Below are 57,671 nucleotides of genomic sequence, written 5' to 3'. Positions count from 1 at the left end.
GATTCGTCAAAAGTAAGGGAAGTTCCGTTGTTTCTCTTTAACTCATACCCGTTGCCCTCTTTAGTCAATTGGTCGTGTGCAGCCGATTTATTATCGGAATGGTATTTGTTGTCGCCAGACGGCTTGAAGATACTTTTTCTATTGGCATTCCAATGCAAGGTCAGGTTTCCGCTTTCCTCTTTAGCCAGTCTGATTTCGTAATGATGTCCCCATCCGTATCCCATATCGCCTTTATTCAGCAGCAAGGAATAATATTGGATTTGAAATGGAATGTCTACCGTACCATGGACCGTCAGCATATCTTTGTAGATGGCTTGCGCCCCTGTTGCCGTATCAACCGGATCGCCATGGAATGAATCCGGGTCAATGTCCGTGGGATCTTGGGTAGAGATGTCACCATCCGGTTCATGTTCTTCCGGAGGTGCCGTTCTGCTTAACTCAAACGTTTCGTAAGGGGCATAGACATCATAGGCCTTTGTATCTGTATTGGTAATTTGCACTGTCCTGCCCGGACCAAGGTTGATATTCCCATTTCCGGCAATAAGTCCGCTTGTAGCAGAGTAGTATTCAAATAAACCATCTATTCTAACTTTATGGTAAGAAGATGAAGCTTTATTCGTGGCATAAAGGCTTTATCCCGGTTCCAGGGATAGCTTGGCAAGAGCCGGTTCTTTCCAGTTCTCTATCTCTAACTCGGCATACGGTCCCCAGATCTCCAGATTCCCTGAACCTGCATGGGTCACGATTGTCTGGAAATGATTTGTCATCTCCTGCGAATCTTGCAAGTGCCCAAATATACTATAATCCTGATCCGATCTTTTCTGTACATAATCAAAAGTTCCTGCAATAGAAAATTTGGCAGAACTGCGCTTATTTTTAACCTTGCTGTTCTCACCCGGTTTAAGAACCTGGATGGCTAATGCCGGGTCAGCTTGATCCCGCAGAGAAAATCCGTCCTTTAATCCGCTAACCGTTACAGGAGCACCCGTTCTATTCGTTATAACGGCCCGTTCCCTGGATTTCAGATGTAAAGAACCGGGAGGCAGGTCTTTCCCATACTTCGTTCCTGCCTGGGAATACAATACATAATCAAAAGTTCCGTCAATGGCAAGATCCAGTTCTGTACCGGCTTCGTTCTTGGCTTCTATCGTTTGGCCCTGACCTATATGTTTGGTAAACCATTGTTCGGCATCCAGAACCCTTAATGCGTCAAAAGGCCCTTCCACTTCAAACCCGTTTGCATCCGCATTCGTAACGAGCATCCTGAAACCGGCGGATAAATCTGTTTCTTTCGGACTTACGGACGTATCAGTAGAAGCAATCTGCCCCGATTTATTATAGACCACTGAGTCAAAAATCCCATGTATGTTCAACTTAATGTAAGAAGGATTTATATTTTGCAGATCGACAGACTGTCCGGGCAAAATGGATTTCACTAAAACAGCCGGGTTGTTTCTTTCAGAGACCACATAGGCATCATAGGGTCCGGAAACCATCACTTTCTCTGGCCGATTATTGGTCACCACGTATCTTGCACCGGGCCACATTATAGCTTTACGCGCCGCCGCATCCCTTTGATAGCTGTTAAAATAACCTTGTGCCTTGTAAGCAGCGTAATCAAATACACCACTTATTTCTAAAAGGAAAATGCGTTTGGAAGTATTCTCTATTTCTATTGTTTCCCCTTTGCCAAGCCCTTTCATAACAGTTACAGGTGTAGGTCTGTCTTTCATTTCCGTAATATCATAGGGTGCTGCTATTTCCAGCACCTGATTTCCGGTATTCATGGCTGCTAAAGTGTTATGAGCCGGAATGTCCTCCGTTGAAGCACTTTTTGATTGTTTATATTTTTCTATCCTGTTTTCGGCATCATAGGTTGCACAATCATAGGAACTATTAAACGCGGCAACCGAAGCGCCTGAGCTTGTATTGATAATATCTATACTGATTCCCGGGACGATTTTTCTGACGAGAAATGCCGGATTGTCTCTTTTGTTGAACTTGAATGCATCATATGAACCTGTCACTGTAATATTTTGGTCATCCGCGTTAGTTAATACGATTTTATGTTCTTTCAGGACCACATGAGATTTCAAGTCAGCTTTACGCTGATTGTATGTTTGCTCCATCTTTTGATTATATTTGACGTAATCTACTGCACCGGTTGGATATACACTATATATTTTGGAACTGTGATTCAGTGCTTCGACCGTTTGGCCAGGCGAAAGCGTTTCTATGAAAGAAACCGGAGTCTTTCTGTCGGTAACTTCATAGATATCATAAGGGCCTGACACTTCTATACTTTTCGTACCCGTATTCATTAAAGCGAGTGTGATATCAGGATTGGTATCTTTAACCGTGTCACGCTGATTATGGCCATATTTCAGAATGCTGTCTGCCTGATCATATTCAGCATAATCATAGGTGCCCTTTATTTTGACGCTGCTTTTTTTCTCTGAAGTATTGACGATGTTGATATTTTTGTTCACGCCTAGCTGCCTGATAAATAGGGCCGGCTGTTTCCGGTCGGAAATCTTGAATGCATCAAAAGGACCGGTAACTTCTACAGCCTGAACATCCGCATTCGTGATAACCGAGCGGACTTTTTTATCTACATAAAGATCTTTGGCTGAAGATAAGCGATCATAGGAACGATTGTGTCCGAGCTCGTTATAAGAAGCCTGGTCGAACTTGCCGCTTACCGGAATACGGAATGCTCTCTTGGATACATTCTGCAATTCGATGGTAAACTCCGGACTTAGTTTCTTTTTAAAGGTAACAGGCGTGCTTCTTTTTCTTAGATGAAACACATCAAATGGCGCAGATACCTCGGACGCTTGTGTCCCGGAATTCATAATCGCAATACGTTCGGAAGCACTTACCTCCGCACTTGAAGTGTGGGATAATCTCTCGTAGCTGCTTACATCTCCGTCCTGGTCATAATAAGCATAATCATGCGTTCCTTTAAGAAGAACATTGAATTTCTTGGGACCGTAGTTTACGGCCTCCATGCTCTCATCCGGTTCCAGCTTCATTACATACAGAGCAGGATTTTGGCGGCCGATGATATCGAAAGCATCATAAGGACCTTTAAAAGTCTGGTTCCATAATTGGGCATTGGTTAAAATCGTTGATTTCTGAGACTGGATGGACAAAGAACCAGCTTTGTGCGCTCTTCCATAATCTTCGATATCATAACCCGGCATGGACCTGCGGACGTAGTCAAAAAAACCGTCACTTGTTACATCAAAACTTTTGGTACTTGTATTATTGGCAATGAAAGTGGTCCTTGGCGGCAATGTTTTTCTAAACGTGACCGGGTTATCTCTATAACTTACAATAAACGGATCATAAGGCCCCCAAACTTCCTTACTGCCTGTATCCGTGTTCATAACGGCAACTTTATCCCCGCCGGGGACATGAACAGATCCGGCTGAATTATCTGCGCTGTACTTATAGATCTCTGAAGCGCTGTTAAATAAACTATAATCATATTTTCCCGTTGATTTTACCGGATATGGTTTGGTTCCCTTATTTACAGCCTCCAGACTTTGATCGGAAGCCAGTTTACAGATGAATAAAGCAGGTTCTTTTCTGTCCGTTCCTTTGACCGCATCATATGGAGCCGCCATGTGTACTCTATCCGAAACTGAATTGGTTACGACTATCCTATATCCTGAGTTCAAAGCTAAAGCACTATAGGTATGATCCCTGTTAAAACTGGTAATTTCCTCATCGCGGTTATATCTCGCATAATCATAAGTTCCTTGAAGGGGAAGTTGAAAAGATTCGGGAGAACTATTTTTTATTTCAGCCGTTTCATTACGTGACAGGCTCCTCTTGTATAAAGCCGGATTTGATCTTGGGCTAATAGCAAAAGCATCGTAAGGACCCGTTACGGTTAAAGATGAATTCTGGACATTCGTCATTGCAAAGCGGTTGCCGGAGCTTACGGTAATGCCTGATGTTGTACCGGCATTTTCTTTGAACGATATAACCTTACCCTTTCCATTGTAATTGGCGAAATCAAAGGTTCCCCTTATACCAAGTCTGAAATAGGTTTTGGACACGTTCACTAAATCAATACTCTCTCCGCTTTTCAATATCTGTTCAAAAGTAACAGGATTTGCCCGGTCCGATAAACCCACTAAGTCATAGGGAGCATACACCTCATACGCGGAGGATGAAACATTCATAACGGCAACCCATTTTAATGGGCCAAGCTGAAGCATCCCTCTTATTTTGCTGCGGCTATAACTATAAATACCGTCGGATTTTTTATACAATGCCTGATCCGATTTACCCGAAATATAAACAGGAACCGTGAGATCTGGCTGGTCATTTGCCGCCTCCATACTTTGGCCAGGACTGATCTTTTTAACCGCAAGGGCAGGCCTATCACGCCTGTCCACTTTAAATGCATGATAAGGGCCGGCTATGCTAAAACTGCTTGTTCCCGAATTGGTAATACTCATCCTCCCTTTCGCACTGATGGAATTGGAGGCGGCAGTAGATTTCCTTTTCATGGCAAGGACTTTGCCGTCTTTGTAATACTCGACGTAGTCATGAGTTCCCTTGGTATATACACTAAACACTTTTTTAGTATAATTGACCAGATCTATACTGTCTCCCGGTGACAGATCAATGTCAAAACAAGCCGGAGTTTCACTTTCCGTATAAGAAAATCCGTCATTGGGACCGGTGATCTCTATGTTTTTGGAATCCGTATTGGTGATAATCAGTTTGTTTGCATTACTTAAGGAGATGGATCTTAACTTTCTCTTCCTCTGATAGGAGGCGACACTACCATCATCTTCATACAACGCATAATCATGCACACCGCTTATCTGCACATTTGAAGCGTTCTTCTGATTATTATGAATTTCAACGCTTTGACCCGGGGCCAAAGTTTTACGCATGAGGGCCGGTGCTGAGCGAACCGTGAAATCTAAAGATTGGTAGGGGGTAATCAGCTCTGTATTTTTGGATTCCCTGTTTGTTAGAATAACTTTGCTGTCCTTAGGTATTTTAAATTTTCCACTTGTATCAATAGAATAGTTATAAATATTGCCTTGTAAATCATAGCTGGCTAAGTCATACTTCATCTTTCCGGTATCAATCGCAAAGTTCCATATATCACTGTACTTTCTAATTTCAAACGTTTGTCCGGCCTTGATTACTTTCTTTTCCAGAGCAGGGTTGGACCTACGGACAATTTCAAGGTCTTTCCCGCTAATTGTAATCATATTGGAAGAAGTATTCGTTATGATTAAAGCTTCGGTCTTATTTTTGGAATATGTATAACTTGAATTTTTACTTCCATATTCATAGTAGCTGCCCAGTGTACCATCACTTTTGTCGTAATAATACAAAAAGTCATGTGACCCGCCTTTTACGGAAACAGACTGAAAATAATTATTCTTCTTACTGGATATAACAACTGTTTCTTTTGGACCAAGTTTATAAGTTGTTTTTTCCGCATGGACACCGGTTGGCTTACAAGCTATTATCGCCACAAGAATCAGCAAACACGTTGCCATGAGTTTCACTTTGGACATTTTTTCCTCCCCTATATTAAGATGGAGTATTTATTTTTGCCTGATCGACAAGAAGTACGCCTTTTCCATCATCCCCGTCCGCTATGATTTGCAGATGAATTCTGGCCTTTACGGCTTTTCGGGGGGATGTATAATCCGCTTCAACCCGCTCCCAGTCATTTGCCTTCCCGGTATCATAAAGCGTTTTGAAACTAAGCAGCTTGTTCGTTTCATCATAAAAATTGACAACGATTTGAGCTTTTGCATGTTCCATATTTTCTGTTTTCACATTCGCCGATAAGGATTGTTCTTGCTCCTCCTTAACTTGCAGATCCCGGAAGATGCTGATTCCTTTTTGGTTGGGCGATGATTCTAATTCCAGCTTTTGAACAGGTCTGTCTTCCGCTTTTCCCCGGGCTCATCCCTTATTTTGCTTAGGGGAACGATATCAAAAGTTCCTTTTGCATTTGGGGACAGGAAGGAATTCCATTCTTTAGCCGCCCCGCCGTTTTCCTGATCAGCCGTAAATGTTTTTATCTTTTGATTGCCAACAGAGACTTTAGGCTGTGCCTGAAGAATATTCCCTGCAGCATCATACTCATAAACCATTTCATCTTTCGTATCGTATTTAACTGAAGTAAGCCTGTCTAGCTCATCATATTTATAGATTTGTCCGGAAGCACTTGATACCTGAAACAATAAAAGGCTCCCCATCATGATAAACAGAGTCTTCTTTTTGGACATATAATGAACTCCCACTCCTTTTCAATTTGAGATATTGGGTAAACTTCGCCCCTCCTTTTCCCTAAATCTTTGAAATTATATGTAGTACCTTACCAAATTTTGCTTTGATTGGGGAGTTAAAAATGTTACATCTTTGGGAAATTCCTGCATATTTTCTAACAAAAAAGCCCTTCTGCTTAGAAATTTACTCAGAAGGGCGTATACATATATTTACGTTATATCGTTTACCTTACATCGTTACATCAATATGATGAACACTCTTGTCATCGCACAATTCAACATAGCAGCCGTCTTTTTCACTGTTTTCATTCAGGACTGCATGTTGTCCATCCATTTGCATAGCGGTCACTCCATTAGACTTGCGCAATGGATTGTTGACTTTGATGCGATAGTATGTTTCGCCGTAACGGTATTGAACGGAAAACTCCGGCCATTCGCAAGGTATACATGGGTTCATGTACAACCGGCTTCCACGTCTGCGAAGTCCGAGAATCCATTCAATCCCGGCTTGATACATCCAGCCCGCGGCACCGGTATACCAAGTCCAGCCGGCGTGTCCTTTGTGAGGATCGGCCGTATAAACGTCTGCCGCCATAACATACGGTTCACCTGCATACTTCCGGACTTCATTAGGTGTGCGGGTGTGATTTAACGGATTCAACAGGTGAAACAGCTCAAATGCCTTGTCTCCGTTCCCAAGCCGGCACCAAGCAATAATGCTCCATATGACCCCGTGTGTATACTGCGCCCCATTCTCACGGATTCCGGGCGGATAGCCCTGAATGTAACCGGGACTTGGATCCATGCGGTCAAAAGGCGGCCTCAGGAGATAGGCGACGGAAAGCTCACGGTCAACAAGTTCCCGGTCAAATGCCTGCATCGCCTGCAGAGCCTTGTTCCTTGGCGCTGCCCCGGATATAACCGACCATGACTGGGCAATAGCATCTATACGGCATTCCTGATTATGGATAGAACCGAGCCATTGTCCGGCATCGGTAAATGCACGGCGGAACCATTGACCATCCCAGGCATGCTCGCCTAGTGAAGAGACAAGCTTCTCTCTTACATCCTCATAACGGCTTGTCCGTGCCAGTTCACCGCGTTCCCTGCACAAATCCATAAACCGGCCCAATATTTCGCAAAGAAACCATCCGAGCCATACACTCTCGCCGCGGCCCTTTGCTCCAACAAGATTCATACCGTCGTTCCAATCTCCGATTCCGATCAGAGGCAACCCATGTTCGCCAAAGCGTTCCAGGGCCTTGTCAATGGCCCGCAAGCAGTGATCCATTATGTTTCCTTTTTGTTCAGACACTTGGGTTTGCTCATAGCGTTCATACTCCTCTTCCCGCAATGGCTCACTGTGAAGAAACGGCACTATTTCTTCAAGTATGCTGTCATCCCCCGTATGCTCAACGTAACGCGAGGCCGCATACGGCAGCCACAGTAAATCGTCCGAGAAAAATGTACGGATACCGCGTTCCGTTTCTTCATGCCACCAGTGCTGCACATCTCCTTCCTCATATTGATGGGCGGCATGGAGTAAAATTTGTGCCCGTGTGAGGTCGGGCCGGGTGTGCAGAAGGGACAACGAATCCTGGAGCTGATCGCGGAAGCCGTATGCCCCTCCGGCCTGATAAAAGGCCGATCTGGCCCACATTCTGCAGCTTAGCGTCTGGTAAATCAACCACCCGTTTAAGAGCACATCCATCTCCCGGCACGGCGTAGAAACCGAGATCTGGTCCAGTACATCATCCCAGAATTTTCGTACCAGTGATAATGATTGCCCGCTAACACGGGCTTGGCTGTAAGTATGTGCCAGTTTTACGGCGGCGTCGTTCGAATATTCACAGCCTAACAGAATACAGACGGTTCGTTCGGCACCAGGCTCCAGCGTCAGCTTGGCCTGTACTGCACCGCAGGTATCATGAAGAGGTCCGGTTGTTCCGGACAGGCGCTCACGGCTAAGCGAAGCGGGATTTTCAAATGTGCCGTTCCGTCCCAGAAATTCATTGCGGTCTGCTGTCCAAGACAGATCATCAGGCTCAACCCGAGTGATCCGGTGCCCCCCGTGTTCTGGAGATTCCTCAGAGGATTCAGGCAGCAAATATAATCCCAGAAAGGCTGCCGCCTCGCGGAATGACTCCTGATAAGCATTGCGGGCCAGCAGCATTTGGGCCGGTTCGTTCCATTCCGTAACGATAAAAGGGGCATTCGCCTGACGACTTACACCCAGTACCCATTCCGCGTAATAAGTGACGGAAAGGCTTCTCTGCCTGGAAGTCGTGTTTTGCAACCGCAGCCTGATCACCTTGACCGGATCATCGAGAGGAACAAATACAGTCATTTCCTGCTTGATCCCGCGTCTCTCATGATGAAACCGCGTAAATCCCCGCCCGTGCGAAATCATATAGGACGGATCAATCTGTACGCCAAATGGAGTTGCCGTCCAGATTTCACCACTCTCTTCGTCCCGTAAATAACAAACTTCGCCAGGCGGATCGAGTACAGGGTCGTTTGACCATGGCGTTAGCTTGCACTCGCGGCTGTTGCGCCACCAGGTATAGCCCGTTCCGTGCTCGGAAATAAGGCAGCCAAAGCGCGGATTGGCCATCACATTGATCCATGGCGCCGGCAGATGATTCCCGTTTTTGATTACGATCCGATATTCCCGGCCATCGGGTGAAAATCCTCCCCAACCGTTAAAGAACATCAAATGGCGTCCGTCCTCCGGAACCGAATTTCCGAACCTGTTTGACGTTTCTGTCACCATAAGCGGAGGCGGCAAGTCTTTATTCGGCTGCGGCAGCTTAAGCTGCTTCTTCAGACTCGGTCCGCCCGCGTAAAGTATCATACGGGCTGTTGCAAGCAGTAATGTCTTATCTTCATCAGGCAGCTGATTGGCATTAAGGATAAAGACTCCTCCATGCCGGTCTATGCCGTTTTCTACTGTACTGCGCAGTGCTTCCTGCAAATCCTGCTGGTATCCTCCCTCCGATTCGTTTAGAATGACCAAATCGAAAAGTAACCCCAGGCGGCGTAAATATTCGTGCCCTGTCAGCAGCTTGACAATAAATTTTATATTGACCTGATCCTCAATCCTAACAAGGACGATCGGGTGGTCCCCGGATATTCCGTGTGCCCAGAGGCCGGATTGTCCTTTTCTATTCCCAATGATTCTTTCCTTCTGTTCTTCCCTCATCGGCGGAGTATACAGCACCTGACCTGCAAAAGTTAGAAAGTCCGCCGCCTCTTCGGCAGATATATGCAAATGCCTAAGCTCGATTTGACTGCGATTCCATGCAAGCTGGAATGTCCGTTCCACCATTTGGTTCCCTGTAAACCGGCGAACGATACTGATCGCTTCATCTTTAGAATCTGCAACGCTTGTCACAGCGAACAATTGAATCTGTTCGCCGGGCCTGATTCTGATCTGCCGTCTCATGATAAAGGCCGGGTCCGCTACGGAACCCACGTTAGCACAGAGACGGGAGCGGATCCCTTGCGGCTTAGAGATGCTGTGCCCCCGGCCAATAAAGGCAGATCGGTCGGTCTCATATTCCGCCGGTCCGAACCCTCCTCCTTCCGCTATAAGTGAATGTGCCGCCCAAATCGGTGTCTCACTTTCCTGACGAGGCCTTCTGCGGGCAAGGAGACATTCGGCTTCATCCGCATATTCCGTTTGGATAAACAATTTGCTGAAGGTAGGATGGGCATCATCCGCTATTGGGGGTGCCAAGGCCAGTTCAGTAAACGTTGTAACCTCCATGATCTTGGTTTCATTCCCTGAATTGGTAAGTGTTAATCGGCGGACTTCCGCATTCCATTCTGGCGAAACGCATACTTCCAGGCTTGTCTGCACGTCCCCGTCCACGCGCATAAATGCAGCCCGATCAAGGGAAAATTGTATGCGCTGTTCAGAAGACGGAACACGGCACGGTTGAAACGACGGAGACCATACTATATCATGTGATACATCGCGGATATAGATGTAACTCCCCCAATCGTCCAATACCGGATCCTCCCGCCAACGAGAGACGGCCAAACCTGCAAATCGGCTGAACCCGCCGCCGCTGCCCGATACAACAGTCGTAAAGGTACCGTTCGAAAGGATGCATACTTCCGGAGTAAGCGTGTCTGCCGAGAGGTATTCCCGCATTACGTCATTTTGTTCCGGTATTGTATCAGGTCCATATTTGCGGGCCATTGCAGGGTGCCTAATGATTTTGGGGCGCACAGGAATATGTTCCTGCAGAAGCAGTTCGGCCGCTTGCACACGCTTGTCACGGTGAAAGCGTTCGATCATCTTGTCCTGCAGCAGTATGTTGGCAAGGGCAAGCAAACTCATACCCTGATGGTGTGCCATAAAACTGCGTATGACCATGTAGCTCTGATTTTTTGGCATCCGTTCTGAGGTGAAATCAATCGCTTCATAGAAACCATACTTACCGTGTGCCCCAAGCTCCTTCATTTTTCGCAAATTTTTAAGTCCTTGACGCTTGGCATATGGTAAAGCCAGAATAGCTGCATACGGCGCCACGACTAAATCTTGCTCCAGACCGCGTTTAAAACCAAGACCGGGAACTCCAAATGCCCGATATTGATAGTTCATCTGGTAATCAAACGCGTAATAACCGGATTCGGATATACCAAATGGAACCCCCGGCCATGAGCGTACCCGATCTGCCGTTTTACTACAGTGCGGTAGGTGCTGTCCCATACCGTATTCCTGTAAGTACGCATTATGAGCCAAGGCATCAAATATTCAAACATAGTTCCGGACCAAGAGAGAAGCGCCGAGCGATTTCCGAATCTGGTCATTGTCCGACCAAGCGCATGCCAATGAGCTATAGACACTTGGCCGAGGGCAATGGCAATAAAGCTTGTCTGTCTAGCTTCTGACGCCATAAGGTCATACAGGATCTTATCGCGTTCCTGCAGTGTGGCATGGTACCCCAATGTGAAAAGCTTGGTCTTGTGGTCGTATAGCGGACGAAAATCTGTCTCATCAATCAATAACGATATCCGGCTGATCAGATTTTGTCCCCGTACTTGCCAGCTCTCTGCCGATGCATCACGGTTTTTCCTATCTCGATCACGGGGACCTGCTTCTGATGCTCCCAAAGTGTTGGCCCTATTTTCACTTTGTTCTGAAATCATCAGTTCTTCCGCGAATGCCACATTTAACTCTTCTCCCCCTTTATCTCGGTCTTTCACGTACGTTTCCGGTTTTCCGCCCAGATTAAAATCTGTCTTAAGCCATTCGGCCAATCCCTCTTTAACCGTCATCAAACAACCGACGAAGTTGCCTGAATCCACCGTTGAAACATATAGAGGATGCAACGGTTCTAAAGTAATCGTGTCGTACCAGTTGTAAAGATGACCGTTCCATTTGTCCATTTGTTCAAGCGTACCGATTGTTCTCTCCAGACGCTCAATTAATCCGGGCGTATCGATGAAACCGAAATCCCGCGCTGCAAGCGCACATGCAAGAAAAAGCCCAATATTGGTTGGCGAAGTCCGATGTGCAACTCCATTTGGTGGTTCTAATTGAACATTATCAGGCGGCAGCCAATGATCTTCAGGGGTAACAAAATCCTCGAAGAATGTCCAAATCTCTTTTGCCAGCACCCGCAGCTTTTCCTCTTCATCCGCTTCGAACGACCGCTCCGCCCGTTGGATGGGTTTATCCAACCAGCGAATTGCCAGCGGAGCAAACAACCATAACACAGAGAGTACTAATCCTGTCCACCTTACCGCTGAAACACCGCCTGCCAACACTGCCAGTGCAAAAACAGCAACCAATGCATATCCTCGGTACATACCCAAGATCATAGTATGCGGCCTTCCGCTTTCACGGCGGTCAATTTCTGCAGAACTGACCCACTCAAGCAAATGGCGTTTGGATATGAATAATCGGTATAACGATCTACCAATAGCATCAAGCATCAAAACAGCTTGAAAAGGCAGAGTCAACAGGGTTACCAAAACTTGCAAGACAGTAGAAAGTAAGCTTCTGGGCCTCCGAATGGCCCGTCTAAGCGATACAAGTTGACGGATAATCGGCAAAAAAAGCGTAACGAATCCAAAAGCAAACCAGCGTTCGGGTGATCCGGGAAGTATGCTTATGCCCAACAGCAGTAAAGCAAATAACGCCGGAGGCAATAAACTGCGCCGCAGGTTATCTATGATATGCCACCGGGTGAGAGCGGACAAATCCACCGGCGATCTCCTGCCCCGCCGGTCGGATACAGTGGGAAAAAGCCATGGGAGTAACTGCCAGTCACCACGTACCCAACGGTGCAGTCTCCTCTGATACGCACTAAACTGAGAAGGGTGATCATCAATTAATTCAATGTCCGAAAGCAACCCTGCCCGTAAAAAGCCGCCTTCCAGCAAATCGTGGCTAAGGACCCGATTCTCTGGGATACGTTCACATAGGACCTGTGCGAATGCATTCACGTCGAATATTCCCTTACCTGTAAAAATCCCCTGCCCTAATCCGTCCTGATATGGATCGGAAACGGCAAACGCATAAGGATCGATTCCGGGATCACCTGACCATAAATAGGCCAAGCGGGAACGCAAGGTTGATTCATGGCTGATACCGATACGTGGCTGAAGCACGCCGTACCCTTCAACAACCCGTGTCTGCGAACGGTTAAGTCTAGGACGGTTATAAGGCAAATGCAGAGTACCGATCATCCGCTGGGCACTGCCTATTGGAAGCTGTGTATCCGCATCGAGCGTAATGATATAACGGATATTTGGAAGAATTGATGATTCTCCGACTACATAGTCATACGTCGTATTTGTTCGTCCTTTAAGCAGTTCGACGAACTCTACCAATTTGCCCCGCTTGCGTTCCCACCCCATCCAGACTTTTTCGGACGGGTTCCATAACCTGCTTCGTTGAAAAAGGTGAAATGTACTATTTCCGCCCTTATGGGAATACATACGGTTTAAGTTTTCAATACTGCTTCGGGCAGCTTGCACAATCGCGTCATCCTGCGGAAGACTCTCGGTGCCGGCATCGACAAAATCCCCCAGCAATGCAAAATGAAGATTCGAATGGCGGTTCGCCAGATAATGAAGCTCCAATCGATCTGCCATTTCCCGCACTTGTTCGACAGATGACCAGATAACAGGAATGACGACCATTGTGGTTGCTTCAGCAGGTATTTCATGCGAGAAATCATAACGGAGCAGCGGTTGAGGCCGGCTTGTACACTCTATCATCCAGTGTATTCCCGTGACCGCCCACTCGCTCACAGGTAATAACAGCATAAGCAAAATCACCAGCCACTCCATTAATGTATAGCTTGTACCACCGGTGATCCAAACAGCGAATCCGAAAAGGGCGATTATGAACAAACCTGTCAGAAGGGCGAAATACATGCCAGTTGCTCGTTGCCATATCGATATACGCGGCAAACGCCGCGGGCTGCTGCATTGTTTCAGTGCTCGCTGCAGCTTTTTGATCCCATTTGCTTCAAGAAGGTAATAAGCAATAAACGCTTGACGAGGCATAATATCCGTATCCGCACTAATTCCTTCTGTTTTACCCTTCTCCGCATTCTCTAAGGCTTGTTGGGCTTGTTCACGTTCTGTACACGCTTGATTATACTCCTTATCCGCAAGCTCTACAGCTTGTTTGGCAACCAAATTTTCCGGTACACGCAAGCGGCGGGCTAATTTCTCAATGCGCACTCTCAGCGTATCGCGACTGGAATCATCGAGCATTGGATATATGTCCGAGTTCTCTTGACGCATCGTATTTTCCACCAGGCAAATTTTCTCGAATGATTCGCACCACTCCCAACGGATAATTTTTCTCAGACTGCTGATGGCGCTGGCTGTTGCCATTTGATACGTGGCCTGAAGCTGATACTCGTAAGAGACGATTCGGTCTAAACTTTCCGGACCATTTTCCAATTTGCACATCAGCCATTCACGAACCGTCGCCGAATCATCTGCCCATTCGCGCAGATGGCTGACCAAGTGGACGATCATCGGACCAGAGAGCGGCAAATCTTGGCCTGCTTGTTCAAGAGCATCCTTAAGTACCTCGGGATTTATCTTCGGCTTCTCGATTCGCTCCAGAAGCCTTTCGACGAGATGACACACCTCCTGCCGTTCGCGAATCCGTTCCATGACTTCTGCCAGCCGCCGTATCAAGGCAATTCTCATGATAAGCGGCATAGCCCATGCTTCAGCTATCGTTAGAACCGTTACTTCCTGATAAAAGTTGATATAGGAAGTAAAAGAGTCCTCCTCTAAATTTCCGTTCACATGGTTAAGATAGTCGATACAAATGGACAGTATCCGCGGCTCGCCGCTTTTTCGCAGATACGGCAAACGCCGCAAAAAGCCCCGGGTGAGCTGATGTTGAATAATCAGCCCCTGTTCCTCAATGAACTCCGCATGGTCGAGGAACCATTCTTCCGCCGGTTGTGAACAACTTGGGCGACGCCCTTGGAGGGAGCGCACGAACGCGCGTAAATTTTCGATATCCGCAATAAAATTGCGCCATAGTCGTTTTGAAGCCCCCCACTTTATATACGGTTCATGGGTCAGCGCAAGTTCATGAGCTTTTTGTCGAAGTTGTTCTGTATGTAGATTCATAGGTCCTCCCAAAGAAAGTGAGAAATTAATAATGATGGGATACTGTAGACTTTGCAGCGTTTAATTATAATAGTTAAAACATTCCCAGTTTTGTTGTAAATTATAAATCTCGGCTTGAAGGAAAGAGTAATTTAGCGGTATTTTTCCGCTTAAATCTGGTCAAAAATATAAAAACCTCCAGTTCCACTATTAAAGTGGTTCCGGAGGTTCTTCATTCATTTCTGGAGACACTTACATTTTCAATTGATGAAGGATCAGGCTTAAAAACACGCTAAAAAGCGAAAGAGCGGGTATTAGAGTACTTTACATGCTTCTACAATGGAAAAAATAATCCATGCTTTACGCCCAATACTAACATATGATCCGTTCGACTGTTGAAATTCTATCGATTTCATCTGTCCAATTATTAGCAGAGGTTCAAAGAAGCAATGGTATTGAAAAATAGCAGGTATGTGTAGAGGATTCGAGGAGAAATGCAGGAGTCGTTTATTGAAATAAGTCAAGCATCAATAGAACTTTACCGTAGTTTCCTTCATTTCCTTCTTATATTTCCCTTTAGATAAAAATAAAGGATAAGTAAACACGGGGAAAGTAGTAGAAGTGAACAAAAAACTACGAAAGGAAAAATCAAATCTTGCTTATAATTAGTAGGCTTAACCTACCCAGTTGAAACATTAGGGTACAATTGCGAATTGAATTATTTATGAAGTATCACAGTTCAAAAACGATAGGAGAGTTGAGTACGAATTATCATTTCCATTTTAACACAACTGAAACCTCACGAGTATAGCTATTTTTCACCTAAGTTGAACCCTCAATTTGACTGAAAATCCTTAAAAACAGTTGTTTTTACCTAGAAATCAGGAAACCGCCCTATATACACTACATTCTGGAACACAAATAAACCCTCCCGGCTACGTACGGTAAGCGGGAGGGCTGAAAGCTAATGCTTTGTCGCTATATAAGCATATGGAAATAAGTCATACAATGATGTTTCCATATGTATATTAAATGTATATTGAAAGCCTATTAGAGAAATTGTATCGCGACCGTGCGAACATAAAGTTATCATTTCAAGGATGTTTGAAATAGAGAAGGATGCATTTATTTACGAGGCTGTGCTTCAACGAGTCCATAAAGTTTGAATGTTGTTGGTAAACCGCATTTGGAGCAATATGCAGCACTCCTGGGATTCAGGTGAGTACAACCTTTTTTTAATAAACCTGGTTCGTCGGAACACCGATTTTGTAACGGGGCTCCGCATCCTGTACAAAAACGGTCAGTTTCTTCGGGAATTTTATGACACCGAATGCATGGATCAAGCTGTGCTTTTTTATTCACGAAATCACCATCTCCTGGGCTTTTTCCTTTAAAGTATGATCATCACCCAAAAAGTGTGATTCCCCTATAACCCCGATATTTTAGCCCTTTACGAAGTTTGGGTTTGAATGGTAGACGAGGGCTGAGCTTCATTGATTGGAGAATCCAGAATATCGTTATCACATAAATTTGTCAGAAAACCGAACTCCAAGTTGCAGCCAAATAATTGACCGTTTCCGTAGTTAGTCTTGCCGTTTTGACTCCAGCCAGTTTGTGAAACTTCTCCTACAGATATGGTGGAACCCCTGTTTAAGGTATTGACATTTACCGCTCCTGCTGCGAATGAAATAAAAACAGCCAAGCTCTCACCCCCGATATGAATCTTTTAGGCATAGTATTCCGCCCAGCTTCAAATGTTGCATGTTTCTCCACCGCTTCAATGTTTAAACAAATAAAGGTTATCGAAAGGGATATTATTAGTCAAATGGAGCCCGGCATCATTATCTGCGTATTATTTCTTTTGAGTAACTCTGATTTCTTGGTTTTCTCCCCCGGTATACTCTGAATTTTGAATGATATTTTCAACATGAGCATCAATAACATCATTGTCTATAACTTGGTTAGCCACTTGTTTTAACCGGTTGTTTCCATAACTTTTACCTGTTCCATAATTGTTTTTATGGGAACTGCTCCAGGCAATCTGACTATTTTCACCTATATCTATGGCTGAACCATTGAGAACAGAAATAGCATTGATTGATTCAAAATCAACTGCGCATTGTTTCAATGTCTGCCCTTCTTCTGCCAGCGTTATATTCTTGACATCTTTCACCGATGCATCAATTAAGTCTTGATCGTTCACAACATTCACTGCATTAATAAGAACCGATTCCTTTAGACTTCCAAATCCTTGGTTGCTTTTGCGGTAGTTGCTCCATGCAATCGCCTGGTTAGTCCCGATAAAAATGCCTGAAATGTCTTCAACTGTGTTCACAACAAGCTTGTTAAAAACAACACTTGCATTTTGGTATGGCAATTTCAAACCATCCTCCTTTTATTCGTTATTGGCAAATCCATCACATCGGCATCAGTCAGGTTATTCACAAATCCCCATTCCAGATTGGTGCCGAACAGTTGCCCGTTCCCCATGTTGACTTTACTGGTTTGTGTCCATCCCGTCTGGCCAACTTTTCCAATGGAAATGGTACAGCCCTTACTCAAGGTATCGACATTTATTTGCCTTAACGAAATGAAAACAGCCAAACTCATACCCTCCTGTTTCCTATAGAAAAAACTTGCCAGTCCATGGAAGAAACCACTCAAATTCCCCTTCCTTATTTGTTTATGGGCTGAGTCCGGTATCAGTATATTCCTTCCGGCTGGCATTGTGCCAAATAATTGGAATAAATCAAATCCTTTATCACATACTAATCAGAGTATTTTCCAATAATTTGTAAATCTTGATCATTCGAATTGAACTGTAAAGGAGCATTTTATCAATATGCCGTATCATTCTGATAAAGAAAGCGGGGAAATGGAGCGCGGCTTTAAAGGGCTCAGTCCTTTTGAACTTAAAAACAAAGTGATCAGTCTGGCCAGCCAAAGCCAAAAGAAAAAATCGCATCTGCTTCTCAATGCCGGCAGAGGGAACCCGAACTGGACGGCAGCAGCCCCCGAGAGAAGCCTTCTTTGAACTGGGCCGATTTGCCGTCCAGGAAACAAAACGCACTTGGAGTGAACACGATCTGCGTCTATTCCTTTTCCAAATATTTTGTAGCAACAGGATGCCAAATCTGAAAGCTATATAACCCTAATTTTGGTAAAAACTTTCATATGGTTTTTATTTTTTTATCTTCCCTATTGTATTAAGTGTATTAAGTGATATAATACACCCATAACATGATTTTCAGAGAGAGGGATTCCATTGAATGAAGTTCATGTCGGCGGGATGCGGTTCAATCTTGATCTTAGTAAGCCGTTATATGAACAGGTACTGAGCCAAATTAGAAGTTCCATTGCCAAAGGAGAGATTGCATTGGGTGAGAAAATTCCATCTGTACGAGAGATGGCCCAAGCTTTAAAAATCACGCCAAATACTGTCATGAGAGCATATCAGGAATTGGAGCGCGATCAATTAACCGTAACGCGAAGAGGTCAAGGCACCTTTATAACGAGCAATGCCGAAACAGTTGAACAAATCAAGTATAACCTGGCTGAAATAGCGACCGGGGAGTATGTAAGGAAGATGACTGATATCGGCTATACCCTGGAGGACATTCACACTTTCATTGAGCAACGGAAGGAGGAGATCTCATGAATCATTATGCGATAACAGCAAATCAAATCAATAAAAGATATGGCCAAAAAACGGCCCTTCACGATTTCTCCCTTCACCTGCCTGCAAACCAGGTTATAGGAATCCTTGGAGCAAATGGTGCCGGAAAATCTACTTTTTTCCGCATGGCTGCCGGCTTTATCAAACCTGACAATGGGAGCTTGAATGTGCTGGGCAGACAAGCCGGATGGATGACGAACAAACAAATTGCCTATCTTCCAGACCGGGCCAGATGGTTTGAGGAACATACCGTGAAGCAGGCTCTAAACTGGGCAGAACAGCTGCTTTCGGGGTTTAACCGGAACAGGGCGGAGGAATTGGTTGATTTTATGAAGCTGGATATGGATATGAGGGCAAAGGGGATGTCCAAGGGACAGGAAGCCCGGTTAATGCTCAGCATTTGCTTGGCCCGTGAAGTCCCCCTGATCATTCTTGATGAGCCTTTTTCCGGAATTGACCTATTATCCAGAGAACGGATCATTTCAGCAATTATTGAAAATATCAGTGACCAGGAGCAAACCATAGTGCTCAGCACACATGATATCCATGAGTCCGAAAGCCTTTTTAATTATGTAGTCTTTATGGATGAAGGTCATGTCTTGCTGGAAAGTGATGTGGAACAGCTTCGAGCGGAACGGGGATCGATGGAAACGGTCTACCGCCAGTTGTACCGATAAATGTGGAGGGGAATCATGGACACCAAAGTATGGCTTTTTTTAACCAAAGATGAATTAACAAGAAAAAACCTGTTCAAAAGTACAAAAAAGTGGCGGCTTGTATATGGTTTTATCGGCATCCTTCTTTTGATTGCTATTCTTACTTACTTGAATGCAAATATAGATCTTAGACCAGAAGGGTATATGTATGCTACCTTTGCTTTGCCCTACCTGTTCTTTATGAGGAGTTTTATCCTTCTAAAACAAGAATGGAAAAACGGCACGATAGGATGGTGGCTGGCCTTACCTTATTCAAGAAGTACTCTGCTGGCAGCCAAATTTACCACTGGAATAATCCGGATACTTGTTGTTCTGCTGATTGCCTGGACCGGAATCCAAGCTATTTATCTCTACACGATGCTGTTTCAGGATTTAACCCTTCAAGATTGGTTTCACTTTGTCCAGTTAAGTGCAGAGTGCTTTTTATTGCTGCTGATCTATGCTCCGTTCATGAGCGCATTTGGAGTCTTAACAGGCGTAATAACCTTTTCCCGTCTCAAACCGGTAGTGCCTCTGCTTTGGATTGTATATGGGATCAGCGGTAATGCCCTGTTTTTCCTGGTACATCTGACAAGTGAGAATGACAAGCCTTGGGGGGATGTGATTCAGAAATTCAACAGTTCCGGAACAAGCGGAATCATAGTGGCAGGCTTTGCTGTAGGGTCCATTTTGCTGGCCTGGATATTGCTTGCCCTTTCCACATCCGTAATGAATCGAAAGCTGGATTTGTAATATAAGTTTGTAATATAAGGAGGACCACACCATGAAAACGGCACTTCGGGTTAACCAGTTAAAAAAAACTTACGGCCAGCACCAGGCGGTTAAACAAATCTCGTTCGAGGTTCAGGCAGGCGGCTGCTACGGTCTCCTTGGACCCAATGGAGCGGGAAAATCCACTACTATGAAAATCGTTTCATGTATCCTGAAACCGGATAGAGGAACGGTTGAAGTATTCGGAAGGGATGCAGTCAAACAAACAAGTGAAGTCCGTAAAATGATCGGCTATGTCCCGCAAAATATAACCCTCTACGATAAACTGAGCGCTTATGATAATCTGCTCTTTTTTGGCGAAATGTTCGGATTGAAAGGACTCTCCCTTAAAAAGCGGATTCAGGATGTGCTGGAGCAAGTGGGGCTATCAGACAGGGCTAAGGATGCCGTGCATACCTTCTCGGGAGGAATGGCCCGCCGGATTAATATTGCTGCGTCTTTGCTTCATCAACCCAAACTGCTGATTTTGGACGAACCTACGGTTGGCATTGATCCTCAATCCAGAAATCACATTTTTGAAATGATCCGGCAGCTAAATCGGGATGGTGTTACCGTTATTTATTCAACTCATTACATGGAAGAAGTAGAAACCCTTTGTGATCAGTTGGCTATTATCGATCATGGGAATGTTATCGCAGAAGGCAGCCTTCAAGCACTTCTATCCAGATACGGAACCAAATCTGTCTATATAGAATCCGCCGGGCAGTTGGACATTCCCGTTTCATCTTTTAAAGAGCCTTCTTCCCGTTCAGGGGCAGGATGGATTATCCAAACGGACAATACCGTCTCAACGATCCGGGAAGTAAGTGAGTTATGCCTGAAACAATCCGTACCTGTACAGCGCCTGGAGATCGTCCGGCCTTCTCTTGAAACTGTTTTTCTTACTTTAACAGGAACTTCTCTCCGGGATTCCTAAGGAAAGGTGATTTGTCCATGTTTATAAGTATCGCGAAAAAAGAAATCAAACTGCTGATCAAAGAAAAAGGAACCTTCTTCTGGCTCCTTGTCCTTCCTATTTTGTTTATCGTCCTATTCGGGTCCATGTCCAGCATGAAAACCCAGGCTGTGAAAATACCCTACATGGATCAAGACCAGACGACTGCCTCCAGACAGTTTATACAAAGCCTGGAGCAAATGAAAGGCATCCAGACAGTTTATACAAAGCCTGGAGCAAATGAAAGGCATCCAGCTGGAAAACAAAGAAAGCAGTTCCCTGGACGAACAGGTACAGGCCATAAAAGAAGGCAAATTATCGGCCCTGCTCGTACTCCCTAAGGGATTTGAGTCCCGGCTGACATCTGGCAAAGAGCAGGCCGAACTCCTTCTTTACCGGGATGGGGCAGCAGATGCAGCGGTTGCACCTGTACAAGCAATTTTGCAAAATATGGCGGAGGCCTATAAACAAAACAAAATTTCCGGCAGCCTGGCTGCCTTGGGTAAAAATGAAACCGAGATTAAACAGATTATGCTGTCTCCCCTTCATATATCTGAAGAAAAAGAAAATACATCCAGTATCGATGTCATCAGCCAAATTGTACCCGGATATACGGTAATGTTTGTATTCTTCGTCATCATCTCTATGGTACGCCGATTTATCAAAGATAAGGAAAACGGCATGACTGCCCGTTTGAGCAGTACCCCGATGCGGTCCGGCAGTTATTTGCTGGGCATGTAGCTTCCCTACCTGCTGGTCGTTCTGATCCAAAGCTCAGTTCTGCTTGGTTTCGGCCATTTCGTTTATAACCTTCATCTTGGTGATCTTGTTGCTATCTTCTGTTTGATTTTGGCCTTATCCATCTGTGTAACTGGAATCGGACTTGTGATTTCCTTATTCGTAAAAAGTGAGAACATGGGCATGGCCTTCACACAGCTGCTTACTATGGGAGGTGCTGTAGTAGGGGGATTATGGTTTCCGGCAGATATGATGCCGCCGGTACTGCAGATTATTGGCAAATGCACACCTCAATATTGGGCTCAAAAAGGGATCCAGGACGTTATCCTGCGCGGGGCCCATCTTCCGGATATCTGGCTGAACGTCTCTATCCTACTGGCTTTTGCTTTAGTAGCCATGGTTCTCTCCCTCTTCAGGTTCGGTACTTTTATGCGCAAAGCGGCTATCTGAATCAATCCAACTATTTACGTCATTCGTCTAACAAATCCAGCCAGCGGATTTCCTCTGGAGTCAGTTCAATTTTGCGGGCATCAAAACAGGAACGCATTTCTTCTTTGGTTCGAGGTCCGATGAGAGCTGCGGTTGGAAACGGCTGGTTCAGTACATAGGCCAGGCTAATCTGTACGGTTTCCACTCCTTTTCCCCTGGCCAACTCCCCGGCCCTCCGTTTTCTTTCCCAGTTGCGGTCATGATAATAGACCCGGACGATCTCCTCATTGTCCCTTTTTTCCGGAGAGAAACGGTCCTTAAAGAAACCGCTTGCTTGGGAAGACCACGAAAAAAGCGGCATGCCCGATTGCTCATACCATTTCCATTCATTTTCATCTACAGAAATACATCCTTCCCACCTGGGTTCATTCGGCTTCGCCAGGCTCAGGTTCGGGCTGCTGGCACTTATTGGGGTAAGGTCATGCTTATATGCGTATTCATTAGCCTCCTGAATTCGTTTTCCAGTCCAGTTTGATACGCCGAATGCATGAATCCGTCCTGCTTCTTTATGGGCATGTACGGCATCCATGATATGAGATACCGGAATGTTACTGTCATCTCTGTGCAGCATATAAAGATCAATGTAATCCGTCTGCAACCGCTCTAAGCTTTCTGCAAGATCCAAGGCAATGCACTCTGCATTTACCCGGGGACCATGCTTATCGTGGTGGCCTCCTTTAGTCAGGATCAGTAAATCCCGCCGGTTTCCCCTCATTTGCATCCACTGTCCGATAGCCTGTTCACTCTTTCCTCCAACGTAAATATGGGCCGTATCAATCATGTTTCCGCCAAGGACGAAAAATTCGTCCAGCAGATCCGCGACCATTCCTGTCTGTTCGGGATCAAAAAAATCAGATCCCATTATCAGCGGAAAAATCGGCTTACGGATTCCTTCTAAAGTAATCTGCTTCATTCATGCTCTCCTCCATTTACTATTATTATTCAAGTAATATAGCCTTATAGGATGACCCGACTTCTTTTCTCCGCAGATTGAAGACAAGCATCCAGCACCCGCATATTGGCCACAGCGTCTTCAAAAGAAAAACGGCAAGCCTTTCCTTCCAAAACAGCGGTGCCAAAATCATCGATCTGTAGTACATAATGATTGACCGGTTCTGATTCAACAGTATGTAACTCCCCTTTGACCTTTACAAGGAAGTAGGCTTCCTCCGGCGTTTCATAAGAATAAGCATAGGGAATCTCAATCCGGCCTTGCGTCCCTAATATCTCAAAGGTATTCCGGTACTCTGCCCACATCCCGCAATCAAAGGTCAGGCCGATACCGCCAGGAAATTCAATCAATCCCGAAGCCATCATATCGACGTGATCATGATCCGGAGAAAAGAACGCGTGAACCGTTGCGGCTTCCGGTTCCTGCTCCAGCAAAAAAAGGGGCGGTATGAATGGGATAGCATCCCACATCGTAAAGAGAGCCGCCCCCCATGTTCCGATGAAATCTGACGTTATCCTCAGCACCGGTACTATTAAAGGTGAAGGCCCCGCGCAGTCCCCGGATTTCACCAATCTTGCCTGAGCGTATTATATCTTTTATAGACTGATATCGTGGATGATGGCGATACATAAAAGCCTCGGAAAGCACTTTCCCTGCCTTTTGGGCCACTTCTGCCATTTTTGCCGCTTCCCTTGCATTCAGAGCAGCGGGTTTTTCGCATAATACATGTTTTCCGGCGTTCAACGCACGAATCGACCATTCCTGATGCAAATGATTCGGCAAAGGAACATAGACCGCATCGATCTGCGGATCGCCAAGCAGATCCTCATAGCAGCCATACGCCTTTGGCAAACCGAATTGTGTAGCGATAGCACGTCCTTTTGCTTCATTCCGGCTGGCAATAGCCGTAATCATTCCTGTGGAAGATTGCTGTATTGCGGGCATAACCTTGGATACCGCGATTCCCGCTCCTCCGAGAATGCCCCAGCGTACTTGATTGGTAATCATAGAATTTCCCTCCTCTTCCCCACATATGATTTTATAGATCCTTTTCCCTGCTAAAGCTATATTGTTATTATAAAAGAAGGATTTCCCCAGATATATAAAGTGAAATTGTTATTTCTAACACAAAATTGTTCTCTTGTTCTGGGATCAAAGGGCATTGGTCCGATGTCATGGAGGTTGGAGGTCTTAAGTATGAACGGAACGCAAAATATAAAGAGAATGCAATGGTTCTTCCCCACTTTAACCGGATCTCCCTATTTTTGTTTTCCGGAATCGGCAGGCTGCTATCTGTCAGCAAGCGATCATAATGTCAAACGCAGCGCCACAGAACGGGAAGATTTCAGTATTCATGTTATCACCAAAGGCAAAGGTTATCTTGAATTCGAGGGAAAAACGTATATGCTGCAAGAGGGAGACGGGTTTCTGTATTTTCCTAATCAGGTCCAGCGTTACTACAGCAGTGAGGATGATCCATGGGATGTAAGATGGGTACATTTTTACGGGAACAAGCTGAAGGAATTCCTGACGGAACAAGGATTTCACCGTACTCCTCTATGGACATTAAAACAGCTTTCCCAACTGGAAGAAGTCCACCAAGAGCTTATGGAAGAGGCAAACGCGTACAGATGGCTTCGTCCTGCCAAATTATCTGCGCACACTTATGAGGTACTGGCAGTATTCGTCTCCCAAGCTATCCCATTAACGCCCAATCTAGGAACCGAGCCTATGGAACGGATTTATGCCCTCCTTCCTGATCTCCAAACAGAGGCTGTACACCCGTTTATCCTGGAGGATTGGGCTCAGAGGGCAGGAGTAAGCTCATATTATTTTTGCAGACTGTTCAAAAAAGCCATGAGTATGACCCCATCCAATTATATAACGTTATGCCGTATCCAATTAGCTAAACAATGGCTGCTGGAAAAGCCTGACTGGCCAATTAAACGTGTTTCGATGGAATGTGGCTATTCAAACATCAGTTATTTCAATAAACGTTTTTTAGAGCATGAGGGATTAACTCCGGGTGAATACCGGAGACTTCATTTAAGTTTACGGTAATAATTAAAAAGAACAAAAAAAAGGGAAGGAACATTATACTCCTTGCCTTTTAAAAACTGCCTGTTTACGACGAAGCAGGTTTTCCATATTCCGGCATGCGCTGGATATGCGTAATGGAATCCGTTCTTCCAACCGGGATGACTACTTTCCCCGTGGCTTTACGATCATCTAAAGGTGCCTTTTCAGTTGAGAATATTACCTGCTCTCCATTATTTAAATAAGCTGTAATATCGTAATCCATTTTTACCAGGAAAGAAGCGATAAGCTCCGTACCGTTTGAACGAACCCTTTTTCCTTCCTTGAATTCAAAGGTAAGAATCCCTTTTCCTCCGCGGGCTTGAAGCGGGTAATCAAACACAAGAGTCCGCTTGGCGTACCCCCGGTCGGAAATAACAAGCAGTTCGCCTTCATCCCCGAAGATCCACTCTGCCGAGATGACTTCATCTCCGTCTTTGAGCTGAATGCCCCGCACGCCTCCTGCTGCGCGTCCCATCGGATTTACTTCGTCTTCCCGGAAACGGATGCTCATTCCCTGTTTGGTCACAAGAAGCAGATCTTTGTTGGATTCACTGACCTCCACTTGAATGACTTCATCTCCGTCACCCACTTTACATGCCACTACAGCCGTAGACCGCTTCGTCATATACTCTTTGAGTTCCGTGCGCTTCACTTGTCCTTTTTTGGTGACAAAAACAAGGGATTTGCCTGACTCTTCAAAATTTTTGACCGGAATAACATTTACAATCCTGTCCTCTTTGGACATAGGAATGACATTGACGATAGCCGTTCCGTTATCCTTCCATTTATACTCCGGAATCTGATGAACAGGAAGCAGGAAGTACTGTCCGCGGTTGGTAAAGATCAGTAAGCTGTCGATCGTGTTAACCTCTAACAAATGACGGACAAAATCCCCTTCCTTCAATCCGGTTGTATGAAGTTCCCCTCCTGACCGGGTATACGATAATATACTGACCCGTTTTATGTACCCGTCCTGGGAGAGGGTAACCAATACATCCTCAGGGGTCACCATAACTTCCAGATTCACTTTCAGTTCTTCGACCTCACCCTGGATCTCGGACCGGCGGTCAATTCCGTATTTATCACGGATTTCAATCATTTCTTTCTTGATAACATTTGCCAGTTTTTTCGGGCTTTCCAGGATGGAACACAAGTGGGTAATTTTTTTCATGATATCATTCAGTTCTTTTTCCAGAGAGGTAACCTCCAGATTCGTCAGCCGGTACAACTGCAAAGTCAGAATAGCGTCAGCTTGGCGCTCCGTAAAGGCATACTTCTCCACCAGATTATTCTGGGCGTCCTGACGGTTTTTGGACGCTTTAATAGTCTCAATAATCTCATCAAGAATATTAAGTGCTTTAACAAGACCTTCCAGAACGTGGGCACGGTCTTCCGCCTTTTCGAGATCATACTGGGTCCGGTGGATGACCACATCCTTCTGATGGTCAATATAGGCTTGCAACATTTCCCGGATGCCGAGCTGCTTCGGTGTTTTGTTAACAATAGCCACCATGTTGAAATTGTACGTCACTTGCAGATCGGTCTTCTTTAACAGATAGGCCAGGATTCCCTGAGCATCGGCATCTTTCTTTAAATCCACAACGATGCGTAAGCCGTCACGGCCGCTTTCATCCCGTACTTCGGAAATGCCTTCGACTTTTTTATCCAGACGGATATTCTCGATGGCAGTTACGAGCCGTGATTTCACAACCTGATAAGGTATTTCTGTCACTATGATTTGCTGCCGTCCACCCCTGACAGATTCGATGGACGTCTTGGCCCGGACATAAATCCGGCCCTTTCCGCTGGTGTAGGCATCTTTAATCCCTTCTTCTCCCATGATGATGCCGCCAGTAGGGAAATCCGGCCCTTTGATGATACCCATCAACTGCTCAACGGTCATCTCAGGCTGATCCATCATTGCCACACAGGCATCGATCACTTCCCTAAGGTTATGGGTTGGAATTTCCGTAGCAAACCCGGAAGAAATACCGCTGGCCCCATTAACCAGCAGATTTGGAAAACGTGAAGGCAGCACAACCGGCTCCTTCGCCGTATTATCGAAATTGTCCTTAAAGAGCACAGTTCGCTTTTCGATATCCCGCAAAAGCTCCATGGCAATTTCCGAAAGTCTTGCTTCCGTATACCTCATAGCTGCTGCCGGATCATCATCCTGCGAACCCCAGTTCCCGTGTCCATCTATAAGAACATAGCCCATTTTCCATGGCTGGGCCATCCTCACCATTCCCTCGTAGATCGAGGCATCACCGTGCGGATGGTAATTCCCCATTACATCCCCTACGGTTTTTGCTGATTTCCGGTAAGGCTTGTCCGGGGTATTACCCGCATCATACATCGCATACAAGATCCGCCGCTGAACGGGCTTTAGCCCGTCTCTCACATCCGGAATTGCGCGGTCTTGAATAATATATTTGGAGTAGCGACCAAACCGGTCGCCAACCACTTCTTCTAAAAAAGCAGGCATAAACTGCTCCATCATGCTCACGTTCGTATCACCTCTAAGTGTAAAAGCGTACTCTTAAATACAAGTTTTGCACAAGAAACTTTTATTCCTCAAATTCTGTAAAATCAACGTTGTCAATAATCCAACGTTTCCTCGGGTCAACCTTATCCCCCATCAGAGTGGATACCCGGCGCTCAGCCTTAGCCGCATCTTCAATCTGTACCTGAAGCAGAATGCGGGTCCCCGGATTCATTGTCGTTTCCCAAAGCTGCTCCGGATTCATTTCTCCAAGACCTTTATATCTTTGAAGCTCAAAATTTTTCCCAGCTTTCTGGGTAAGCTTCGAAAGTTCCTCATCTGTCCAGGCGTAATGTACGGAAGTCCGTTTGCCGCTTTTTTTCGATATTTTATACAATGGAGGCTGTGCAATATACACTTTTCCCGCATCTACAAGTGGCTTCATATAGCGGTAGAAGAAAGTCAGCAGCAAAACTTGGATATGTGCTCCATCGGTATCTGCGTCTGTCATAATGATAATCTTGTTATAGTTGGTCTCGGACAATTCAAATTCCGATCCCACTCCTGCCCCGATTGCGGAGATAATAGCCTTGTATTCATCGTTTTTTAAAATGTCAAGAAGCTTGGCTTTTTCTGGATTCATCGGCTTACCTTTAAGCGGAAGAATTGCTTGGTACTTAGAATCCCGGCCCTGCTTAGCTGATCCTCCTGCGGAGTCCCCCTCTACGATAAACAGCTCATTGCGGGTAACATCCTTGGATTGGGCAGGTGTCAATTTTCCATTCAGGTTGGAACTTTCACTGCGCCCCTTTTTTCCACTGCGTACTTCTTCCCTGGCTTTTCTCGCAGCTTCGCGTGCCTTGGCTGATTGGACGGCTTTTTTCAGCATCATTTGGGCAACCTGCGGGTTTTCTTCCAGGAAAACCGCCATTTTCTCCGAAACAACAGCGTCCACAGCACTTCTCGCAGTAGCGCTTCCTAACTGGTCCTTGGTCTGTCCAACAAACTCTACATCGCTCATTTTGATGTTGATGACAGCCATGAGTCCCTCGCGGAGATCCGTTCCTTCCAGGTTTTTATCCTTCTCCTTAAGAATACTGTTCTTCCGGGCATACTCATTCATAACCCTGGTAAAAGCTGTTTTAAAGCCGGTTTCATGGGTTCCCCCGCCCCGAGTCGGAATCGAGTTAACGAACGAAACGAGCGTTTCCGTATAGCCAATGTTATACTGCATGGCTATTTCCACTTCAATATCGTCTTTTTCCGCTTCAAAATGAATTACATCATGCAGCACGTCTTTGCCTTCATTTAAAAAACGGACAAACTCACTTGCCCCGCCAGAGTAGAGAAAATGATCCTCACTACCAGTCCGCTCATCCTTCAAGAAGATTTCAAGTCCCGAGTTCAAAAAAGCAAGTTCCTGCAGACGTTCGGCCAAGGTATCGTAGTTAAACTGTATACCGCCTTTAAAAACACGAACATCCGGCTTGAAGGTAATTTTTGTACCTGATTTACTGGTTTTCCCTATAATCTCTAGACTGGTTACCGGTTCGCCCACATGTTCTTTACCCGCTTCATCTACCCAATACTCGAAACGCTGCTTGTAAATTTGACCGTCCCGGAAAATTTCAACTTCCAGCCACTCGGAAAGGGCGTTGGTTACGGAAGCTCCAACACCATGCAAACCACCGGATTTCTTGTATCCCCCGCCCCCGAATTTTCCTCCGGCATGGAGAATCGTAAACACCACTTGTGGAGTCGGTATTCCCATCTTGTGCATTCCCGTTGGAATTCCCCGACCATTATCATATACCGTAATCGATCCTTCTTTATGGATCGTCACATCGATTTTGGAGCAGTGCTTGGCGAGGTGTTCGTCAACCGCATTATCAACAATCTCCCAAACGAGATGATGCAGGCCGGATGAACTCGTACTTCCGATATACATCCCGGGACGTTTACGTACCGCGGTTAATCCCTCCAGCACCTGAATCGCATCCGCATCATAATCGGATGAAAGAGTCGTTTGATTGTCATAAAGGTCTAGCTGCTCGGCCATCGAAGCGCCTCCTTCTGTTTTGTCACGTTAATTCAGTATATCTTTTCTTGTAAAAACTGTAAATGATACGACCAATGAGACTGCCGCCCAAATGGCCAGTATCGTGAGTGAAAATTCAAGTGTCATTCCTTTTATCGGCGGGAGTGTACCGCTCAAATAGTCAGTTAAACGCAGATTCACCATAAACAGGTATTTGGCAGATTCCCAGGAAGATACCATGTTTGTCAGAATGGTACCGGAAATCAGAGCCGCGAGCATAACCCCCATTCCGGTTGCAGTAGAACGGAATAAGACGGAAACCATTAGGGATAATATGCCCACGACTAAGGCGACAAACCAGACAAGACCAAGTTCCATCAGGAGATACTGCCATTGAGCGATTGCCCTCACAGAGCTAAGGTCCACATCCGCACCGGTAGGCTGAAAGCCGATAAAGACAGGCAAATTCCAGCCTCCGTATCCAAAAACAAATCCGGAAATGAGATAGCTTAATACCCCTGTAGCTAAAACAATCAGCGATACAAAGAGAATCAATGTGATTAACTTGCTCATTAGGATTTTCCATCGCTTGACGGGTCTTGTCAACAACAATTTAATTGTGCCGCCCGAATGTTCCGAAGATACAATATCTGCGGCCACTACCATCACAATAAGAGGAATGAACAAGCTGATCGCGTTTTTGGCAAACTCTCTGGTAAAGGTAACTGCATTAGGGGAAGCCGGGTTAATGTCATGATCCAAGTAATATTGAGAGACTTTGATTGCAGCCTGTCTGAATTGCTTCCATTCCTCAGGTACACGGGCTGAACTTAAGCTGCGTTGATAGTCAATAATTTTTTGCCTCTCCTGGGCTTTCCAATCATCCGTTCCGAACTGTTCCAACGCATTTTGTGAGACTTTCATCTGAGCATAAGTAAACATAGGGATTAAGGCAAGTAAAATGAGAATCACGACCAGAAATCGTTTCTTTTTGATCATTTTTATCGTTTCATTTTGAATAAGGTTGGTCATGCTAGCCAATTTTTTCACCTTCCGTTAACCCGAGGAACAACTCCTCCAATGTGGGAGTTTTAATTTCAATTGCCCAAACCTGAACACCGTTCTGAACCAATTTCACATTAAGCTTGGATACAAGACATTCTTCCATTTCAGTGATAATCTTTATCGTTTCCCGAGAAACATCCGATTGATCCTTGGCCTCGAAAAAATACGGCTCTTGATGCAAAATATGAATGCCTTCCTCTTGCTGTAATATGGATAGGGCTTTATCCTTTGGGGATAAGGTCCAGACTACATGGTGACTGGCCTGCCCAAGCAGTTCTTCCACACCACCTACTTGAATTACGGAACCTTTGCTAATAATAGCCACCCGGTTGCACATCTGCTGGATTTCACTAAGCAAGTGGCTGGATACAAACAGGCTTAGACCTGTCTTGGCGAGGTTTTGGATAAATTCCCTCATTTCTTTGATACCCTGGGGGTCCAAACCGTTAGTCGGCTCGTCAAGAATCAGAAGCTTAGGATTTCCAAGCAGAGCCTGGGCAATCCCAAGCCTCTGCCGCATACCGAGTGAGTATGTTTTTACTTTATCATGGATTCGCGCATCCATACCGACAATATCCACTACCTCTCCGATCCGCTTTTCCGTTATGCCCGGAAGCATCCGCGCAAAATGCTCCAGATTTTCCCATCCCGTTAAGTATCCGTAAAGTTCGGGATTTTCCACAATACAGCCGATTTGGGCCATTGCCTCGTTATGCTGCCTATGTACATCATAGCCGCAAACCCGAATTGAGCCGGAAGAAGGGGTTATCAAATCTACCAGCATCCGGATGGTTGTCGTTTTCCCGGCCCCGTTTGGCCCGAGAAAACCGAAAATTTCTCCTGCATACACTTCAAATGAAATCACTTTGATAATCTTCTTGCCGCGAATGATTTTGGTGACGTTGTCTACAGACAACACAACTTCGGGCTGTTTCTGCTGCTCCAAGATAATTCCTCCCCCATATAGTGTCCCAGAAGAATCGCCTGCTCCGGTTAATGCATTGCTTTTACCATCCGGTCCGCAATTCGTTCATATCCGTCACTGTTAGGATGAAAATGATCCGTAAATAAATATTTGTTCAGGTTTTGCTCAAACAAATCATAAGTTGGAATGAAATGCATGTGATCGTAGTTATTCATAATTTGGAAAACACGGTCGTTCCATCGTTGTATAATAAGAGCTCCTGCCCGTTCAGAATCCAGATCGAGGAAAGGATAATACAACCCTGGATAAAGAACGGTTGCCTCGGGGTTTGCCTGATGAATTTTCTCGAACACCTGCTTAATTTTGGCTAACGCAGGTTCCAGGCGTTCCTCGGCAGCTTTGGGATTAAATTCTTCAGCACCATTCGTAAACAAACCATCCCCACCTGCAAACAAATCATTTCCCCCGATGGTAAAAACAATCAAGTCGGCTGCAGCGAGGGCGTCCCGGGTCGATTTTTTGTCGAGATCCTGGAGGAACTGGTCTGTCACATAACCGGGTACAGCCAAATTGTTTAGTACATGAACAGGTTTATTCACCTCATTCTGCAGTTTGTCCTTAAGACGAAGCACGTACCCTTCTCCGCTGCTATCTCCGGTACCAGCAGTTAAAGAATCCCCTAATGCGACTATTTGAATTTGGTTCTTTTGTTCCACTTCGGATTTCGCCGGAGGTTCGGAAGGCTTACTGGATAGTTCTCCTGTTTGCTGAGGAGGATTGATTATCGCATGAACTCCGTAGCCAAACCCCGCAACGAATAAACAAGTAGCTATAAGTCCGGTAAGGCCTGCCAATATCCAAATGGTATGAGTCGATTTCAAACGCTGTCCCTCCTGCCGATCATCAGTTTGATAAATTTAAGAGTAAATGTTCCTGCGCCAATTTGCAACTTTTGTCCCGCCGGACCAGGAAAAATCTGACTCCATGCCCCACAAAAAAACCGTTCGGCCCGGAAAAGGCAGTTCCCGGCCGGACAGTCACGCGTTTCTTCCCTTTAACCTGATTCTAACCTACTTTTAATATTTTCCCTTTTAGCCACTTACGGCCATAGGCGATGTTTCCCCGAATTGTGGATGAGAATAAGAAAGCTTCCTGAAACACTGTCGCGATTTGTTCTCAGAGCGAAGAAATGGTAACATCTTTAATGTCTATACCAGCCAGAAAGATCGAACCTTCTTTCACATTGTAGGCTCTCATCAGCAGGCTGATAATGGTAGACCTTACCTGATCCGGTACCACCAAGGATTCCAATAATAGAACCAGCCGGCACATTAAGATCAATATGTTGAATAGCATGAGCTTTATCCGGATATCCGAAACTGACATCCCGAAATTGCACATGTCCCTTCACATCATCGGGCCTAAGCACTATAGCGTCCTCACTGATATTTGCCATCAGTTCCATAACCGGAAAATATTGGCCCATATTTTTGGAGTATGAATATTTGTTTCCTTATAATTCTCATTACAGAGTTTGAACTTATCCACCTCATGAGGTTCTCTGGCAAATGACTTCACAGTCCGAACACCCGTTATGTTTTCTTGTACTGCCGTCGTCATGCTGCTTATAGAAGCCCGCTCAGTTTGATAATTGGGGTAACCTACAAGACTGCATGGTTGATGCTCTGCAAGATCCGGGCTGCCTTGGGCCGTGTCGATTCTACTCGGCCTCTGACAGGGAAAGTGAATGGCATCGTAGCCTTCTATGGCCACCATGCTACTAGGCAATATAACCTGCGAGTGTATCCCTTGTTCGCAGCCGCATCCGTTTCACCCACTGAAGAAGTAGGGGAGCTCAAAATGAAGCTCTGGGAGTCTGTTTGTACTGAACATACTGGCACGTATCGCCCCAGGAAATTGCCGCTTCACTCCGATTGTGAACATTTCACCAAGCAGCATATTGATAAAACAGCTTCTGACATATCGATCATCCGTCAAAAATACCGGGTTCGCTGCAATAACCCCTTATATCTTGCCTTCAAGCAGGCATGGAGTTGGATGAATGATACCTTTCACGGAATAGGGATCAAATATCTTCAAACATACCTGGATGAATACTGTTTTCGATATAATCTATCGCTCCGCCATACATCCCCTTGGGAGCAGCTATTACAATTATGTATGGCGGTGGTTTCCCCTGCATTGAACCGATCTTGTACCCCATCTAACGACCCCGTACTTCCATACGCGCCAACAGCTGCTTGATCCAGGTAATTTGGGTTCACCTTGATTTATTAATAAACTATTCCAGTTCGCATTGAAGTTACCTTTAAAAAGCCATTATTATTGAAACAATTTGAATTTTAAAGAAACAAAGAAGACAAAGAATCGGATAATCTGAGATGATTTGTCACGACTAATATTTTCTGTCTGCCTTATGGTAATTTTCTGAGCTAAGGGGATAGTGGAACTAAGTGAAAGAAAAAAGTATACTTTTCCAAAATAAGAAACCTAAGAAGACCGATTCCTCATGGAAATCGGTCTAAACAAATTTATACTTTGACCAGTTGCTCCAGTTGCTGGTTCATATGAACAATCCGATCCAACGGAAATTTCATCTCAAGAGCTTCCAGAATTCCTTCTACATGTTCTTTCACCGCGACTTTTTGTTTATTTCTCAGTTCTTCCAAACAGTCCTTTGCAAAACTCTGGTAAATATCGATCATTAGAACCGTTTGTTCCCGAACCCAATTTTCCACTGATTTTTCCAGAAGACGTTCCAACTGATCACGTAGCTTTGCTTTTCCTTCCCCTTCGAAGAACGATTTTGAATTTTTAAAAGGTTGCACTAGCATCTTATCAGATACCCCTTCCACGATGAGGGATACGTGCCCTTCCCAGGGTGGGCAGGATAGTGATTCATAGGTTTCATACTCAAAATCATCCAATCTCTCTTTTACCCTATCGCCAAGTTCCACATACTTTCTTTGTGCTAGCCGATTCAAGGTATTTTCGACCCGTAGGGTTGTAGCCAGAACTTCCTGCTGCAAATCAAATTGAATGGATTCGAATAGTTCTTGCCAGACCTGTAGTAGTACTTCTTTAAGCCGGTTTCCGGATTCTCTAAATGAGGATGGATTGAAAGCCAAATTATACAGCTCATTAAACCGATAGCTATTCCTCTGTTTGACATAATACAATAGTTCCCGGATTTCTTTGGTTAATTCCTTTAGTTCTGTCTCTATCGTTACTTGGTCCAGTATAGACAAGACAGCCGTTTCCGTCTTTCTAAGTAAACTGGCTCTATTTATTCGCTCGGCTTCATCTTCTCTGGCATTATCTATCCAAGTAGATAAGACATGAACGGCCCGTTCCAATTCCTGATTTGCTGCTCTGATCGAAATGTCGGTCAATTCTTCAAACGTAAACTTGTTAAAATCCCCTTCAAATACATCCATTCCCGATACATGAAGAGCTTCGATATTCCCGCCTTGCTTAGCCTCAATCGCCTTATGGCTGGAGACCGGATAAAGTTTGGGCTGACGAATGCCATGCTGTTGAAGATTGAATGCAACATGTTTCAGTACTTCTTGAAGTTCTTTTTTGGAGGAGGCAAGATCTGTGGCATTGACCACAAAAAACATCTTATCTAGTTCAAAACTATCTTTCACCCGTCCAAGCTGTAAAAGAAATTCCCGGTCCGCCTGGGAAAAAGCATGATTATAATAGGTTACGAACCAAACCGCATCGGCGTTTTTGATATAGTTAAACGCTACACCGGTATGGCGTGCGTTAATCGAGTCAGCTCCGGGTGTATCCACGATCCTAACCCCATCCTCCAAAAGCAGAGAGGCATAGTGCAACCCAATCTCTTCAACAAAACAGGACTTATGCTCCTGTGCCACGTAAGAAGAAAAACCTTCTATATCTGCCCGAATCTCTTCCCCCAGATGGTCACTGGTTTCTTCCCATCCCTTATCCACTGCTTTCAAAAAGGTTACATGCGGCTTTCCTTTTCCTACTATATGGGAGGAATCAAGTTCCTTTATTTGCAGAAGAGCCTCCTCCAAGGTAGTGGAATGGATCCCTAATACATCCAAAGAATGTAGTACATCTGCCGTCAAGGTTTCCCTGCTTTTCATCTTAATCTTAGCTGTACCGTGCGGCCAGGCCTCATTCGGCGCCATAATTGTATTAATGGCCGCAGTAGTCGGGTTCGGCGATACCGGCAGCACCCGTTCCCCAAGCAGCGCATTGGTGAACGAGGATTTTCCCGCACTGAAAGCGCCGAACAAGGCCACGGTGAACGTCCGGTCCGCCAGACGTTCCGCTTTATCGCGCAGCGAACGCGCAATGGTGCGCATCGCCGGAACCTCGCGAATAAGTGCTTCAGCCTGCCGAAGTCGGGCTGCCGTTCGCTCCACCCGCGACCGCTGTGTTCCGCGTGATTGTGCTGCTGCGACCCTTTCTTCGTCAGCGGGTGCGGCGCAGTTGGCCGATTCTCCGTGCGAAACCCGGAGAATCGCATCCATAACCGGCGTGGCATTAACAACGCCGTACGCAGGTTTACCCGCCTCCGTAGTTAGGCGGGCCAGATCTGGAAGCCGTGGCATGACGGCTTCCAGGGGCTCGAGCAGTCCGCGCAGCGACTGCTCGTAAGCACGCTCGCGCTGCGCCATGTGACGCAGCTCTTCTTCTGCGGCAAGCTGCTCTTGCAGCTCGCTGAGGCGTGCTCGGGACTGTTCGCGAAGTGAGGCTGCACGGTCCCGGGCACGCTGGGCAATACGCTCCAATAGTCCCCAGGTTTTGGTCCGGATGATCTGGCGGATTTCTCCAGCTGTCTTCTTCATATAATTCAATGTATAAGCATTATCCAAAGCAGAATCTGCCTGAATACGGCTTTGCAGCCATTCAGGAGTTATATCCGCCTGAAGGGTTTCCGTCTCCTTCAACAGATCTTCCCTATCAGACGAAACTTGTTGCTCCCGGATTGCTTTCTTGACCGCATCCTGAACATGCCATTCCAATTGGGATTCCACTTGAACCCGGTAATCTTCGTCAAAGGCAAGGAGCCTTCTTTGACGTTCGGCCGCTGTCTGCTGTGCCCGGTTTAGCCATCCGACTTTAAACGAAGGTCGGATACTTTCCATAAGCCTTGCAGCCAATTCCCGTGTACCAGGTGGCGTGATTTGAGCATGATCAATGATCGACTGCAATTCCTGTTTTAATTTCTTCTCTAATTCAACTGCTTCAGCATCTGCCTGACACAATCGTTCCTACAGTTCTTCCAGTTCCTTACGCGCTTGTAAGCAGCTTTCCCCATTCAATTTTTCCTTAAGTTGTACTTTTCGTTCTTCTTGTTGTTCCCCTGTCCATTTAACATGTTCAGATAATACATAGGTTGCAGCCTGGTCAATATTATAAGCAAGCAGTTCTTCCCGCTTGTCTATCAAATGTTGAATTAGGGCCGTAAAGGTTGTCCATTCATTATTAGGGTGGGCTGGCTCCTTTAGAGAAAGAAACAGCCATCCTCCCGGGTTAATCTCCCAGTTCCGGAAAGCTTCATAAGCTGACTCCTTAAACCTTTCAAAAGTCAATTCTTCTTCCCGGTGCTTATCTATCTGGTTCACAATCAAATAAAGGGGTTTCCCCCGTTCTTGCATTTGTTTGGCAAATGTCAGGTTTACCTCGGACTGGACATGGTTATAGTCCATAACGTAAAATACTACATCTGCCAGGTGTAAGGCAGACTCAGTAGCCCGGTGATGGGCGTCATCTGTAGAATCAATCCCCGGTGTATCCAGCAATATAGTATGTCGTCCCAAAAAAGGAAGGAGGTACCTAAGCCGAACCGTCTCGATATCCCGTCCATTCAGGCAATATTGCTGCACTTGTTCCAAAGACTTCTCTTGCTTGACGAGTCCCTGTTCCGTTCGGTGAATAACTTCCGCTCCTTTTTCTCCATTAGTTATGGAAACCACATTAGCACTCGTAGGGATAGGGCTTGAAGGAAGTAAAGCGGTTCCACAAAGGTGATTGATCATTGTGGATTTTCCTGCTGAGAAATGGCCGCAGAAGGATAGCGTTAATTGTTTGTTCTCAAGCTTACCTTTCAGCTCAAGTAATTGGTCCGCCCTCGTATTATCTCCGGCCTCTTTTACAATATTAGCCGTCCGCTGCAATTGGATAGCCTTTTTGTGCAGATGATCTCTGTTGGTGGTTTGCTTTTTCATGCCAGATCTCCCCATGTAAAAAGTAAATAAAAAAACCGAATGACTTCGGTTTTTAGTGTACCACATTTTGGGTTTGAGGGATAAAGATTTCAAATACATCCCCGTGTTGTAAAATCGTAATGTTACTATCCTTCACTTTCATAACTACAACTTCCGGCTTTGTTTTCATTCTCTCCAGATAATTATCAGGCACATCTCCGGATTCACTGACTATTATTCCTTCAACTTCTTTTTCCTCCTGATCTTGGAGAGGTGTTTTCAGAACAGTTTCGTAAATATCAGAGAAACGTTCAAAATCATTGGTATAAACAGCAATACATTTCACGATTCAATCCCATCCTTCATTCCACGTTGATATTTCCTCGGGTATATCCACAACAAGTGAGTCACTCGCTATTTTTCCTTTTATCGCTTAATTTCATTCGTTTTTTTCCTTCGCGGCAAATATCCGGCAGCGGGCAGATCTCACACTTAGGTTTTTGTGCCTTGCAATGATATCTCCCAAAGAATATCAGCCGATGATGAGTTAAAGTCCACTCTTCTTCCGGAACTTGTTTCATCAGCTTTTTTTCTACTTCCAGGACAGAATCTTTCCAGTTTGCCAGACCAAGACGTTTGGATACTCTTTCCACATGGGTATCTACCGCAATCGCGGGTATACCAAATGCATTGGATACAACAACATTAGCTGTTTTCCTGCCAACCCCGGGCAGTTCGACAAGCTGTTCATGCTTTTTCGGTACCTCTCCGCCATACTGATCCAGGAGAATCCGACACAGCTTTTGAATATTTTTAGCTTTATTACGGTATAGCCCGATGCGCCGGATGTCCTGTTCAAGTTCATCCAGAGAAACGGCCAGGTAGTCTTCAGGTCGTTTATATTTCTGAAACAAACCTTGTGTGACTTTATTTACTGTTTCGTCTGTGCATTGGGCAGAAAGCAAAACCGCAATGGTCAGTTCAAATGGATTCGAATGATTAAGTTCGCAATGTGCATCTGGAAACATCTCACCTATTGTGTCCAGAATATGTCTTACTTGCTTTCGGTTCATGGATACCTCGAAAAATCATATAATCTGCAGCGGACAAACGGTGTGCTTGTCATGCCGTAGTCACAAGTTTATCGAAACACGGTAAGAGAATCAATGCTTCTTTAAGGAAAAATAAAAACTTTTTCTAAAATATGAAGCTTTATTTACAATTCTGACCGCCTAGATAAGACAAATTAAAAAAGCCGGGAAAGAAATGATCCTCTCCCGGCAAAACCTGCTTTATTTTGTAATAGGGTAAGGCAGGTCAAAATGTCCCATAAGTGATTCAACCTGTTTACCGTCTTTGGTAATATACAATTTGCTAATCTCCGGGAATTGGAAAGCCGTTTTCTTGAGTGCTTGTATCAGCATTTCCTCTCCGCTCCCTCCAAGCTGTGCCGCTTCCGTAAAGGAAAGATCAACTTTCAGTGCGTCATTGTCAGGAGTCACGCTTTTGAATGTTACCTGTTCGAACAAGGGAATAACATTCGGATCGGAAGATTTTTTTAGTGCATTAAGCGCAGCCGCATATTTTTCTCTATCTGTTTTATAGGAAATATTCTCCTGCTTCTCTACCAGTTTTTCCGCATTCTGATCCGTATAATACACTTTGATTTGTACGGTTTTCATTTCAGGAGTATTTGTTTCCTGAGACTTTTGATCAGCTTCAGTTCCGGGTGTTGCCGCAGGTACTGAGGATGCGGCAGGTGTATTTGTTGGAGCAGAGCTTGCTGCACCGAGCGGTTCTTTCTTTTGTCCGCAACCGGTTGCTGCCAACATAACCAATGATGTGATAATTGCACCTTGTAACCAACGTTTTTTGTTCATGGGCTCTCCCTTCTTATCTTACGTTCAGATACTCCTTGATTGCTGCTACCAATGACCTTGCCACTTTTTCCTGAAATGCATCCTGATACATCAAGGCTTCTTCCGTCGGGTTAGACAAGAAACCAACCTCTACCAGTGCAGCCGGCATTTTGGTTTCCCGGGTGACGGCCAAGTTCCCTTTCTTGACACCGCGGTCGTAGAAGCCTGTTGCTCCAACAGCATGTTTTTGCACAACCGCAGCAAATTTTTTACTTGCATCTTCCCTTGTATACCAGGTTTCGGTTCCCCTAGCGGAAGTGGAAGTAAATTTGTTTCCATGGATGGATAAGAATAAGTTCGCATTCAGATTATTGGCCACATTCGCACGGTCACTCAATTCAACAAATACATCCGTACTCCGGGTCATTATGCCCTGGATTTCTGGCTCCTGACTTAGCAGACTATCCACTTTCTTCGCCACTGCCAGAGTAAAATCCTTCTCTTTTTTGCTGGTGACTGAAATCGCTCCTGAATCATGGCCGCCATGTCCGGCATCTATAACGACTTTGAATTTGGCTGAGCCGTTGTTTCCGCCAGCAAGTTGAAGATAAATATCCCCTTGGGTGGTCGGATTCAGAAGCTTATAATCCACTTTTTGTTTAAGATCCAGAATAACCCATACTGTTGCCGGATTGGAAGAGAAGTTTGAGAAGCGGATTTTGTCCACGGAACCATTGACTACATTCAGAATGCCCTGTCCGCCCGAAACCTGGCTTTCCAACTGGTCTCCCAGTTTGGCATTCGGGATGTCCATAACAATACGTTCCGGACTACTCAGGGTAAAGACCTTGGGCTGCTGCAGATTGCTGCTTCCAAATATATGGAGGTCATTACCTGTCAGGCTGATGGAATGAACGATTGCCTTATCAGCAATATTTTTATCTGTCATATAGACAATATAATTGATTCCATCCCATGTAATGTCCAGCCCCAAGACTTCTCCAACAAACCGAAGCGGAACTAGCGTTCTCCCGTTTTCAATAAAAGGAGCTACCGGAAGGGTCTGCGGAACCCCATTTACATATGCTGTCTTATTGCCAATTGTCAGCTTAACGGTTTTGCCTCCCTTGACCACGGTAACAATCCAGTTGTCTCCGTCCCAAGAGATATCCGCTCCTGTAGCTTTCGAGATCGTATTGATTGGCACGACGGTATAATTGTCTACTATCCGTGCCGGCACATCCGGATTCAGCTCTTTTCCGTTCAAAACCAGCTTTACTTCCTCGTACGATGCACCTACAGCGACATTTGGTATGAACGTTACGACGATCATAAGCAGCGCCAGCAAGCTAGTCACCCATCGTTTCATGTAAACACCTCAACCTTAACTTATTTTGCGGTTGGAAGTAGGGGCTGATCTCACTTCACGCTATGTAATTTGGGCTTATTACAAGTAAGTAACCTCCTATTCTTTTCTTCTAGCCGCATTTTCATAGACGGGACAACCGGGCAAAATGTTGCAAGCTGCAATGAAAAACCGGCTCCCTATAGAGCCGTTTTTCATTTCTTAGAGTTAAGCTCTGCAGTTAAACTGGGTAAACCAGCCTTGTACGATGCTGCTCCTCATAACTTGAAATCGCTTCTTCGTGTTGAAGAGTAAGTCCAATATCATCCAGCCCCTGAAGCAAAAACTGTCTTCTATGCTCGTCTAAATCAAACCTGAACGCAAGTCCGCAATCATCTGCGATTTCTTTCTTTTCCAAATCAATATGCAGCTGATAATCAGGATACTTAACCGTACGTTGGAAAAGTTGTTCCACTTCATCTTCTGACAGTTTGATGGGCAAGATCCCGTTTTTAAAGCAGTTATTGTAAAAAATATCCGCAAAAGAGGGGGCAATTACGCATCTGAATCCGTAATCCAAGATGGCCCACGGCGCATGCTCCCTAGAGGAGCCGCAGCCAAAGTTGGCTCTGGAGAGCAGTACTGAAGCACCGTTGTACCGGGGCTGGTTAAGTTCAAATTCCTCGTTAACCTTCCCGTTTTCATGAAATCTCCATTCGTAAAATAAAAACTGTCCGAATCCGGTACGTTCAATCCGTTTGAGAAACTGTTTTGGGATAATGGCGTCCGTATCCACATTCACCCGGTCCACCGGCGCTGTTTTTCCTGTATGCTTCACAAATGCTTGCATGATCCTTCCTCCTGTCTTCTAATATTAGATTAGGCTTCCCGGGCGATTTGGAAGACCCAATCACGCACATCGACAAAATGCCCCCGAATAGCCGCTGCCGCAGCCATAGCTGGTGAAACCAGATGAGTACGGCCTCCTCGTCCCTGGCGGCCTTCAAAATTACGGTTGGAAGTAGAAGCGCATCTGTCTCCAGGATTCAGCACATCCGGATTCATGGCCAGACACATACTGCATCCGGCATCCCTCCATTCAAAACCCGCTTCCTTAAAGACTTGATCTAAACCTTCCTGTTCTGCCTGAAGTTTGACTCTTCCCGATCCCGGGACAACAATGGCATCAACATGGGAGGCCACCTTATGCCCCTTGGCCACAGCTGCTGCCGCACGCAAATCCTCAATCCGGCCATTGGTACAGGAACCGATAAATACGCGGTCTACTTTTAATTCTGTCATAGGTACACCGGGAGTAAGCCCCATATATTCAATTGCCTTTTGCGCAGCTTTACGCTGATTTTCCGTTGGAAATTGCCGGGGATCCGGAACAATTTCCGTTACATCCGTTCCCATTCCCGGGCTGGTTCCCCAAGTTACTTGCGGGACAAGGGAGCCTGCATCGAACTCCACCACTTGATCATAAGCCGCACCTTCATCTGTGGTCAATTGTTTCCATGCATCCACCGCATCGTCAAAGGCTTCCCCTGCCGGAACATAAGGGCGGCCTTTCAAGTAATCGAAAGTCGTTTGATCCGGAGCAATCAGGCCGGCACGGGCACCAGCTTCAATTGACATGTTGCAAACTGTCATCCGTTCTTCCATCGATAAGGAACGGATTGCTTCTCCGGTATACTCGATAACATAACCGGTAGCAAAGTCCGTTCCATATTTCGCAATAACCCCAAGGATCAGATCTTTAGCAGTCACTCCCGCTCCCAGCTTTCCGTTAATCCGTACTTCCATAGTCTTAGGTTTGGCCTGCTGAAGAGTTTGTGTGGCCATAACGTGTTCCACCTCACTTGTGCCGATTCCAAAAGCAAGGGCCCCGAACGCTCCGTGAGTCGAGGTATGGCTATCGCCGCATACAATTGTTTTCCCGGGATGTGTAAGTCCAAGTTCCGGCCCCATGACATGAACTACCCCTTGATCCATGCTGTTCAAGTCAAATAACTTTACTCCAAATTCCTTACAGTTTGCCGTCAGCGTATCGATCTGCTGTTTGGATATGGGATCTTCAATGTTAAAGCGATCCTTGGTGGGAACGTTATGGTCCATCGTGGCAAAAGTCAAATCAGGCCGTCTTACCCTGCGTCCAGAAAGCCGAAGCCCTTCAAATGCCTGAGGGGAAGTCACCTCATGAACCAGGTGCAGATCAATATACAAAATGCTCGGTTTCCCTTCCTCTTGGTGAATCACATGCTGATTCCAAATTTTCTCAAACATTGTTTGTTTACTCATACCCACTCACCTCTTCATAAATTCCGTTCTTCTCTTGTCTTGTATCGTATCATTTTCTTCTTCATTGATCTAAGATATAATAACTATAGCTTTGATAGGTAAAAACAATAATTATGAAATGTTTATTTTCAAAGAGAGGTGACTCACATGGAACTCCGGCAGCTTCAATATGCCTTGCGCATTGCTGAAGAGCATAATTTTTCTCGGGCAGCCGAAAAGCTTCATATTGCACAGCCTTCCTTGAGCCAGCAGCTCTCGAAACTGGAGAAAGAAATCGGCGTTTTACTGTTCCAGCGAACAACCAATTCTGTAGAACTCACTTATGCAGGCTCTATTTTTGTGCAAAAAGCCCAGCAGATTATCGATATGGTCGAACAGTTGAAGCAGGAGATGGAGGATATTTCCGAGATGAAGAAGGGGCGGCTGGTAATCGGCAGCATGCCTATGACCGGTTCTACCATACTCCCCTTTGTTCTTCCTGTCTTTCAATCCGCTTATCCCAACATAGAATTACTACTGATTGAGGAGACTTCAGCAAATCTGGAAATTCTGACTTCCCAGGGACAAACTGATCTCAGTCTGCTGATGCTTCCTCTTAGAGAAGATACTCTTGTCTATGATCCTTTGCTGGAGGAAAAGATCGTCCTGGCCGTACCCCCGGTCATTCTCTTGCGTCCTTATATAGTCAGGAAAAGGAAGTGCCTGTCAGCATGTTAAAAAATGAACCCTTCATTGCCCTAAAAAAGGGTCAGGGCTTCAGGCAATTGACAAAAGAATTATGTGAACGAGCCGGCTTTACCCCACAGATTGTATTTGAGAGCAGCAATATGGAGACAATTCAATCTCTTGTCGCGGCCGGCATGGGCGTAGCCTTCGTTCCTTTTTTTATCTCCAAACGTGCATGGAGTGAGATGAGTCCGGTTCATTTGCCCTTACAGGGTCACCCCACCCGTTCCCTGGTCATGGCTAGACGTAAAGGGCGGTATATGTCCAAAGCTGCCGAAGCTTTTGTGGAAGTTATGAAGAAGGTACTTGCAGAACATTCTTATCAATAATATTTCTGCTTCCTGTTTGTTTCATCTTTAATAATCAAGGGTAGTAAAAACTAGGATGGTTCCAATTACAGCCAGTCAAGTCTTGCTATATGTACCCCTTATATGGAGTATTTTCTATATGGAATACCCCCTATATGAACAAAAGGGATTAGTGAGGCCAGAAATCCGGGAAAGTACCAATTGCCCGTCTGACCGGAATTGCACCGGCTTACAACATAAGCATTCCTGTGTATCCATACCCGTATACGAAACAAGAAGCCCGGAACGGAATCTAGGCCTTAATTGAAAAAAACACCCTAGTAACACAAGAGTGTTTCTTCTCAATGATCCTTTCCGGCCGGTTCCTTGACTTTAAAATACTCCCTCAGTTTTGAAAGAGCCCTTCTCTGCATTCGCGAAACACTCATTTGGGAGATATCCAATTCCTGGGCGATCGTCCGCTGTGAATAACCGTCTATATAAGCGAGTATCAGCGCCTTCTTTTCCTCCGGCTTTAAATGTTCCATAGCTTCCTGCAAATCCAGGCGGTTATCTACGTGCAGATATTCGTCTTCCTGAATGCCCAACACGTCTCCAATAGTCGAGCCGTTCTCTTCCGTTGACAACGGCATATCCAAAGAAACATAATGATAGCATTCGCGCCCTGCGAGGATTTCAATTGTTTCTTCCGTAGATAGTCCGAGCTCATTTGCAATTTCATCCACATTTGGAGAACGTTCCAGTTTCATGGTTAAGGAATCGATCGCCTGTTGGATCTGGAATCCCTTCTCCTTGATGCGTCTTGGAACCTGAATGTACCAGGATTTATCCCGCAAATAATTTTTCATATGTCCGATTATGCTCTTCATCATATAAGCTTCAAATTGAACACCATGGGAAGGGTCAAACTGTTTAAACAATTTAAGCAAGGACATTTGCCCCACCTGGTAAAGATCCTCATACAAGTCCGGCCTGTTGCGTGACATTTTGCCGGCCGCCATCCGTACCGTGGATTCAAATTGAAGCAGAAGAGTTGTTGCAATTTCATTACTTTCCGAGTCCTGATACTCCAGGATCAGGGTGTTTACCGAGTCCTTTTCTGTCTTTTCCGGGTTTAGTCTCATACCATTTCCTCGCTTTTGCTAACCGATTTGTACAGAATAACTTCGGTTCCGTTCTCCCCCTTCACTTCTACTTTGTCCATAAGAGCCTGCATCAGGTAAAGCCCAAGTCCACCAGTTCTTACTTCCTGCAAAGATTTATTATGCAACGAGCTGATAGATTCAATTTTTTGTATGTGATCAAAGCTCTGCCCCTGATCCTTGATCGTGATAAAAACACCATTCCGGACCGGATCAAAGCTCACTTCCAAGACACCTGATTCGTCTGGCTCATAAGTATGTACAATCACATTATTACAAGCTTCAGATACGGCAACTTTCATATCCTCAATTTCCTCATAAGAAAATCCAAGCTTGGAAGTTACTCCATATAAAGTTAGACGCACAATGTCTAAATATTCTGCCTCAGCAGGAAGTGTCAACTTAACGGAGCGGGATGTAGGTTTCATAATGCCTCTTCTTTCCTTTCTTATTTAACAGTATTCGTTACGGCCGTCAAAAACGGAATCATGCCTGTAATATCAAATAGTTTTTGGATTTTCGGAGGAATATCCTCAACTGCCAAAGGAGCCTGTAAAGAATGCCTGGTTTTTATTATTGGGAGAATGACACCTAACCCCGTACGGTCCATATTGCTAAGTTCCTTCATATTCAATACCAGACGGCGGTCTTTATCTTGTAACAGAGGATCTGCAGCTGCTTTAAATTCCGGCGCTTTAGACAAATCCAGTTCGCCGATGAAATTTATAATATTGGACTCGCTATTGCTCTCTTTTTCTATGCGAAAATTTTTACCAATTATCATGAAATACCCTCCTTTTGTAACAAACTGATGCATCAGACCGGCATAAAAACTTTTAACCACGAAGGCAACAATGTTGCCCTTTATTTTTTTATTTTTCTCACAATGTCAATCACAACGGGAATAAAAGGCAATATTTTGTTAAACGGACTTTTAGGGGCTTTCAATTCTTCCTGTACTTTATGTTGAACGGTATCCGTCACGGTAGCGGAAGCCTGTTTGACCGAATATGTAATTTCACTTACGGCATCACCAATGTTTTTGATGGAATAAAAGGTATTATCTAAAGCATGCAGTTTATCTCTTACATCCACCGTGATTTCGTTGGTATGCTTCAGCAGTTCTGACGCATCTGTTGAAATTTGATTAACCTGCTGCTGCATCTGATTTACAGCCTCGTTTGTTTTGTCTACCAGAGCCGTTACGGACTTTAATGTTTGTATCAGATATACCACCAATACTACGAAAGCCACGGTTATCACTGCCACACTAATCTGCCATATCATTAATGCCACACTCCTTTTGTAGGTCTTATCCTATATTACCACAGGTTAGGTATACATTCTTACCCGGGTAAATTTGGATTGAAACAAAGAAATGGGCCTATTTTCGCCTTCCGAATATCCGGGTATTTTACGCATAGACAAGTTTATCATTTTATAGCACAGGAGGATGAGACCATGACTAAAACGGTATCCAAACCAACAGAAGAATGAAACGGTTGCTTTTTTGAACCAGCAAGTAGCTAATTGGACAATTATGTATGTCAAAATCCATCAGTTTCACTGTATGTAAAAGGCTCCAATTTCTTTACCTTGCATACGAAGTTTAAAGAGCTGTATAAAAAAGCCGATGCCAATCTGGATACGCTGGCCGAACGGATCCTGGCCTTATAATGCTGTTGGAAAAGTTTATAAACCTCCTCTGTCTAATATTCAGGGGAGGTTTTCTTTATGCAAGGGGGCCAAACGAATCGTAAATATAAAGGACGTCCCTTCCCTCTCAACCGATGTTACCGTAATGGTGCCAGACATAAGTTCAATCAGGTTTTTGCAAATGACAAGTCCCAACCCCGTTCCACCGTATTTCCGTGTCATGGAAAAATCAATCTGGGAAAATGACTTGAACAGCCTGTCCATCTTATTTTTGGGGATTCCGATGCCGGTATCCGATACTTTAAATTCCAGTTCCACTCCATCCTTTTCTTCCGACCGTTTTTTTACTTCAAGAGATACTTTGCCTTTCTCGGTAAACTTAACGGCATTGCTTAACAAGTTGATTAAAATCTGCCTTAGGCGAGTGGCATCTCCAACTACATACTGCGGAATATCTTGGTTGATCCTACGTTCCAGGACCAGATTCTTCTTGCGGCATTCCACAAGAAACAGATCGATACATTCGCCAATTAACTGCTCCAGGTGAAAAATTTCTTCTTCCAGCTCTATCTTGGAAGATTCCATTTTTGTAAAATCAAGAATGTCGTTGATAATTGTCAATAGTGCATTTCCGCTCTTGCTGATCGTCTCGGTATATTCTCTTTGTTCCTCTGTCAGTTCCGTTTCAAGAAGAAGATCCGCCATAGCCATTACTCCATTCATTGGCGTGCGGATCTCATGGCTCATTACGGCAATGAAGTTAGATTTGGCCCGGTTGGCCGCTTCTGCAGCTTCCTTGGCCATGAGCAGCTCCTTGGTTCGCAAATCCAGCATTTCCGTTTGATGCTGCAGCTTTTTTTGAATCGTATACATGTTCACAAAACCGGCTATTTTGGATTTTAGCATTTGGGGGGTGAACGGCTTTACAATGTAATCAATGGCCCTGAGGGAATATGTTGTAAATAAATGTTCTTTTTCATGAGATGCAGCCGTCACAAATATAATCGGGATATCTTTAGACTTATTTAAATTCTCCTGTTGATCGTCCACCAGTAAAACCTTAATCTGTTCATAATAAGCCTCATATCGTGAGAAAGTTATCGATTCTTTATCTCCAAGAATCAAAAAACCGGAAGGTCTTAAACTATCGTAAATCAACTTGTGCACCTGATTCTGAAGGTTTGATTCTGGCTATCAATTCAATTTTATTGATAGGTTTGGTTACATAATCGCTGGCCCCCGCTTCCAAGGCTTCCGCCAGTTTGATAGAATCTCCCATAGCCGTAACTATAATCACCGGTATATCGGTAAAAGGCTCTTCTTCATGCAGCTTTCGCGTGGCCTGAATTCCATCCATCTCCGGCATCATCATATCCATCAGGGTAAACTGAAAACATCTCTATAGCCGAAGTAGCTTTCATCAGTTCGCAATATCCCGCGTTCTTTAAAATCTTTTTCATCACGATCAAATTAACCGGGTTATCATCTACAATCAAGATCCCCATACTGCTCTCCTCTTCATCTATACTTTTTCTGATGGATTGTACTGAATCGCCCTGGTTATATTGGAGGCCGCTATGTTGAAGTACCCTGTTCCATGTCTTCTGAATCAGCCTCTGACCATCTCTGATAATATTCAGGCCTACGGTCACGAAATACCGGAATTTTCTGTCTGACCTTATCCACTTCATGCAGGTCCATTCCCGCATACAGAATCTGCTCTTCCTCTCCTGCTTCAGCAAGGATCTCTCCCCATGGGTCAATAACCATAGAGTGGCCGAAAAACCTGGTATCGCCACTGGCTCCACAGCGGTTGCACGCCAGTACATAAAGCTGGTTTTCAATGGCTCTCGCCTGAAGAAGTGTCCTCCAATGGTGGAGCCTAGGATGCGGCCACTGCGCGGGAATAATCAGCAGCTTAACTCCTTCCAAAGCATGGCTTCTGGCAAGTTCCGGAAAACGGATGTCGTAACAGATCATCCCGCCTGACGGGATACCTTCCAATTCGAAGTTCCCGGGTCCATCCCCGCTTTGGAGATAGATGTATTCGTCCATCAGGCGAAACAGGTGGATCTTGCGGTAACATCCAATCTCCCGTCCTTCCCGGTCAAACACGAACATGGTATTGTAAACGTGTTCTCCCCGTTTTTCTGCAATCGATCCGCCAACAATCATAACATTGTGCATACGGGCAAATTCTCCAAGGATGCTCTTTGTTCTGACTCCGCCTTTGTCAGCAAGTGCACGAATACTTTCCAGCGCATACCCTGTATTCCACATTTCGGGCAGCACAATTAAGTCAGGTTTTTGCGGCTGCTTTACCGCTTCAGTAAGCTTTTGAACAACCCTGTCAAAATTCACGTCTGGTTCACCGATTTGAATATCCATTTGAATTAACGCTGTATGAACATTTGGATTCATGGCACTCTCCCTTTCTTTGATTCTTTTATTATAGCATTGGCCGGAACCGTTCATAGAACAATGTACCAAAAAAGGATATAGTATACATCATTTTCATTTCATGATACATTGTTTCTATCTTCTACATAAAAAAACGGAAAGGAGGAACATGTATGACATCAGATTCTATCTATTCCCTAAACATTCAGGGAGCTTCCCGGATGGCAGAGTTGCCTGAACAATTTTTTGCCGGACTAGTAAAAAAAGCAGCGGCCGAAACCGCAAAAGGACGATATCATTAATTTGGGACAAGGTAATCCCGATAGACCCACTCCTTCCCATATAGTGAAGAAATTAAAACAAGCGGTCGAAAACCCCCTATATCACAAATATCCTCCATTCAGCGGATACTCATTTTTGAAGGAGGCAATTTGCCGGAGGTATCTGGAAGACTACGGGTTTAGCCTGGACCCGGAAACCGAAGTCGCCATTTTGTTCGGCGGAAAAACAGGACTCGTGGAAATCAGCCAGTGCCTGCTCAATCCTGGTGATGTCTGCCTTGTACCTGACCCGGGTTATCCGGATTACCTTTCCGGTGTAAGTCTGGCGGGAGGGAAAACGGTTATGATGCCGCTTCTAAGTGAAAACGGTTTTCTTCCTGTTTTCGAAAATCTGCCGTCCGATGAAGTCACTAAAGCGAAACTGATGTTTTTAAATTATCCCAATAACCCCACAGCGGCAGTGGCAACCGCAGACTTCTATGATAAGGCAATTGCTTTCGCCGCCGAAAACGGCATTGCTATCGCCAGTGATTTTGCCTATGGTGCTATTGGCTTTGACAGACTCAAGCCTGTAAGCTTTTTGGAGAGACCATATGCCAAGGAAGTGGGAGTAGAGTTTTACACCCTCTCCAAAACCTATAGCATGGCAGGATGGAGGGTCGGTTTTGCCCTCGGTAACCGGGAGATCATCCGCCTCCTAAATCTGATGCACGATCACCTGTATGTATCCCTGTTCGGAGCGGTACAGGAAGCGGCAGCGGAGGCACTTACCGGGCCGCAGCAATGCGTTACCGAACTCCGGAAATTGTATGAAGGACGGCGAAATACGCTGTTCCGGTCGCTGGAGCTGATAGGCTGGAAAGCGGTACCTTCCGCCGGCTCCTTCTTTGCCTGGCTGCCCGTTCCGGCCCCGTACAGTTCGGCTGAGTTCGCGGACCTTCTTCTTCAAAAGGCCCATGTTGTAACTGCGCCCGGAATCGGATTCGGACAACATGGGGAAGGTTATGTCCGGGTCGGCCTCCTGACTTCGGAAGAACGTCTGCAGGAAGCGGTGCATCGGATCGGGCGTTCAAATTTATTCACCTGATTGAATCCATGTACCCGCTTCGGATGGAAATCTTAATTATGAAATTGATTCGTTTGCTTTACATTCGGAAAATGGCGTGCTATTCTAAAAAGAAAAGCGAACGTAGTGATGGGAATAGTAAAGAATATATCTCATGGGCAGAGAGTAAGCTCCCTGGCTGAAAGAGCTTATCTTGAGTTATTCTTGAACCCGCCCCTGAACGGTCAACGAAGAGTTGAACAGTTCCCTGCTGTTATCCAGGGATTAAGCCGGATGCGCGGGGAATAACCTTGTACATCAACAAAAGGTGGTACCGCGGAAGTAAACTTTCGTCCTTTGTCTGGGCGAAAGTTTTTTTATTCTTGTAGTAGAATCAATTTCATATAGTTATGAAATTGATTCAGTACTCTAAGGAAAGGACATCAAAGGAAGTGACAATATCATGCAGCAAAGAGTCGTTGTAAAAATCGGGAGCAGTTCCCTTACTTCAGAGAAAGGCGGTTTATGTAGAGACCGGGTCCGGTTCTTCGCTGCTGAGCTGGCGAGGCTGCGCCATCAGGGGTTCCAAGTACTGCTGGTTACATCAGGGGCCGTAGCTGCCGGCTATACGACGCTTGGTTTCCCCATAAAACCAAAACATCTGCACGAGAAGCAGGCGGCAGCATCGGTTGGGCAGGCTTTGCTGATGCAGTGCTATCAAGATGCTTTTCTTCAGCACCGCATTAGTACAGCGCAAATTTTGCTGACCCGCTCTGATTTTTCAAATCGGAAAAGAATGCAAAATGCCTCAATGACGATCGATGAACTCCTCGGCAGAGGGTTTATTCCTATCATTAATGAGAATGATACCGTATCGGTGGATGAACTGAAATTCGGGGATAATGATACTTTATCTGCTCTCGTAGCCACCATGACAAAAGCCAATCAACTGATCATCATCACAGACACCGCCGGATTATATACGGAGGATCCCCGCCGTAATGCTGGTGCCCGCCGCATTGAGGAAGTCCAGGTGATTAATGAGGAAATCCTGGAACTTGCCGGAGGCGCCGGCAGTGCCGTCGGTACGGGAGGAATGCGTTCCAAACTTGAGGCGGCCCGCATCGCGATGCGGAATGGAATTCCCGTATTCGTCGGATGTGTTCAAGAAAGTGGAGATCTCGTACTTGCTGTCGAACATAACGGAAAAGGAACTTACTTCAATACGACTTGCCATTCCCTCCCAATGAAAAAACAGTGGGTCGGTTTTCATTCTCTGCCTCAAGGTAGTGTTATTGTAGATGCCGGAGCTGAACAGGCCCTGGTTCAAGGGGGAAAAAGTCTGCTCCCGGCCGAGGCCAGCGGCGATTTCCACCCCGGAGATGTCATAGAAGTTTATAATCAGGAAGGCAGCTGCATCGGACGCGGGGTTACCAACTATGCTTCATGGGAAGTACAAGCTGCAGCTGGACTTAGTACGGATGAAGTCCAAAAAAGACTGGATGTACATCGGATTGAAGTCATCCACAGGGATGAATGGGTTACACTGGACCCCATCCTGTTTACTAATCCATAGATAAATAAAGGAGATGATTACATGAGTGAAGTAATACAAAAAGCAAAACTGGCTAAAGAAGCATCCGTAATTATGGCTACCCGGACAACAGAGCAAAAAAATGAGGACCTTCTCCGCATGGCCGATGCGTTAGAAGCCCGGAAGGCGGATATCATAGAGGCCAATGCCGAAGATCTTGAACGCGGTAAGAAAAACGGTCTTACGTCTTCTTTATTGGACCGCCTTGCCTTGAACGGGGCCCGCATCTCGGCCATGGCCGTTGGACTCAGACAAATAGTCAAGCTTCCTGATCCTGTTGGGGAAAAGCTTGAACAGTTTACCCGTCCAAATGGACTTCTGGTGGAAAAAGTACGTGTCCCTCTCGGTGTAGTGGGTATGATCTACGAAGCAAGGCCCAACGTAACAGTAGACGCCGCCGGGCTTTGTTTAAAAACCGGGAATGCCGTCTTGCTTCGCGGCGGTTCCTCCGCCCTATCCTCCAATACGAAGATTGTAGAGGTCCTTCATGAGGCTTTACAGGATAGCGAGCTCCCTAAGGATGCCTTGGAGCTGATTCAGGATGCAAACCGCTCATCTGTGGATGAAATGCTAAAACTTAACGGCCTGCTCGATGTGCTCATTCCGCGTGGAGGACAATCCCTGATCCGCAATGTCGTGCAAAATGCTACCGTTCCCGTCATCGAAACCGGGGCTGGCATCTGCCATACCTACATCGATGAAAGTGCCAATGAAGAAATGGCTTTAAGTATTGCAGTAAATGCCAAAGCACAACGGACATCAGTATGCAATACCATGGAAACACTGCTCATTCAGCACAACTTTGCCGGTCAACATCTGGATAAAATCGCCCGCCGGTTTAGTGAAGAGCATGTTGAGCTGAGAGGCTGTCCGAAAGCATGTAAAATAGTTCCGTCCATGAAAGCAGCAACCGAACAGGACTGGGATACGGAGTATAACGATTATATTTTAAACGTGAAAGTAGTGGATTCGTTGGATGAGGCGCTTGAACATATCCGCAAACACGGCACCATGCATTCGGAATGCATTGTTACAGAAGATGAACAAAATGCGGAACGGTTCCTTCAGGAAGTGGATGCGGCTGCCGTCTATCATAATGCTTCAACCCGGTTCACTGACGGTTTCGAATTCGGGTTCGGTGCCGAGATCGGAATCAGTACACAAAAGCTGCATGCAAGAGGACCTATGGGGCTGCCGGCCTTAACCTCAACGAAATACCGGATTTACGGAAGCGGACAGACCAGACTCTAGTATCAGGTATGGTACAAAACGGATAAACTAGGATTTCATAAATTAGATTTCCATCCGACCGGTTGCATGATGAAATTGATTATCCTTAAATAAAATTCAGTTTTTATCATAACATCTAGAAGAACAGACTGGAGGAAAAATGATGAATAGTTCATTAGCCTCAAAAAGAATTGCCTTTATAGGAGCCGGAGCGATGGCGGAGGCCATCATACAAGGATTGATCGAAAAACAGAAAGCCGGACCGGGTCATATCTGCGTCATGAACAACCAAAATAAGCAAAGACTTCATGAACTCCAAGAACGATACGGGGTCCGGACTGCTTCGGAGCCTTCGGAGAAAGATAAGATGGTCAAGGAAGCCGATATCGTCGTGCTTACCATGAAGCCAAAAGATGTAGAACGGTCATTTGCCCACTTGAAGGCACTGCTTCATCCCGGCCAGCAGATTGTATCCGTAATTGCCGGATTACAGATCGACAAAATGCAGGAACTGTTCGGGCAGAAGCTCCCTATCATTCGTACAATGCCCAACACTTCCTGTACCATCGGACTTGGTGTAACCGGGATGAGCTTCTCCAGGGAAGTGACTTCCGGGCAAAAAGAGGCCATTATCGACATGTTTCAAGGGGTTGGAATCGTTTCGGTGGTGGAAGAAAATCAGCTGGAAATCATAACAGGGGTTTCCGGAAGTGGTCCTGCCTATGTATACTATTTTATGGAAGCTATGGTGAACGCGGGAATAGAAGGCGGATTACCAGATGATGAATCCAGAAAGCTGGTGCTGCAAACCTTTTTAGGTGCCGCTAAAATGGTAGAACTAAAAGGGGAGGACCCGGCCGTTCTCCGCAGGAAAGTGACCTCGCCGAACGGGGCTACCGAAGCGGCCATTGCCGTACTGGACCGCTACCAATTCTCCGAGAGTATTGTCAAAGCTGTTGACCGGTGCGGTGAAAGGGCCAGAGAACTGGGCGCACAGATCGCTAAAACTCCCTTGAGTTAATTTTTGGATGAAATCCGCTGGTATCGCTCCCCTTCCCGGCAGCTTCTAATAATAATAAAAGCGGGTGATCTTCAGGTGAGTTATTGTATTGCGACGTATCGTTGCTATGATGAAAAAACGGACTTTGCCAAAAAAGCGCAAGGTATTGCTGTCGGGCTAACTGTCGGCAGCTGGACGGAGTTACCCGCGGCCAAAAAAGAGCAGATGAGCAAACATCTGGGTAAAGTGGTCCAAGTAGACGTCCATGAGGGAAATCCTGGCGGAAGATATGCCGATATTCAAATCGCTTATCCCGACGTCAATTATTCCGGGGATATTCCGGCTCTCCTGGTTACGGTCTTTGGAAAACTGTCTATGGACGGGAAAATCAAGCTCATAGACCTGCATTTCTCCGAAACTTTTATGGAAGGCTTTGACGGACCCAAATTCGGGATTCAAGGCATCCGGGAACTTCTGGGCGTACATGACCGCCCCCTGCTGATGAGCATTTTCAAGTCTGTAATTGGCTACGACCTTAAAGAACTGCAAACACAGTTTTATGAACAGGCAGCAGGCGGAGTGGATTTGATTAAGGATGATGAAATCCTGTTTGAAAATCCCCTCACGCCGATTGAAAAAAGGGTCGCAGTTTGCAAGGAGGCGTCAGAGCGTGCCAAAGATACAACCGGACAACACCTTCTGTATGCGGTCAATTTGACGGGACCCGCTTTTTCTTTGAAAGATCAGGCTTATAAAGCTATCGAAGCGGGAGCCGGCGCGTTCTTGTTCAACGTGCTTGCGTACGGGTTTGATGTACTGCACGAGCTAAGCCGCGATCCCAATATTCCGGTTCCTTTCATGGCGCACCCTTCTCTTTCCGGAGCTTTGTATCCCTCACAGGCCTATGGAATTGCAGCCCCTGTCCTGCTTGGCAAACTCATGAGGCTGGCAGGAGCCGACCTGGTCCTTTTCCCTTCTCCCTACGGTTCTGTCGTGATGCCTAAAGAAGAGAACATGGCGATCAAACAGGCTCTTACCACTGGACAAGGAAAGGATTATATAAGCGGAAATACAGGGGATCAAAGCAGTGAAGGGGCTTTTTTACCCTTAAAACCAAGTATTCCGGTTCCCTCAGCAGGTATTTATCCCGGATTGGTTCCTCTTATTATGCGGGACTTTGGAAAAGAAGTAGTCGTAAATGCAGGAGGTGGCGTACATGGGCACCCTATGGGAGCAGCCTCGGGAGGGCGTGCTTTCCGCCAGGCCATCGAAGCTGCATCAAGGAACATTCCTCTTCCTGACTATGCAGAGAATCATCCGGAATTAAGAGCAGCCATAGAAGCTTGGGGAGTGAAACAATGAAAGTCATCTTCTGTGATTTCGACGGAACCATAACCGAATCCGATAATATTCTGGCCATTATGCAGCACATACAGCCTCCGGGTTGGGAAGACCTGCTTCACCGTCTTGTTAAGAAGAGGTCCCTCTCGATCCGTCAGGCGGTGGGGGCCATGTTCCGTTTAATCCCGGCCTCCAGGCAAAAAGAAGTCGTGGATTTCCCTATCCGCAACGCGCGGATACGTGAAGGGTTTGGCTCTTTTGTGGAGTATTGCCGCGAACAAGACATACAGCTGCTTGTCACAAGCGGTGGTATCGATTTCTTCGTATACCCTCTCCTTGAGCCTTTCGGAATCCCACGGGAACGGATATTCTGCAATGCCAGCAGCTTTGAAGGGGACCGCATCGAAATTATTTGGCCTCATTCATGCGATGAGTACTGCCAGGCAGACTGCGGCATGTGTAAAACCAGTATCATACGGGGCTATAACCCTGAAGAATATACACGCATTTTGATAGGGGATAGCATTACCGATTTTGAAGGAGCCAAACTTGTGGAGAAAGTGTTTGCCCGCTCTCATCTGGTAGATTTGTGCAAAAAAAAAGGGTATCCTTACCACCGTTTTGAAACATTTACGGAAATTATCCGGCATTTAAAGGAGATGAACCCATGATCCAAACGGCATTTACGCTGGAACAAAAACAGCGCGCGTTCGAGGAACTTAAAGCGATCAAGCAATTCGCGGCAGACCGGGGATGGTTTCCCGCAACTAGCGGCAACTTATCTGTCAAACTCCCCCTTCCCCTTTTTCTGCCACTCAGGATGAGAGGTTTCACTTTGCTGTAACAGCCAGCGGGAAAGACAAATCCATGCATACGCCGGAAGATTACCTGATTGTAGATGAGAACGGCCGGCCAGCGGAAGCAACGGGATTAAAGCCTTCTGCCGAGACTCTCATCCATTGTGAAATTTATAAGCATACAAATGCGGGTGCCGTTTTGCATGTTCATACCGTCTTTAATAATCTCATTTCCGAAATGTATGCCGAGCAAGGATATGTCCCCGTGGAGCGTGTGGAATTAATCAAAGCTTTTAACATTTGGGAAGAAGATTCCCGGATCGATATTCCGGTCCTTCCCAACTATGCGGATATACCCAGTATTGCCCGGCTTGTAGAGAGAGCCTTGGTTCCACGGATTCCGGGAATACTTCTGCGAAATCATGGAATTTATGCTTGGGGAGCCAATATGTTTGAAGCCAAAAGGCATCTGGAAGCCTTTGAATTTTTATTCGAATACGTATACCGTTGGCATCTATTAGCCGCACGAAAGTAATTTTATCCCTTTTGCCCGTAAGGGCTCTTTTTTTTGCATCTTTTTGTGGGGGAGTTTCGTAATAAACAAAAGAAAAAATTATAGAAACTATTAGGTACTTTTCAGCTTTTTTTAATAGACAAAGGGTATATTCAGGGTAGAAGCCCGCA

At 45.5% G+C, this 57,671-nt stretch carries 41 protein-coding genes, 9 pseudogenes and 1 other annotated feature (1 of these 51 cut by a window edge); of the genes and pseudogenes, 18 read left to right on the top strand and 32 right to left on the bottom strand.

The genetic code is table 11. The features are described 5' to 3' along the window. The 8 genes and pseudogenes from BXP28_RS21995 to BXP28_RS21960 all read right to left on the bottom strand — a co-directional run. On the bottom strand, positions 1–500 hold the 5' portion of the coding sequence (locus tag BXP28_RS21995; protein WP_077585210.1) for an RHS repeat-associated core domain-containing protein. The gene continues 3,580 nt to the left of window position 1, outside the view; the window shows 500 of its 4,080 coding nt (coding positions 1–500); it begins with the start codon at positions 498–500; its stop codon lies beyond the left edge, outside the window. A 132-nt stretch (positions 501–632) separates the two neighbouring features. Further along, positions 633–5,558, bottom strand: coding sequence for a hypothetical protein (locus BXP28_RS21990; protein WP_023482740.1), 4,926 nt, complete (start codon positions 5,556–5,558; stop codon positions 633–635). A 16-nt stretch (positions 5,559–5,574) separates the two neighbouring features. Further along, a complete protein-coding gene (locus tag BXP28_RS21985) occupies positions 5,575–5,811 on the bottom strand; it encodes a hypothetical protein (protein WP_158529833.1) in 237 nt (78 codons plus the stop codon). Between the two features lie 98 nt (positions 5,812–5,909). Further along, a complete protein-coding gene (locus BXP28_RS21980; protein ID WP_077585208.1) occupies positions 5,910–6,281 on the bottom strand; it encodes an RHS repeat domain-containing protein in 372 nt (123 codons plus the stop codon). A 229-nt stretch (positions 6,282–6,510) separates the two neighbouring features. Next, positions 6,511–14,906: pseudogene (locus BXP28_RS25695) on the bottom strand (glycoside hydrolase family 94 protein). A gap of 1,429 nt (positions 14,907–16,335) precedes the next feature. Next, a complete protein-coding gene (locus BXP28_RS21970; protein ID WP_024093817.1) occupies positions 16,336–16,587 on the bottom strand; it encodes a hypothetical protein in 252 nt (83 codons plus the stop codon). 150 nt (positions 16,588–16,737) lie between these two features. Further along, on the bottom strand, positions 16,738–17,268 hold the full coding sequence (locus tag BXP28_RS21965; RefSeq protein ID WP_036657941.1) for a hypothetical protein: 531 nt from the start codon (positions 17,266–17,268) through the stop codon (positions 16,738–16,740). After that, entirely contained in the window at positions 17,265–17,489 is a 225-nt protein-coding gene (locus BXP28_RS21960) for a hypothetical protein (RefSeq protein WP_374049657.1), read from the bottom strand. The genes BXP28_RS21965 and BXP28_RS21960 overlap by 4 nt, the downstream gene beginning before the upstream one ends. A 238-nt stretch (positions 17,490–17,727) precedes the next feature. Between BXP28_RS21960 and BXP28_RS21955 the strand changes: the two genes are divergently transcribed. From BXP28_RS21955 to BXP28_RS21930, 7 genes and pseudogenes are all read left to right on the top strand, one after another. Beyond that, on the top strand, positions 17,728–17,919 hold the full coding sequence (locus tag BXP28_RS21955; protein WP_036657939.1) for a hypothetical protein: 192 nt from the start codon (positions 17,728–17,730) through the stop codon (positions 17,917–17,919). Between the two features lie 231 nt (positions 17,920–18,150). Then, on the top strand, positions 18,151–18,543 hold the full coding sequence (locus tag BXP28_RS21950) for a GntR family transcriptional regulator (RefSeq protein WP_023482735.1): 393 nt from the start codon (positions 18,151–18,153) through the stop codon (positions 18,541–18,543). After that, positions 18,540–19,238, top strand: coding sequence for an ABC transporter ATP-binding protein (locus BXP28_RS21945; protein WP_023482734.1), 699 nt, complete (start codon positions 18,540–18,542; stop codon positions 19,236–19,238). The genes BXP28_RS21950 and BXP28_RS21945 overlap by 4 nt, the downstream gene beginning before the upstream one ends. Before the next feature lie 15 nt (positions 19,239–19,253). Further along, positions 19,254–20,009: an ABC-2 transporter permease gene (locus BXP28_RS21940; RefSeq protein ID WP_036657937.1), complete on the top strand. Its 756-nt coding sequence runs from the start codon at positions 19,254–19,256 to the stop codon at positions 20,007–20,009. Positions 20,010–20,040: 31 nt separating this feature from the next. Beyond that, positions 20,041–20,964: an ABC transporter ATP-binding protein gene (locus tag BXP28_RS21935; RefSeq protein WP_023482732.1), complete on the top strand. Its 924-nt coding sequence runs from the start codon at positions 20,041–20,043 to the stop codon at positions 20,962–20,964. A gap of 17 nt (positions 20,965–20,981) precedes the next feature. Then, positions 20,982–21,323, top strand: a complete 342-nt coding sequence (locus BXP28_RS24740) for an ABC transporter permease (protein ID WP_241466828.1) — start codon at positions 20,982–20,984, stop codon at positions 21,321–21,323. Beyond that, positions 21,223–22,170: pseudogene (locus BXP28_RS21930) on the top strand (ABC transporter permease). The gene BXP28_RS24740 and the pseudogene BXP28_RS21930 overlap by 101 nt, the downstream one beginning before the upstream one ends. A 19-nt stretch (positions 22,171–22,189) precedes the next feature. Here BXP28_RS21930 and BXP28_RS21925 read toward each other — a convergent pair. From BXP28_RS21925 to BXP28_RS25455, 3 genes are read right to left on the bottom strand one after another with little or no spacing between them, the layout of a single operon-like run. Beyond that, entirely contained in the window at positions 22,190–23,122 is a 933-nt protein-coding gene (locus BXP28_RS21925; RefSeq protein WP_023482729.1) for an aldo/keto reductase, read from the bottom strand. Between the two features lie 44 nt (positions 23,123–23,166). Further along, positions 23,167–23,631, bottom strand: a complete 465-nt coding sequence (locus BXP28_RS25460) for a Gfo/Idh/MocA family oxidoreductase (RefSeq protein ID WP_052337406.1) — start codon at positions 23,629–23,631, stop codon at positions 23,167–23,169. After that, positions 23,537–24,169 carry a Gfo/Idh/MocA family protein gene (locus BXP28_RS25455; RefSeq protein WP_023482727.1) on the bottom strand — a complete coding sequence of 211 codons (633 nt, stop codon included), beginning with the start codon at positions 24,167–24,169 and terminating at the stop codon, positions 23,537–23,539. The genes BXP28_RS25460 and BXP28_RS25455 overlap by 95 nt, the downstream gene beginning before the upstream one ends. A gap of 189 nt (positions 24,170–24,358) precedes the next feature. Here BXP28_RS25455 and BXP28_RS21915 point away from each other — a divergent pair, with 189 nt between their 5' ends. Further along, on the top strand, positions 24,359–25,222 hold the full coding sequence (locus tag BXP28_RS21915) for an AraC family transcriptional regulator (RefSeq protein ID WP_235430621.1): 864 nt from the start codon (positions 24,359–24,361) through the stop codon (positions 25,220–25,222). Positions 25,223–25,286: 64 nt separating this feature from the next. Here the strand turns inward: BXP28_RS21915 and gyrA are convergent, their stop codons facing one another. The 6 genes and pseudogenes from gyrA to BXP28_RS25690 all read right to left on the bottom strand — a co-directional run. Next, positions 25,287–27,746: a DNA gyrase subunit A gene (gene gyrA, locus BXP28_RS21910; protein WP_036657935.1), complete on the bottom strand. Its 2,460-nt coding sequence runs from the start codon at positions 27,744–27,746 to the stop codon at positions 25,287–25,289. Between the two features lie 61 nt (positions 27,747–27,807). After that, on the bottom strand, positions 27,808–29,781 hold the full coding sequence (gene parE / locus BXP28_RS21905; RefSeq protein WP_023482724.1) for a DNA topoisomerase IV subunit B: 1,974 nt from the start codon (positions 29,779–29,781) through the stop codon (positions 27,808–27,810). Between the two features lie 27 nt (positions 29,782–29,808). Further along, positions 29,809–30,801: an ABC transporter permease gene (locus BXP28_RS21900; protein ID WP_036658426.1), complete on the bottom strand. Its 993-nt coding sequence runs from the start codon at positions 30,799–30,801 to the stop codon at positions 29,809–29,811. Then, on the bottom strand, positions 30,794–31,771 hold the full coding sequence (locus BXP28_RS21895; RefSeq protein ID WP_023482722.1) for an ABC transporter ATP-binding protein: 978 nt from the start codon (positions 31,769–31,771) through the stop codon (positions 30,794–30,796). Before BXP28_RS21895 ends, BXP28_RS21900 begins: the two co-directional genes overlap by 8 nt. A gap of 47 nt (positions 31,772–31,818) precedes the next feature. Continuing rightward, entirely contained in the window at positions 31,819–32,631 is an 813-nt protein-coding gene (locus BXP28_RS21890) for a GDSL-type esterase/lipase family protein (RefSeq protein WP_024093806.1), read from the bottom strand. A gap of 217 nt (positions 32,632–32,848) precedes the next feature. Beyond that, positions 32,849–33,409: pseudogene (locus BXP28_RS25690) on the bottom strand (ATP-binding cassette domain-containing protein); the annotation flags it as partial. Between BXP28_RS25690 and BXP28_RS23090 the strand changes: the two are divergent. Next, positions 33,389–34,015, top strand: a pseudogene (locus BXP28_RS23090) (transposase); the annotation flags it as partial. The pseudogenes BXP28_RS25690 and BXP28_RS23090 overlap by 21 nt on opposite strands. A 287-nt stretch (positions 34,016–34,302) precedes the next feature. On the opposite strand, the gene BXP28_RS21875 reads toward BXP28_RS23090, so the two are convergent. The 8 genes from BXP28_RS21875 to leuC form a co-directional block, all read right to left on the bottom strand. Beyond that, the gene (locus BXP28_RS21875) at positions 34,303–37,020 is read right to left on the bottom strand and encodes a dynamin family protein (protein ID WP_077585206.1); all 2,718 of its coding nucleotides are present in this window, start codon (positions 37,018–37,020) and stop codon (positions 34,303–34,305) included. A gap of 6 nt (positions 37,021–37,026) precedes the next feature. Continuing rightward, complete coding sequence (locus BXP28_RS21870; RefSeq protein ID WP_167552511.1) at positions 37,027–37,983, bottom strand: dynamin family protein; 957 nt, start codon at positions 37,981–37,983, stop codon at positions 37,027–37,029. A gap of 52 nt (positions 37,984–38,035) precedes the next feature. Continuing rightward, positions 38,036–38,308, bottom strand: a complete 273-nt coding sequence (locus tag BXP28_RS21865) for a hypothetical protein (protein ID WP_024093802.1) — start codon at positions 38,306–38,308, stop codon at positions 38,036–38,038. A gap of 61 nt (positions 38,309–38,369) precedes the next feature. Further along, positions 38,370–39,035, bottom strand: coding sequence for an endonuclease III (gene nth, locus BXP28_RS21860; RefSeq protein WP_023482717.1), 666 nt, complete (start codon positions 39,033–39,035; stop codon positions 38,370–38,372). A gap of 219 nt (positions 39,036–39,254) precedes the next feature. Continuing rightward, positions 39,255–39,842, bottom strand: a complete 588-nt coding sequence (locus BXP28_RS21855; protein ID WP_023482716.1) for a GerMN domain-containing protein — start codon at positions 39,840–39,842, stop codon at positions 39,255–39,257. 13 nt (positions 39,843–39,855) lie between these two features. Further along, on the bottom strand, positions 39,856–41,190 hold the full coding sequence (locus tag BXP28_RS21850) for an N-acetylmuramoyl-L-alanine amidase family protein (RefSeq protein ID WP_036657933.1): 1,335 nt from the start codon (positions 41,188–41,190) through the stop codon (positions 39,856–39,858). A gap of 217 nt (positions 41,191–41,407) precedes the next feature. Beyond that, entirely contained in the window at positions 41,408–42,016 is a 609-nt protein-coding gene (gene leuD, locus BXP28_RS21845) for a 3-isopropylmalate dehydratase small subunit (RefSeq protein ID WP_023482714.1), read from the bottom strand. A gap of 29 nt (positions 42,017–42,045) precedes the next feature. Further along, on the bottom strand, positions 42,046–43,467 hold the full coding sequence (gene leuC, locus BXP28_RS21840) for a 3-isopropylmalate dehydratase large subunit (protein ID WP_036657932.1): 1,422 nt from the start codon (positions 43,465–43,467) through the stop codon (positions 42,046–42,048). 147 nt (positions 43,468–43,614) lie between these two features. On the opposite strand from leuC, the pseudogene BXP28_RS21835 reads away from it, so the two are divergent. Continuing rightward, positions 43,615–44,522, top strand: a pseudogene (locus tag BXP28_RS21835) (LysR family transcriptional regulator). Positions 44,523–44,842: 320 nt separating this feature from the next. On the opposite strand, the gene BXP28_RS21830 reads toward BXP28_RS21835, so the two are convergent. The 4 genes from BXP28_RS21830 to BXP28_RS21815 form a co-directional block, all read right to left on the bottom strand. After that, complete coding sequence (locus tag BXP28_RS21830; RefSeq protein WP_023482711.1) at positions 44,843–45,625, bottom strand: sigma-70 family RNA polymerase sigma factor; 783 nt, start codon at positions 45,623–45,625, stop codon at positions 44,843–44,845. After that, the gene (gene rsbW, locus BXP28_RS21825; protein WP_023482710.1) at positions 45,622–46,071 is read right to left on the bottom strand and encodes an anti-sigma B factor RsbW; all 450 of its coding nucleotides are present in this window, start codon (positions 46,069–46,071) and stop codon (positions 45,622–45,624) included. The genes BXP28_RS21830 and rsbW overlap by 4 nt, the downstream gene beginning before the upstream one ends. A 20-nt stretch (positions 46,072–46,091) precedes the next feature. Continuing rightward, positions 46,092–46,427 carry an STAS domain-containing protein gene (locus BXP28_RS21820; protein WP_036657929.1) on the bottom strand — a complete coding sequence of 112 codons (336 nt, stop codon included), beginning with the start codon at positions 46,425–46,427 and terminating at the stop codon, positions 46,092–46,094. A gap of 80 nt (positions 46,428–46,507) precedes the next feature. Continuing rightward, on the bottom strand, positions 46,508–46,930 hold the full coding sequence (locus tag BXP28_RS21815; protein WP_036658421.1) for a DUF948 domain-containing protein: 423 nt from the start codon (positions 46,928–46,930) through the stop codon (positions 46,508–46,510). A gap of 253 nt (positions 46,931–47,183) precedes the next feature. Between BXP28_RS21815 and BXP28_RS23085 the strand changes: the two are divergent. Next, a pseudogene (locus tag BXP28_RS23085) lies at positions 47,184–47,317 on the top strand (ferritin-like domain-containing protein); the annotation flags it as partial. Positions 47,318–47,359: 42 nt separating this feature from the next. On the opposite strand, the gene BXP28_RS21810 reads toward BXP28_RS23085, so the two are convergent. From BXP28_RS21810 to BXP28_RS21800, 3 genes and pseudogenes are all read right to left on the bottom strand, one after another. Then, positions 47,360–48,457 carry an ATP-binding protein gene (locus BXP28_RS21810; protein ID WP_023482707.1) on the bottom strand — a complete coding sequence of 366 codons (1,098 nt, stop codon included), beginning with the start codon at positions 48,455–48,457 and terminating at the stop codon, positions 47,360–47,362. Positions 48,458–48,479: 22 nt separating this feature from the next. Further along, positions 48,480–48,804, bottom strand: a pseudogene (locus BXP28_RS21805) (response regulator); the annotation flags it as partial. Between the two features lie 70 nt (positions 48,805–48,874). Further along, positions 48,875–49,720 (bottom strand): carbon-nitrogen family hydrolase, encoded by an 846-nt coding sequence (locus BXP28_RS21800; RefSeq protein ID WP_046654983.1) that lies wholly within the window; start codon positions 49,718–49,720, stop codon positions 48,875–48,877. Between the two features lie 152 nt (positions 49,721–49,872). Between BXP28_RS21800 and BXP28_RS21795 the strand changes: the two are divergent. From BXP28_RS21795 to mtnB, 7 genes and pseudogenes are all read left to right on the top strand, one after another. Then, positions 49,873–51,067, top strand: a pseudogene (locus BXP28_RS21795) (pyridoxal phosphate-dependent aminotransferase). 96 nt (positions 51,068–51,163) lie between these two features. Beyond that, positions 51,164–51,386 (top strand) — a binding site (T-box leader). A gap of 102 nt (positions 51,387–51,488) precedes the next feature. Beyond that, the gene (proB, locus tag BXP28_RS21790) at positions 51,489–52,601 is read left to right on the top strand and encodes a glutamate 5-kinase (protein ID WP_023482704.1); all 1,113 of its coding nucleotides are present in this window, start codon (positions 51,489–51,491) and stop codon (positions 52,599–52,601) included. A gap of 21 nt (positions 52,602–52,622) precedes the next feature. Continuing rightward, positions 52,623–53,870: a glutamate-5-semialdehyde dehydrogenase gene (locus tag BXP28_RS21785; protein ID WP_023482703.1), complete on the top strand. Its 1,248-nt coding sequence runs from the start codon at positions 52,623–52,625 to the stop codon at positions 53,868–53,870. A gap of 142 nt (positions 53,871–54,012) precedes the next feature. Further along, the gene (gene proC, locus BXP28_RS21780; protein WP_036657926.1) at positions 54,013–54,870 is read left to right on the top strand and encodes a pyrroline-5-carboxylate reductase; all 858 of its coding nucleotides are present in this window, start codon (positions 54,013–54,015) and stop codon (positions 54,868–54,870) included. Between the two features lie 75 nt (positions 54,871–54,945). Then, the gene (locus BXP28_RS21775) at positions 54,946–56,211 is read left to right on the top strand and encodes a 2,3-diketo-5-methylthiopentyl-1-phosphate enolase (RefSeq protein WP_024093787.1); all 1,266 of its coding nucleotides are present in this window, start codon (positions 54,946–54,948) and stop codon (positions 56,209–56,211) included. After that, the gene (locus BXP28_RS21770; protein WP_023482700.1) at positions 56,208–56,861 is read left to right on the top strand and encodes a 2-hydroxy-3-keto-5-methylthiopentenyl-1-phosphate phosphatase; all 654 of its coding nucleotides are present in this window, start codon (positions 56,208–56,210) and stop codon (positions 56,859–56,861) included. The genes BXP28_RS21775 and BXP28_RS21770 overlap by 4 nt, the downstream gene beginning before the upstream one ends. Further along, a pseudogene (gene mtnB / locus BXP28_RS21765) lies at positions 56,858–57,522 on the top strand (methylthioribulose 1-phosphate dehydratase). The gene BXP28_RS21770 and the pseudogene mtnB overlap by 4 nt, the downstream one beginning before the upstream one ends. The last annotated feature ends 149 nt before the right edge of the window (positions 57,523–57,671 follow it).

The organism is Paenibacillus larvae subsp. larvae (genome assembly GCF_002003265.1).
Classification (GTDB): domain Bacteria; phylum Bacillota; class Bacilli; order Paenibacillales; family NBRC-103111; genus Paenibacillus_H; species Paenibacillus_H larvae.
This window is presented reverse-complemented; position numbering and strand designations above follow the sequence as displayed.

Excerpts from the sequence above, each read along its gene's own strand:
- BXP28_RS21945 (WP_023482734.1), top strand. The coding sequence starts at position 18,540 with ATGAATCATTATGCGATAACAGCAAATCAAATCAATAAAAGATATGGC.
- BXP28_RS25455 (WP_023482727.1), bottom strand. The coding sequence starts at position 24,169 with ATGATTACCAATCAAGTACGCTGGGGCATTCTCGGAGGAGCGGGAATC.
- BXP28_RS21820 (WP_036657929.1), bottom strand. The coding sequence starts at position 46,427 with ATGATAATTGGTAAAAATTTTCGCATAGAAAAAGAGAGCAATAGCGAG.
- BXP28_RS21855 (WP_023482716.1), bottom strand. The coding sequence starts at position 39,842 with ATGAACAAAAAACGTTGGTTACAAGGTGCAATTATCACATCATTGGTT.
- parE (WP_023482724.1), bottom strand. The coding sequence starts at position 29,781 with ATGGCCGAGCAGCTAGACCTTTATGACAATCAAACGACTCTTTCATCC.
- BXP28_RS21815 (WP_036658421.1), bottom strand. The coding sequence starts at position 46,930 with ATGATATGGCAGATTAGTGTGGCAGTGATAACCGTGGCTTTCGTAGTA.
- leuD (WP_023482714.1), bottom strand. The coding sequence starts at position 42,016 with ATGCAAGCATTTGTGAAGCATACAGGAAAAACAGCGCCGGTGGACCGG.
- BXP28_RS21940 (WP_036657937.1), top strand. The coding sequence starts at position 19,254 with ATGGACACCAAAGTATGGCTTTTTTTAACCAAAGATGAATTAACAAGA.
- BXP28_RS21830 (WP_023482711.1), bottom strand. The coding sequence starts at position 45,625 with ATGAGACTAAACCCGGAAAAGACAGAAAAGGACTCGGTAAACACCCTG.
- BXP28_RS21990 (WP_023482740.1), bottom strand. The coding sequence starts at position 5,558 with ATGTCCAAAGTGAAACTCATGGCAACGTGTTTGCTGATTCTTGTGGCG.
- proB (WP_023482704.1), top strand. The coding sequence starts at position 51,489 with ATGCAGCAAAGAGTCGTTGTAAAAATCGGGAGCAGTTCCCTTACTTCA.
- BXP28_RS21870 (WP_167552511.1), bottom strand. The coding sequence starts at position 37,983 with ATGAAAAAGCAAACCACCAACAGAGATCATCTGCACAAAAAGGCTATC.
- BXP28_RS21955 (WP_036657939.1), top strand. The coding sequence starts at position 17,728 with ATGCCGTATCATTCTGATAAAGAAAGCGGGGAAATGGAGCGCGGCTTT.
- BXP28_RS25460 (WP_052337406.1), bottom strand. The coding sequence starts at position 23,631 with ATGTGGGATGCTATCCCATTCATACCGCCCCTTTTTTTGCTGGAGCAG.
- BXP28_RS21800 (WP_046654983.1), bottom strand. The coding sequence starts at position 49,720 with ATGAATCCAAATGTTCATACAGCGTTAATTCAAATGGATATTCAAATC.
- BXP28_RS21980 (WP_077585208.1), bottom strand. The coding sequence starts at position 6,281 with ATGTCCAAAAAGAAGACTCTGTTTATCATGATGGGGAGCCTTTTATTG.
- proC (WP_036657926.1), top strand. The coding sequence starts at position 54,013 with ATGAATAGTTCATTAGCCTCAAAAAGAATTGCCTTTATAGGAGCCGGA.
- BXP28_RS24740 (WP_241466828.1), top strand. The coding sequence starts at position 20,982 with ATGTTTATAAGTATCGCGAAAAAAGAAATCAAACTGCTGATCAAAGAA.
- nth (WP_023482717.1), bottom strand. The coding sequence starts at position 39,035 with ATGAACCGAAAGCAAGTAAGACATATTCTGGACACAATAGGTGAGATG.
- BXP28_RS21770 (WP_023482700.1), top strand. The coding sequence starts at position 56,208 with ATGAAAGTCATCTTCTGTGATTTCGACGGAACCATAACCGAATCCGAT.
- BXP28_RS21925 (WP_023482729.1), bottom strand. The coding sequence starts at position 23,122 with ATGAAGCAGATTACTTTAGAAGGAATCCGTAAGCCGATTTTTCCGCTG.
- BXP28_RS21850 (WP_036657933.1), bottom strand. The coding sequence starts at position 41,190 with ATGAAACGATGGGTGACTAGCTTGCTGGCGCTGCTTATGATCGTCGTA.
- leuC (WP_036657932.1), bottom strand. The coding sequence starts at position 43,467 with ATGAGTAAACAAACAATGTTTGAGAAAATTTGGAATCAGCATGTGATT.
- rsbW (WP_023482710.1), bottom strand. The coding sequence starts at position 46,071 with ATGAAACCTACATCCCGCTCCGTTAAGTTGACACTTCCTGCTGAGGCA.
- BXP28_RS21935 (WP_023482732.1), top strand. The coding sequence starts at position 20,041 with ATGAAAACGGCACTTCGGGTTAACCAGTTAAAAAAAACTTACGGCCAG.
- BXP28_RS21785 (WP_023482703.1), top strand. The coding sequence starts at position 52,623 with ATGAGTGAAGTAATACAAAAAGCAAAACTGGCTAAAGAAGCATCCGTA.
- BXP28_RS21915 (WP_235430621.1), top strand. The coding sequence starts at position 24,359 with ATGAACGGAACGCAAAATATAAAGAGAATGCAATGGTTCTTCCCCACT.
- BXP28_RS21985 (WP_158529833.1), bottom strand. The coding sequence starts at position 5,811 with ATGGAACATGCAAAAGCTCAAATCGTTGTCAATTTTTATGATGAAACG.